At 70.1% G+C, this 55631-nt stretch carries 55 protein-coding genes, 1 tRNA gene and 2 pseudogenes (2 of these 58 running past the window's edge); 22 read left to right on the top strand and 36 right to left on the bottom strand.

The features are described from left to right. Both O7615_RS07035 and O7615_RS07030 read left to right on the top strand, forming a co-directional pair. Positions 1-585, top strand: partial view of a phosphotransferase gene (locus O7615_RS07035; RefSeq protein ID WP_278176528.1) — the 3' portion only. Its footprint begins 330 nt before the window's first position; 585 of the gene's 915 nt are visible here — the last part of the coding sequence; its start codon lies beyond the left edge, outside the window; its stop codon occupies positions 583-585. Between the two features lie 194 nt (positions 586-779). Further along, complete coding sequence (locus tag O7615_RS07030; RefSeq protein WP_278176526.1) at positions 780-1673, top strand: nucleoside 2-deoxyribosyltransferase domain-containing protein; 894 nt, start codon at positions 780-782, stop codon at positions 1671-1673. Between the two features lie 110 nt (positions 1674-1783). Here O7615_RS07030 and O7615_RS07025 read toward each other — a convergent pair whose 3' ends face one another. The 11 genes from O7615_RS07025 to O7615_RS06975 form a co-directional block, all read right to left on the bottom strand. After that, positions 1784-2512, bottom strand: coding sequence for a prepilin peptidase (locus tag O7615_RS07025; RefSeq protein WP_278176524.1), 729 nt, complete (start codon positions 2510-2512; stop codon positions 1784-1786). Then, positions 2509-5274 (bottom strand): LysM peptidoglycan-binding domain-containing protein, encoded by a 2766-nt coding sequence (locus tag O7615_RS07020; protein WP_278176522.1) that lies wholly within the window; start codon positions 5272-5274, stop codon positions 2509-2511. The genes O7615_RS07025 and O7615_RS07020 overlap by 4 nt, the downstream gene beginning before the upstream one ends. A 17-nt stretch (positions 5275-5291) precedes the next feature. Further along, positions 5292-5663 (bottom strand): hypothetical protein, encoded by a 372-nt coding sequence (locus O7615_RS07015; RefSeq protein ID WP_278176521.1) that lies wholly within the window; start codon positions 5661-5663, stop codon positions 5292-5294. Positions 5664-5707: 44 nt separating this feature from the next. Then, the gene (locus O7615_RS07010) at positions 5708-6130 is read right to left on the bottom strand and encodes a TadE family protein (RefSeq protein ID WP_278176520.1); all 423 of its coding nucleotides are present in this window, start codon (positions 6128-6130) and stop codon (positions 5708-5710) included. Next, the gene (locus O7615_RS07005; RefSeq protein ID WP_278176519.1) at positions 6127-6510 is read right to left on the bottom strand and encodes a TadE family protein; all 384 of its coding nucleotides are present in this window, start codon (positions 6508-6510) and stop codon (positions 6127-6129) included. Before O7615_RS07005 ends, O7615_RS07010 begins: the two co-directional genes overlap by 4 nt. An 8-nt stretch (positions 6511-6518) precedes the next feature. After that, complete coding sequence (locus O7615_RS07000; protein ID WP_278176518.1) at positions 6519-6737, bottom strand: hypothetical protein; 219 nt, start codon at positions 6735-6737, stop codon at positions 6519-6521. Positions 6738-6907: 170 nt separating this feature from the next. Then, positions 6908-7813: a type II secretion system F family protein gene (locus O7615_RS06995; protein ID WP_278176517.1), complete on the bottom strand. Its 906-nt coding sequence runs from the start codon at positions 7811-7813 to the stop codon at positions 6908-6910. Then, the gene (locus O7615_RS06990; protein ID WP_278176516.1) at positions 7810-8634 is read right to left on the bottom strand and encodes a type II secretion system F family protein; all 825 of its coding nucleotides are present in this window, start codon (positions 8632-8634) and stop codon (positions 7810-7812) included. Before O7615_RS06990 ends, O7615_RS06995 begins: the two co-directional genes overlap by 4 nt. A 4-nt stretch (positions 8635-8638) precedes the next feature. Continuing rightward, on the bottom strand, positions 8639-9946 hold the full coding sequence (locus tag O7615_RS06985; protein ID WP_278176515.1) for an ATPase, T2SS/T4P/T4SS family: 1308 nt from the start codon (positions 9944-9946) through the stop codon (positions 8639-8641). Further along, positions 9946-10677 (bottom strand): hypothetical protein, encoded by a 732-nt coding sequence (locus O7615_RS06980; RefSeq protein WP_278176514.1) that lies wholly within the window; start codon positions 10675-10677, stop codon positions 9946-9948. Before O7615_RS06980 ends, O7615_RS06985 begins: the two co-directional genes overlap by 1 nt. A 3-nt stretch (positions 10678-10680) precedes the next feature. Then, positions 10681-11250, bottom strand: coding sequence for an SAF domain-containing protein (locus tag O7615_RS06975; protein ID WP_278176513.1), 570 nt, complete (start codon positions 11248-11250; stop codon positions 10681-10683). A gap of 447 nt (positions 11251-11697) precedes the next feature. Here O7615_RS06975 and O7615_RS06970 point away from each other — a divergent pair, with 447 nt between their 5' ends. From O7615_RS06970 to O7615_RS06960, 3 genes are all read left to right on the top strand, one after another. Then, on the top strand, positions 11698-11961 hold the full coding sequence (locus O7615_RS06970; protein ID WP_278176512.1) for a hypothetical protein: 264 nt from the start codon (positions 11698-11700) through the stop codon (positions 11959-11961). A 112-nt stretch (positions 11962-12073) separates the two neighbouring features. Further along, positions 12074-12664, top strand: a complete 591-nt coding sequence (locus O7615_RS06965; protein WP_278176511.1) for a hypothetical protein — start codon at positions 12074-12076, stop codon at positions 12662-12664. Further along, positions 12634-13497 (top strand): hypothetical protein, encoded by an 864-nt coding sequence (locus O7615_RS06960; RefSeq protein ID WP_278176510.1) that lies wholly within the window; start codon positions 12634-12636, stop codon positions 13495-13497. The genes O7615_RS06965 and O7615_RS06960 overlap by 31 nt, the downstream gene beginning before the upstream one ends. A gap of 249 nt (positions 13498-13746) precedes the next feature. On the opposite strand, the gene O7615_RS06955 is transcribed toward O7615_RS06960, so the two are convergent. The 5 genes from O7615_RS06955 to O7615_RS06935 form a co-directional block, all read right to left on the bottom strand. Further along, entirely contained in the window at positions 13747-16290 is a 2544-nt protein-coding gene (locus tag O7615_RS06955; protein WP_278176509.1) for an RNaseH domain-containing protein, read from the bottom strand. Between the two features lie 13 nt (positions 16291-16303). Then, positions 16304-19579 (bottom strand): hypothetical protein, encoded by a 3276-nt coding sequence (locus tag O7615_RS06950; RefSeq protein ID WP_278176508.1) that lies wholly within the window; start codon positions 19577-19579, stop codon positions 16304-16306. Continuing rightward, positions 19557-20807 (bottom strand): hypothetical protein, encoded by a 1251-nt coding sequence (locus tag O7615_RS06945; RefSeq protein WP_278176506.1) that lies wholly within the window; start codon positions 20805-20807, stop codon positions 19557-19559. Before O7615_RS06945 ends, O7615_RS06950 begins: the two co-directional genes overlap by 23 nt. Then, a complete protein-coding gene (locus O7615_RS06940; protein ID WP_278176505.1) occupies positions 20804-21550 on the bottom strand; it encodes a hypothetical protein in 747 nt (248 codons plus the stop codon). Before O7615_RS06940 ends, O7615_RS06945 begins: the two co-directional genes overlap by 4 nt. A 442-nt stretch (positions 21551-21992) precedes the next feature. Beyond that, on the bottom strand, positions 21993-23450 hold the full coding sequence (locus tag O7615_RS06935; protein ID WP_278176504.1) for a hypothetical protein: 1458 nt from the start codon (positions 23448-23450) through the stop codon (positions 21993-21995). A 214-nt stretch (positions 23451-23664) separates the two neighbouring features. Here O7615_RS06935 and O7615_RS06930 point away from each other — a divergent pair, with 214 nt between their 5' ends. Then, complete coding sequence (locus tag O7615_RS06930; protein ID WP_278176503.1) at positions 23665-23988, top strand: hypothetical protein; 324 nt, start codon at positions 23665-23667, stop codon at positions 23986-23988. Between the two features lie 1034 nt (positions 23989-25022). On the opposite strand, the gene O7615_RS06925 is transcribed toward O7615_RS06930, so the two are convergent. Further along, positions 25023-25571 (bottom strand): hypothetical protein, encoded by a 549-nt coding sequence (locus tag O7615_RS06925; RefSeq protein WP_278176502.1) that lies wholly within the window; start codon positions 25569-25571, stop codon positions 25023-25025. A gap of 374 nt (positions 25572-25945) precedes the next feature. Further along, positions 25946-26018, bottom strand: a tRNA-Arg gene (locus tag O7615_RS06920). Positions 26019-26192: 174 nt separating this feature from the next. Between O7615_RS06920 and O7615_RS06915 the strand changes: the two genes are divergently transcribed. Next, positions 26193-26513, top strand: a complete 321-nt coding sequence (locus tag O7615_RS06915) for a hypothetical protein (protein WP_278176501.1) — start codon at positions 26193-26195, stop codon at positions 26511-26513. A 74-nt stretch (positions 26514-26587) separates the two neighbouring features. On the opposite strand, the gene O7615_RS06910 is transcribed toward O7615_RS06915, so the two are convergent. Both O7615_RS06910 and O7615_RS06905 read right to left on the bottom strand, forming a co-directional pair. Then, positions 26588-27739: a hypothetical protein gene (locus tag O7615_RS06910; RefSeq protein WP_278176500.1), complete on the bottom strand. Its 1152-nt coding sequence runs from the start codon at positions 27737-27739 to the stop codon at positions 26588-26590. Next, a complete protein-coding gene (locus O7615_RS06905; RefSeq protein ID WP_278176499.1) occupies positions 27736-27972 on the bottom strand; it encodes a hypothetical protein in 237 nt (78 codons plus the stop codon). The genes O7615_RS06910 and O7615_RS06905 overlap by 4 nt, the downstream gene beginning before the upstream one ends. A 163-nt stretch (positions 27973-28135) precedes the next feature. On the opposite strand from O7615_RS06905, the gene O7615_RS06900 reads away from it, so the two are divergent. After that, the gene (locus O7615_RS06900; protein WP_278176498.1) at positions 28136-28789 is read left to right on the top strand and encodes a Type 1 glutamine amidotransferase-like domain-containing protein; all 654 of its coding nucleotides are present in this window, start codon (positions 28136-28138) and stop codon (positions 28787-28789) included. Positions 28790-28900: 111 nt separating this feature from the next. Here the strand turns inward: O7615_RS06900 and O7615_RS34305 are convergent, their stop codons facing one another. Next, positions 28901-29779, bottom strand: a complete 879-nt coding sequence (locus O7615_RS34305; protein WP_347405076.1) for an O-acetyl-ADP-ribose deacetylase — start codon at positions 29777-29779, stop codon at positions 28901-28903. 207 nt (positions 29780-29986) lie between these two features. Further along, on the bottom strand, positions 29987-30385 hold the full coding sequence (locus O7615_RS06890; protein ID WP_278176497.1) for a helix-turn-helix domain-containing protein: 399 nt from the start codon (positions 30383-30385) through the stop codon (positions 29987-29989). A gap of 111 nt (positions 30386-30496) precedes the next feature. Here O7615_RS06890 and O7615_RS06885 point away from each other — a divergent pair, with 111 nt between their 5' ends. The 3 genes from O7615_RS06885 (at position 30497) to O7615_RS06875 (ending at position 33323) form a co-directional block, all read left to right on the top strand. Further along, positions 30497-31414 carry an NADP-dependent oxidoreductase gene (locus tag O7615_RS06885; RefSeq protein ID WP_278176496.1) on the top strand — a complete coding sequence of 306 codons (918 nt, stop codon included), beginning with the start codon at positions 30497-30499 and terminating at the stop codon, positions 31412-31414. An 86-nt stretch (positions 31415-31500) separates the two neighbouring features. Continuing rightward, entirely contained in the window at positions 31501-32283 is a 783-nt protein-coding gene (locus O7615_RS06880) for a fused MFS/spermidine synthase (protein ID WP_278176495.1), read from the top strand. A gap of 212 nt (positions 32284-32495) precedes the next feature. Continuing rightward, positions 32496-33323 (top strand): SAM-dependent methyltransferase, encoded by an 828-nt coding sequence (locus O7615_RS06875; protein WP_278176494.1) that lies wholly within the window; start codon positions 32496-32498, stop codon positions 33321-33323. 83 nt (positions 33324-33406) lie between these two features. Here the strand turns inward: O7615_RS06875 and O7615_RS06870 are convergent, their stop codons facing one another. Continuing rightward, positions 33407-33802 (bottom strand): zinc-binding dehydrogenase, encoded by a 396-nt coding sequence (locus tag O7615_RS06870; RefSeq protein WP_278176493.1) that lies wholly within the window; start codon positions 33800-33802, stop codon positions 33407-33409. A 118-nt stretch (positions 33803-33920) separates the two neighbouring features. After that, entirely contained in the window at positions 33921-35141 is a 1221-nt protein-coding gene (locus tag O7615_RS06865; protein ID WP_278176492.1) for a DUF6596 domain-containing protein, read from the bottom strand. Positions 35142-35488: 347 nt separating this feature from the next. Between O7615_RS06865 and O7615_RS06860 the strand changes: the two are divergent. Next, positions 35489-36886 (top strand): annotated as a pseudogene (locus O7615_RS06860) (TIR domain-containing protein); the annotation flags it as partial. Between the two features lie 16 nt (positions 36887-36902). Here O7615_RS06860 and O7615_RS06855 read toward each other — a convergent pair. After that, on the bottom strand, positions 36903-37655 hold the full coding sequence (locus O7615_RS06855) for a hypothetical protein (protein ID WP_278176490.1): 753 nt from the start codon (positions 37653-37655) through the stop codon (positions 36903-36905). A 55-nt stretch (positions 37656-37710) separates the two neighbouring features. Beyond that, positions 37711-38559: an SDR family oxidoreductase gene (locus O7615_RS06850; RefSeq protein WP_278176489.1), complete on the bottom strand. Its 849-nt coding sequence runs from the start codon at positions 38557-38559 to the stop codon at positions 37711-37713. A gap of 106 nt (positions 38560-38665) precedes the next feature. Between O7615_RS06850 and O7615_RS06845 the strand changes: the two genes are divergently transcribed. Further along, entirely contained in the window at positions 38666-39043 is a 378-nt protein-coding gene (locus tag O7615_RS06845) for a helix-turn-helix domain-containing protein (protein ID WP_278176488.1), read from the top strand. A gap of 28 nt (positions 39044-39071) precedes the next feature. Here the strand turns inward: O7615_RS06845 and O7615_RS06840 are convergent, their stop codons facing one another. Next, the gene (locus O7615_RS06840) at positions 39072-39659 is read right to left on the bottom strand and encodes an ATP-dependent Clp protease proteolytic subunit (protein ID WP_278176486.1); all 588 of its coding nucleotides are present in this window, start codon (positions 39657-39659) and stop codon (positions 39072-39074) included. Between the two features lie 856 nt (positions 39660-40515). Continuing rightward, positions 40516-40752, bottom strand: a pseudogene (locus O7615_RS34300) (helix-turn-helix transcriptional regulator); the annotation flags it as partial. A gap of 176 nt (positions 40753-40928) precedes the next feature. Between O7615_RS34300 and O7615_RS06830 the strand changes: the two are divergent. After that, entirely contained in the window at positions 40929-41942 is a 1014-nt protein-coding gene (locus O7615_RS06830) for a potassium channel family protein (RefSeq protein ID WP_278176483.1), read from the top strand. Positions 41943-41957: 15 nt separating this feature from the next. On the opposite strand, the gene O7615_RS06825 is transcribed toward O7615_RS06830, so the two are convergent. Then, positions 41958-42440: a MarR family winged helix-turn-helix transcriptional regulator gene (locus O7615_RS06825; RefSeq protein WP_278176482.1), complete on the bottom strand. Its 483-nt coding sequence runs from the start codon at positions 42438-42440 to the stop codon at positions 41958-41960. Between the two features lie 84 nt (positions 42441-42524). On the opposite strand from O7615_RS06825, the gene O7615_RS06820 reads away from it, so the two are divergent. Continuing rightward, positions 42525-43172: an NAD(P)H-dependent oxidoreductase gene (locus tag O7615_RS06820; protein ID WP_278176481.1), complete on the top strand. Its 648-nt coding sequence runs from the start codon at positions 42525-42527 to the stop codon at positions 43170-43172. An 82-nt stretch (positions 43173-43254) separates the two neighbouring features. Here the strand turns inward: O7615_RS06820 and O7615_RS06815 are convergent, their stop codons facing one another. The 3 genes from O7615_RS06815 to O7615_RS06805 form a co-directional block, all read right to left on the bottom strand. Further along, positions 43255-44292, bottom strand: coding sequence for a 2-oxoacid:ferredoxin oxidoreductase subunit beta (locus O7615_RS06815; RefSeq protein WP_278176480.1), 1038 nt, complete (start codon positions 44290-44292; stop codon positions 43255-43257). After that, the gene (locus O7615_RS06810; RefSeq protein WP_278176479.1) at positions 44285-46132 is read right to left on the bottom strand and encodes a 2-oxoacid:acceptor oxidoreductase subunit alpha; all 1848 of its coding nucleotides are present in this window, start codon (positions 46130-46132) and stop codon (positions 44285-44287) included. The genes O7615_RS06815 and O7615_RS06810 overlap by 8 nt, the downstream gene beginning before the upstream one ends. 257 nt (positions 46133-46389) lie before the next feature. Next, on the bottom strand, positions 46390-47886 hold the full coding sequence (locus O7615_RS06805; RefSeq protein ID WP_278176478.1) for a hypothetical protein: 1497 nt from the start codon (positions 47884-47886) through the stop codon (positions 46390-46392). Between the two features lie 124 nt (positions 47887-48010). Between O7615_RS06805 and O7615_RS06800 the strand changes: the two genes are divergently transcribed. After that, positions 48011-48388 carry an NADH-quinone oxidoreductase subunit A gene (locus O7615_RS06800; protein WP_278176477.1) on the top strand — a complete coding sequence of 126 codons (378 nt, stop codon included), beginning with the start codon at positions 48011-48013 and terminating at the stop codon, positions 48386-48388. A gap of 11 nt (positions 48389-48399) precedes the next feature. Here the strand turns inward: O7615_RS06800 and folP are convergent, their stop codons facing one another. Continuing rightward, the gene (gene folP / locus O7615_RS06795; RefSeq protein WP_278176476.1) at positions 48400-49269 is read right to left on the bottom strand and encodes a dihydropteroate synthase; all 870 of its coding nucleotides are present in this window, start codon (positions 49267-49269) and stop codon (positions 48400-48402) included. A gap of 142 nt (positions 49270-49411) precedes the next feature. On the opposite strand from folP, the gene O7615_RS06790 reads away from it, so the two are divergent. The 4 genes from O7615_RS06790 to O7615_RS06775 are packed head-to-tail and all read left to right on the top strand — an operon-like array spanning position 49412 to position 51833. Continuing rightward, positions 49412-50068, top strand: a complete 657-nt coding sequence (locus O7615_RS06790; RefSeq protein ID WP_278176475.1) for a DivIVA domain-containing protein — start codon at positions 49412-49414, stop codon at positions 50066-50068. Further along, on the top strand, positions 50065-50562 hold the full coding sequence (locus O7615_RS06785; protein WP_278176474.1) for an SRPBCC family protein: 498 nt from the start codon (positions 50065-50067) through the stop codon (positions 50560-50562). Before O7615_RS06790 ends, O7615_RS06785 begins: the two co-directional genes overlap by 4 nt. Before the next feature lie 52 nt (positions 50563-50614). Next, the gene (locus O7615_RS06780; protein WP_278176473.1) at positions 50615-51205 is read left to right on the top strand and encodes a DNA-3-methyladenine glycosylase I; all 591 of its coding nucleotides are present in this window, start codon (positions 50615-50617) and stop codon (positions 51203-51205) included. A 4-nt stretch (positions 51206-51209) separates the two neighbouring features. Then, positions 51210-51833, top strand: a complete 624-nt coding sequence (locus O7615_RS06775) for a hypothetical protein (RefSeq protein WP_278176472.1) — start codon at positions 51210-51212, stop codon at positions 51831-51833. A 16-nt stretch (positions 51834-51849) separates the two neighbouring features. Here O7615_RS06775 and O7615_RS06770 read toward each other — a convergent pair whose 3' ends face one another. Both O7615_RS06770 and O7615_RS06765 read right to left on the bottom strand, forming a co-directional pair. Next, positions 51850-52641, bottom strand: coding sequence for an enoyl-CoA hydratase-related protein (locus O7615_RS06770; protein ID WP_278176471.1), 792 nt, complete (start codon positions 52639-52641; stop codon positions 51850-51852). Further along, the gene (locus O7615_RS06765) at positions 52638-53462 is read right to left on the bottom strand and encodes a PaaX family transcriptional regulator C-terminal domain-containing protein (protein ID WP_278176470.1); all 825 of its coding nucleotides are present in this window, start codon (positions 53460-53462) and stop codon (positions 52638-52640) included. The genes O7615_RS06770 and O7615_RS06765 overlap by 4 nt, the downstream gene beginning before the upstream one ends. A 190-nt stretch (positions 53463-53652) precedes the next feature. On the opposite strand from O7615_RS06765, the gene O7615_RS06760 reads away from it, so the two are divergent. Both O7615_RS06760 and O7615_RS06755 read left to right on the top strand, forming a co-directional pair. Beyond that, the gene (locus tag O7615_RS06760; RefSeq protein ID WP_013283866.1) at positions 53653-53820 is read left to right on the top strand and encodes a DUF3117 domain-containing protein; all 168 of its coding nucleotides are present in this window, start codon (positions 53653-53655) and stop codon (positions 53818-53820) included. Positions 53821-53967: 147 nt separating this feature from the next. Continuing rightward, positions 53968-55434 (top strand): leucyl aminopeptidase family protein, encoded by a 1467-nt coding sequence (locus O7615_RS06755; RefSeq protein ID WP_278176469.1) that lies wholly within the window; start codon positions 53968-53970, stop codon positions 55432-55434. 13 nt (positions 55435-55447) lie between these two features. On the opposite strand, the gene O7615_RS06750 is transcribed toward O7615_RS06755, so the two are convergent. Next, positions 55448-55631, bottom strand: the end of a protein-coding gene (locus tag O7615_RS06750; RefSeq protein ID WP_347405075.1) for an O-methyltransferase. The gene runs 491 nt beyond the window's last position; only the last 184 of its 675 coding nucleotides appear in the window; its start codon lies beyond the right edge, outside the window; its stop codon occupies positions 55448-55450.

Raw genomic sequence — 55631 nt, 5'->3', positions numbered from 1 at the left:
AACACCGCCCTCGGGCGGCTCCTGCGCGAGCTGCACCTGCTGCCCGTACCACCGCTCGCCTTGCCCACCGCGGACCCCCTCGCCCGGCTGCGCGCGGCGCTGCGCCTCGACGCGGCCCGCCCCGAACCGGTCCTCGACCGCGACGACACCGCGTTCCTACACCGCCGTATCGAGCACCTGTCCGCCCGGTACGCCAGCATGCGGTTCCCGCTCGGGTCGGGACTGATCCACAACGACGCCCACCCCGGCAACCTGGTGAGCGACCCGGCCAGCCGGTACGGCTACCTGCTCACCGACTGGGAAGGCGCCTGCCTCGGCCCGCGCGAGTTGGACGTGGTCCTCGTCGGCGCACCCGGCAGCCGCTTCGGAGACCCCGATAACGAACGGCTCGCCTTCACCACCGCGTACGGCTACGACATCGCCACCTGGCCCGACTACCAGGCCCTGCGCGACATCCGCGACCTGCACTCCCTCGCCGCGTACATCCGCACCGGAACCCGCAAACCCGCAGCCCTCGCACAACTAGGCATCAGGATCGCCTCGCTGCGCAACGGTGACCGGTCCGTCCGATGGGCGGCAACCTGACCACGATTCGAGGGTCGACGACGCAGGCCGCTCGCGTACCGACCCGGGGCTTCGAGCCGGCTCCCAGCTCACGCCCAGATCCGGCGTTGCGCCAGCACGAACCTTGGCGGACCGTAGGTGGTGGGCGTCCGCATCGGCCTCGGCTGACCCGCACACCACATGACCACGGCCGCGACAAGCCCGGGGGACGGCACATGGCATATCGCATCAACTATCTCGACTCGGCCCAGTCGCCGCAGCTCATCGCGGTGGCCGAGACTCTCGCGGACGCCCACAGCGCGATGCGGTACGTCGGCACGTCCCTGCCCGAGCAGGCGGACCGGCTCCAGATCGCCGAGGACCCGCTGCTGGGCACCGACACCCGTGTGGTGCAGCCGCCGGAGAGCCTCGACACCCCCGGCGGGCTCTCGGTGCTGTATCTAGGCGGCACGATCTCCCCGGACCGCAACTGGCAGGCTGAGGCTGTCACGGCGCTGATCGCCCATCCGGTGGTCATCACCAACCCGCGTCGGGAACAGCCGACCAGCTCCGATGATGAGGTGCTCGTCCAGGTCGCCTGGCAGCGACGCCACCTGTGGCGCTGCGACATGGCGATGTTCTGGTTCGAAGGGTCCGACGCGGACCCGTCAGCGCTGGTGGAACTCGGCACCCAGATCGCCAATCCGGTACCGCTGGCGGTCGGCATATCACCGGAGTACCCGCAGGCCCTGGCGGTGCGGGCGCTGGTCGGCCACTCCTTGACCGAACAAGCCGTGCAGGAGAACCTCGCCGGCACGATCGCCTGCGCTGTCGATCTGATCCGCAAGGAAGCCAAACCGCCGCTGCGCCTGCCCTACCACAACGGCGACCCAGGGATCAGCGCCCTCGCCCTCCAACTCAAGATCGCCGCCATGCGGGAAGGGACGCCCGGCCTGCCGATGGCGATGAACGAACTGGCCATCGAAGCCACCTGTGCGGTGGACAAGGGACTGGACCCCTGTTTGTTGGTGCGCATCCACGCCGGTCTCGACCGGCTCCGCGCCGATCCGGCCGATCCCCTGGGCTGGGCCGAGTTGATGGACATCGTGCACGCGCTCGGCTCCTACTGAGCTAACAAAACGGGGTTCCGCGTGCGCGCGGATGGTGCGCCGCTGTCCACAGCGGCGTTCGTCCGGTCGAACCCGTGGTCAACGGTGCGGGTCGGCGTCAAGCCCCGCGATCAGCGGATCGCGGCGGCGACGGCGACGGTGGTGATCGACGCGGCGATCAGGTAGGTGCCCATGGGTATTGGCGTGTGTCGCTGGTCCGCGCGTCGGCGAAGAGGCAGCGATGCGACGGCGGCGACGTGTCCGAGCACCGTCGCCGCGACGATCAGACGCCAGTCGAGCCAGCCGAGGGCGATGCCAATCGGGACGGCTACGGCCACATCCCCGAGACCAAGGTCGCCGCGTGAGGCGAGGTGGATGACGGCGTAGTAGGCGGCCAGCACTGCCGCGCCGATCGTGGCGGTCCACCACGACGTGTGCGGGTTGTCGGCGAAGGCGAGCAGTACGACGGTGCCGGCGGTGGTCGTGGCCGTCAGCCGGTGCGGCAGGCGCAGCACGGCGGCGTCGACGAACGCCAGGACAAGCAGGCCGGCGGTCCACCAGAGGTAGGCGGCCAGTTCCCAGCCGTGCATCCCGGAGAAGATCAGCAGCCCGGTCGCGGCGAGTGCCGCGAGCTCCAGCATGTACGGCGGTGCGCCGAGGCGGGTCCGGCAGGTGTGGCACCGACCCGAAGGGGCACACCCGGCGGGCCACAACGAGGTGGCGCATACCTGGCATCGGGTGCGCCACGGCTGCCCGGCGGGCACGCTGTGGTGGGCGATCAGCCAGCGCAGCAGCGGCGTGACGGCAAGGGCATATGCGAGCTGGCGCGGCCGGTGCCGGGTCGCTGTCGGGGTGCTCACCGCTGCTCCAGGCTGGCGCGGAGCTTGGCGGCGAGGTCGGTGGTGGCCTCGGCAGGTTCGGCGTCCAGGTCGGCGAGGGCCTTGGCCAGCGCGCGGAGCAGAGCGCGGATGCCGTCGGCGTCGCGCAGGGCGTGGCGGGCGTGCATGGCCTTGCGGTACAGCTCCTCGTTGTAGCGGTCCAGGCCGATGGCCTTGTCGAGCAGGTCGGACGCGGCCTGTGGGTCGGATTCGAGCACGTCGTCAGCGAGCAGCAGGTGGGCTTCGGTGCCCGACTGGCGGGCCTTCTCCCGGTGCGGGTCGACCCATTCGTAGTCGCAGCCCTCCGCGAGCGGTGCGGTGTACAGGTCGCAGGCTTCGCGCAGCAGCTCGGCGCGGGCCGGGGCGGAGGCGAGCTGGGCGCGGGTGAGCAGGTCCCGCAACTGCCACAGGTCGACCCGCACGGTGGCGGGGTCGAGTCGGTAGCGGGCGGACGCGCCGCGTTTGAGCACGTACCCGCCGGTGATGGGTCCACCGGCGCGGCCGAAGACGTGGCGCAGGTTGGAGGCGTTGGTGTGCACCAACTGTTTGGCCTGGCGGCGCCGCACGTCGGGTACGAGGTATTCGGCGATGGTTTCGGTGTCCGCGCCATCGGGGTGGCAGGCGAGGAAGACGGCCAGCTCGGCGGCCCTGCCGCGCAGGTCCCGTCCGGGCAGGGTGATGTCCTCCACTTCCGGCGTGCCGAGCACTCGTAGGTGCACCTTGACACGCGGTTTGCCGTCCACGGCGGGCGGTGGCGCGTCGAGCGGATGCTCCGCCGGTGCCGTCTGGTCAGCCGGTTCGTTCGTGGCGGGCGGAACCGGGTCGGGCTCGGCGGCCGGTGCGGCGGGCCGCGGCGCGGCGGGCGGTCGGAGGACCGGGTTGGGTGGTTCGCCAGTGTGGGCCTCGCGCAGGGTGGTCAGGATCGCCACGGCCTCGGCGGTGTCGAGCACGGCGACGCGTTCGCCGATCGCCTTCACCGCCGGCCCATCAGCGACGCTGGTGTGCCCGTCGCTGCTGACGGTGATGGTGGACCCGTGCGGCCATTCGCCGAGCAGCAGCGCGGACACGTCCAGGCCGTTGCCGAGGCCGAAGCTGACCCGGGCGCGCATCCGCGCCCCCGCCGGGGGTGTTTCGCAGATCAGCAGCACCGGCGGCAACGCTTCCTCGTCAGGTGCGCTTTCGCGTAGGGAGTCCACGTCGGTGAGGCTGTGTTCGTCCAGGACCCGGGCTCGGTGCAGCAGCCGCGCGTCCAGCAGGGACAGGGCGTGGTCGATGTCGTCGGCCACGTGCAGGCGCGGCCAGGGGCCGAGAGCGGCGGCGTCGGCGCCGATCAACGTGGTCAGGGTGGTGCCGTCGATGACGACCTCGCCGCGCCGGTCCGGGTCGCGGGGGCCGCCGGAGGCGAGGCTGGAGACGAGTGCGGCGCGGGCGGCGGCGTGCGCGCCGTCGCCGACGAGGCCGACGCCGCCGGGCGGCAGCAGCGGCAGGGCGGGTACGGCGGCGGCGCGTTCGGCCAGGTCGCTCGGGACGGGCAGGTCGGGGTTGCGGGTGACCTGGCGGTGCAGCTCGGCGACGGGTGGGGGCAGTTCCGGGGTTTCGTCGTCCTCGGCCATTTCGCCGGGGACGAAGCGGCGGCGGCGTTGCAGCCACACCATGGCGGCGGCGGCGACGATCGCGGCGGCCAAGGTCCACGGGACGAAGCTGCCGCCGGGCAGGCGGACGCCGTCCTCGTCGGCGGACGGGCGGCCGTCCTGCGCGTCGTCGGCCGGGCTCGCCGTCGTGGTGGGGGTCGCCGTCGTGGGTGAGGCCGGGGCGGACTGGCTCGGTGTGACCGGCGCCGAGCTGGTGGCCGGCGTCGGGACGGCACCCGGCGCGGCGGTGGTGGCCGAGGGGGTGGCGGACGGTGTGGCCGACGGGGGTTCGACCACGCCGTCCGGGTCCTGGGTGGGTGCCGTGCTGGCGCTGGTCGACGGTGCCGGGGTCGACTCCTGCGTGGGGGCGGGTTCTGGGTTCGGCTCGCCGGTCTGCGGCGGCGTGGTCGGCGCTGGCGTCGCGTTCGCGGGAGGTTTCGCGTCGGCGGGTAGCCGCAGGTCCCAGCCGGGGTAGATGAGGTTGCAGTCGCGCAGGGTGCCGCCGACTTTCGGGAAGTGGCGGTGCCAGTTCAGCTCGCAGATCTCCGGCCACCGGTTGGCCTCGCCGAGCCACTCCTTGGAGATTTTCGACAGGGTGTCGCGGCGTTCGACGACGTAGGTGTAGGTCTTGTCGCCGACGTGGATGGTGGCCGGGCCTTGCTGTACCAGCACCGGCGGGGCGGCCTTCACAACCTGGACGGTCGCGGGCCGGGCCTGGGCGGGGGTGGGACTCGCGGCGGCTGCGGCGCCACCGAACAGGGTGCCCAACGTCAGCGCGGTGATCAACGTGGCGGCGGCCAGCCGGAGCGGGTTCGCGGTGCGGCGGGTGGTGGCCCGGGTGGGCAGGCCGCGCCAGGCGGCGCGGGCCTCGGCCGCGATGGCGTGCAGGAACGCCGCCCACAGCAGCCACGCGGCGACCGCGAGGGCGTTGAGGATGACGGCGTCGGTGACCGGACTGGTGATCCACGCGGAGAGCTGGTCACCGGTCGGCACCTTGGACGGCAGCGGCCAGCCGATGAAGGCGACGAGGGCGGCGGGCAGCCCGGCGACGGCCGCCGCCAGCAGTGCGGCGGCGACGGCGCGTACGGCGAGGCGGCGGATGGCGCCGAACATCGATACCCGCCTCCCTTCTACGGTTCCACGGCGGTGGCGGTCGCCTGCGCGGCGATCGGGATGGAGGTGATGCCGACCATTTGCAGCAGTTGGGTTTGCTGCGCGGTGGTGACCGAGACGGTGACGGTGTTGCCGGCCACGGTGACGGTGCCGGACAGCCCGGAGTTGGCCACCCACTGTTCGGCGGTGTCCTGGGCCTTGACCGGGTCGAGACGGATCACGCCGGTCTCCCGCAGGTACAGCACGTCGAGTTCCCGGGCACCGGCACGGGCCGATGACTGCGCGATCGACACCGCGTCGACCTTCGTGGCGATGGCCAGGCCGGCGTCGAGGACGAGCGCGGCGAACGCCAGCCCGGCCAGGCTGGTGATGACGGTGTAGCCGGACACCGACCCGGCATCACGATCCAGTCGCCTGCTCCACCGCCTGTACCTCATATGTCCGCCTTGTAGGTCGCGATCGGTTCCGTCGCCGTGCCATGCACGGTCTTGCTGGCGCCGACCGGCAGGCCGAGGTCGGACATCGGCACCACGCAGGTCACCGTCACGGAGACCTGCCCGCCGCGATGGTGCTGCGCGGTGTTCGTGCTGGTGGTGCAGGTCCACACGCTGCCGGCAGTGGTCGCGGCGACCGCGTCCTGCGCGGCCGTGACGGCGGCGCCGGGCGTGGGCGCGTCGGCCGCCGCGCGGGCCGCTGCCGCCGCTGCCGACTCGACGTCGATGACGGCGGAGGCGGCCCGGCCGCAGAAGATGAGGAACACCGCAACCAGGATCATGAACGGGGTGGCGAGCACGACCATCTCCGCCGACACCGATCCTCGGTCCGACACCATCCCGCGGGCACGCTCGGGGGTCATGGCATCCCCGGCACCTTCTCGCGCGGTGCGGTCACGCTGACCGTGATCGGCAGCGACAATCCCGGCACCACGGCGGCGGCCTTGCCGGTCACCGTCACCGTCGAGGTCGTCGCCGTGTTGTTCGCGCTCACGCTGCGGTCGGCGAGGATCGACCCGGCCGTCTGATCCAGGATGGCGTTGGTGTCATCGACACCCGCATCAGCGGTGGAGCCGTACGCGCGGGCGGTCTGCACGCCCTGGTTCGCGGCGGCCTGCGCGACGTGGGTGGCGTGTGCCCAGAACGCGAACTGCACGATGAGCAGCAACAGCAGACCGAGCAGCGGCATCGCGAGGGTCACCTCGACCGTGGCCGAGCCACGATCGCCGCCGCCGTCCCGCAACCTGCAAATCATGGCGCCGCAGGGGCGGGGGCATCGAGATCGATGTCGTTAGCCTTGTTGGTCACGGCTGTTGCCAGGATGGCGAGCACTGCGATGGCGAGGACGACCAGCAGCGAGGCCACCAGGATGGTCTCGGTGGAATAGCCGTCATCGCGGTAGACGCGCACCAGCCGCTGCCGGGCGGCGCGGATGTGAGTGAACAGGTAAGACAGGGCCAGGTACGTCATAGTGTGACGCCTCCTCCGAAAGTGACTTTGTCGGTACTGCCGTGAGTTCGTTCGGGTCAGGTCAGCGCAGCGATGATGAAGACCACAGCGAGCACGGGCCAGATGATGCGGTCTTCAGTCATGTCGGGGCTCCTTCGACGTAACGACTGCGAGTCATGGGATTCGATGACCTAGAGCGCTTCGAGAACCGTGGCGAACGCGGGATAGCCGATAAAGATGAGGAACCCGCCGAGCAGCCCCACCACCGGCAGGACCATGCGTTCGGTGGCCGAAGTGGCGGCGGATTCGGCCTCGGCGAGCTGGTGCGCGGACAGCGCGGCCGACCGGGCGGTCAGGGTCGCTTTGATGCGAGCGCCTTCACTACCCGCGAGAGACAGCGCGGCGGCCAGTTCGGACAGGGTGGACACGCCGGTGGTGTCGCCGAGCCCGCCGATGGTCTGCCACGGCGGGACGCGGGTCAGGTGCGCCGCCTCGACCGCCTGCCGCAGGGCGCGTTGCGCCCAGTCGGTGGGCTCGTCGGTGGCATCGCGCAGGGCCTGATCGACCCCGGCGCCGCCGGCCAAGGAGATGACGACCATGTCCAGCATGCTGGCGGTCGCGTCGCGCAGTTCCTTGCGCCGCTTGGCCGCCTCGGAGGCCAGGGCGAGGTCGGGAACGAACAGGCCGAGCGCGGCACCGACCAGCGCCGCCCACAACGGCGTCTGCCAGCCGACGGTGATCCCACCGAGGTAGAGGATGCCCGCCAGCGCCGGCACGGCCAGGAAGCCGCACAGCGCCATGGCGGCCTGCTCGGCGAGGTGGCGGGCCGGGTCGCGTCCGCAGATGGCCAGATCACCGATGGTCGCCGTACGCGGCAGGCCGGCGCGGGCCAGCAGCGGCACCGCCGGCTTGCCGAGCCCGGCGATCCAACCGCCCGGCTCCGGCGGCAGCAGCAGCGGCACCGGCGTCACGGTCGGCGCGGGCGGGTGCAGCGCGGCGAACGCCTGCGCCAGGCTCAGGCGTGCCGGCAGCAGCCAGCCGACCAGCAACGCGAAACCGGCACCGAACCCGGCACCGAGCAGCAGCGGCCCGGTCATGACGGCCTCCTCGATGCGTCTAGGCCGACGCGGGCCAGCCGCGAGATGCCTACGAACCCGGCGGCGAAGATCAGCCCGACCACGACCAGGACGAGCTGCCCCATCAGGTCGTCGTACGGGGCGAGGAACTTGCGGTTGAACAACGTCAGCCCGGCGGCCATCGCGAGGGTGAAGGTGACGATGATGCGGGCGTTGGTGCGAATCCGCGCGTGGCCAGGAGCGATACGCAGCCGCAGGTTGGCCCGCTCACGTGCCCGGCGGGCCATCTCCGACAGCAGCTCGGCCAGTTGCCTCGACTGGCGTTGGCTGGCCTGCAACAGTGCCCGCACCACCAGGCGTCCGGTGGGGTCGTCCATCCGTCCGCGTAGCTCGGTCAACGCCACCGGAAGGCGGGTGCCCAGCCGCAGCGAGGCGGCCAGGTCGGCTATGTCGTCGTGGATGGCCGGTGGCGCGAACGGGGCGGTGACGAGGATGGTCTGCTCCAGCCCGGCCGCGGCAGACAGGTTGTCACGCAGCATCTCCGCCCACGCCGCGACCGCCTCGGTACGGGCCAGCGCCTGCTTCTGATGCCGGTCCGAGCCCAGCGCGGTCGGCAGGGCGTAGGCGGCGATGCCGGCCAGCAGCGCCCCGACCGGCCAGCGGGTCCACAGCCCGACGGCCGCCGCGATGAGCACCGCAATGGCGGCCCGGATCAGCATCTCCCTCGTGAGCACCGGGCGGCGCAGCCCGCTGGGCTGCACGGCCCGCTTGCGCAGGCCCGCGACGACACCGAACACGCTGAGGGCGAACCCGGCGCCGAGAAGCGCGACGACAGCGACCATGCCGTTACCACCCGATCCGGTCGATGGTGGCCGCGCGCAGCCCGGCGGCCTCCAGTCGGTCGAGGGTTTCGGCGCGCAGCGGGGTGTTCGGCATCGCGCGGCGGTCCGGGCCGGGCCGCCACACCTCGTTGGAGGCGACATCACGGCCGTCGAACCCGACGACCTCGCGGATGCTGGACACCACCCGCTTGCGGTCCGGTGTCCAGTCCAGGTGCACGACCAGGTGCACGGATTCGGCGATGAGCATCGCCGACGCCTCGAACGTGAGCCGTTCCGGCGCTTGGACCGCGTACATCATCAGCCGGGTGAACGCCTGCCCCGACGAGGAGGCGTGCACGGTGGCGAACGAGCCGTCGTTGCCCTGCGACATCGCCTTGAGCAGGTCGATGACCTCGTCGCCGCGTGCCTCACCGACGACGACCCGGTCCGGGCGCATCCGCAGTGCAGTGCGCACCAGAGCGGACATGCTGACCGCGCCGACGCCTTCCAGGTTCGCCCGCCGGGACTGGAACGCCAGCACGTTGGGGTGCACCTCGGGGTCGTACAGCTCCAGCTCGTACGCGTCCTCGATGGTGATCAGCCGCTCCGTCGCGGGGATGGCGCGGGCGGCGGCGCGGGCGAAGGTGGTCTTGCCCGTGTTGGTGCCCCCAGCGAAGATCGTGTTGAGGCGGGCGCGCATCGCGGCCTGGATTACCTCGGCCATGCCCGCCGAGAGCATGCCGCGGCCCACCAGGTCGTCGAGGTTCGCCTCGATCATGGTGGCTCGGCGGATCGACAGCGACGGCCGCGCCGACACCGACATCACCGCGCACAGCCGTGACCCGTCGCGTAGGCGCAGATCCAGCACCGGGTTGTTGCGGTCGAAGGTGCGTTCCTGGCCGGTGCCCTTCTCGTCGTCGCCGATCGCCGCTTCCGACGCAAACGCGCGGATCAGCTCGACCAGTTCGTCGTCGGACTCGGCGATCGGGGCGACCCGTTCGTAGCTGCCGTCGGTGCGGTGGACGAAGACGTTGTCGCAGCCGTTGGCCTCGATGTTCTCCACGTCCTTGTCGCCGAGCAGGCTCTCCAGCCCACCGGCGCCGGCGATGCGGTCCACAATGGCCCGGCTGATGCGGGCCTCGGCTTGCGCGGACAGCGGCGCGTCGCCTCGGGCGACGGCCTGCTGGGCGTGTGCGTCGAGCACGTCGGCGGTGTACCGCTCGGCCAGGCGCCGCCGCTCGGCGATCGGCATCGGCCCGGTGCCGGCGTGCGCGGCCATCTGCCCGGCGACCAGCCCGCGCATCTCGGCGACGAGTTCAGCCTCGGTGGCCATCACACCTCACCCCCTCGGTGGCTGCGAATCACGGCCGGTGTGGGCACGGTGGGCGGCGTGGCGAGACCGGTGGCCAGGGCGCGGGCAGCGGCCGGCAACCCACGGCGCGTCCAGGCTTTGCTCACCTTGCGCCGCCCGGCGACCACGTCGGCGGCCCGGCGGTCCCACGGCACCTCGGCCGCGACCTGCAGGCCGGTCCGTTCGGTGATCTCGGCGTGCGTGTAGCGGCTCCCGTCAACCAGCACCAGCCGGGTAGTCCCTGTGGGCAGGTCGGCGTCGGCGAGCCGAAGCAGCGACCCTTCATCACCGCGTGCGAGCACCAACACCGTGTCGGCCTGCTCGACGACGGCCGCGCTCGGCGCGCCCGGTTCCAGCCGGCCCACATCGGCGATCGTGGGCCGCTCCTTCGTCCACAGCGCAAGGTTGGCCTCCATGAGCAGCCCCACCGCGACCGTGGCCGGGTGCCGGCCCGCCGGGGCGAGCGCCACATCAACCCCGCACGGCAGGCGGGTCAAATGCGCGTCGAGGGTGACACTGCCGGTGCGGCTCTGCGTGGCCAGGGTCGCCACGCCAGGGCTGTCCGGCAGCCAGTGCCAGGCACCGAGATCCCCACCGGCGCAGTCGGCTTCCACGACGATCGGCGCGTCGTCACCGGGCCACACGGCCGCCAGCACCACGGCGAGGGTGGACACCCCGGCCGAACCCTTCGTAGACGTGACCGCGATCAGCATGGCTCAGTCCTGCGCAACCGCGATCGACATGTCACCTGCGGCGCCGGCCACCCGGACCGCGTCGGCTCGCGCCACCAGCAGCGACACCACGAAGGAACCGGCGCCGTCGGTCGCCGCGACGCGCACGACGGTCGCCTTCACCGGAGCGGGCGCCCCCGACGCCGAGGGTGCCGGCTGCGGGTCGCCTTCCTTGGCCACCGGGATCACCAGCACCCGCACGCCCGGGGTCACCCCGGACGCGATCCGACCGGCCTTCACCGGGATCGCCACCACCGCCTGCCCCGACGGCGGCCACGCCGCCGGCCCGAGCTGCGACTCGGTCAGCAGCGAACCCGCCGCGAGCGGTACCACCGCCGTCGCGCCGATCACCTGCGACGCCCGGGAGGCCGGCACCAGCGCGACGCCCGCGTCCGGGACGACGCGGACCACCCGAAGGTCCGCCACCGCGATCGTCTGCCCGGCTGCCACGGCACGCGTGACGGCGAGCACCTGAACCCGCGTGTCGGCGCGTACGTAGACCAACGCGAACGCCCCGGCGCACACCACCATCGCGAGCAGGCTTACGATCAACAACCAGACCCGCCGCCTCGGTCGAAGCGACGGCGTCACCGCACGTACGGCCGTCGGCTGGGCGCGCGACGGCGCCACTCCTACGGTCATCGGCTTGCCACCCCTCGTGAGCTGGAATCCCTTCCAGGCGTACAGGATCAGCGAAGGCCGGTCTACGGACATTCGCTCGCGTACACCGACGTACGTGCGCCGCGGTAAGTACACGCGTGTCAGCGGCAAATCATGAAAAGTCTTCCTATGTCCTCGATCAAACGGCCAACCGAGTCAACACCCAGACGGGCAGACTCCGTTGTGAGACCAGGATGTAGAGGAATATTTACCTTTCCGATGCGGCACGGACGTGGCACTGTCGAGTCTTGGACTCGCGGTATCACTCGGGGGAAAGTTGTGATAGATGTAAATGTTTACCTAGAAATTTCTGATCTCTTTCGCTTCCGCTACGACCCGGCCGTGCTCAGCGCCATCGCCGAGCGGCCCTACCGCTTCCGCGAGCTGGTCAGCCGGTTGGAGCGCCAGGTCGAGGGCGGACACGTAGACGACAACGCCGTTGGCCGCAGCCTCCGGCGCCTCGCCAACGACAACCACGTCCGCAAGTCCACGATGCGCGACGGCGACCGCCTGGTCCCGGTCTACGCCATCACCGACGAGGGGCGGCTACAGGTCCACCTCTACCACGCGGTCATCGACGCCTACCATCGTATCCAACGGGGATGACGACGCCGCCCGACACGAACCTCGACGGCCACTGCCAGCGTGTACGTGCACACGTGACAGTAGCGGCGAACGGACATTCCGAGGTACGAACAGAAGCGGCGCTGGAGGGCACATGAACCGCACCACCCGCACCATCACCGTGACCACCCTGCTCGCCGTCGCAGCCACACTGGCGGCCTGCACCGACCCCGAAGAACCGCCCATCACCCTGCCCAGCGCCAGCCCGAGCATCGCGACAACCTCGACGCCCACTCCGTCGAACGACCCGGACACTAACGTTCAGAGGCAGGCCATTGATGCCTACCTCGGCGCACAGCGGGCGTACCTCAAGGCCACGGAAACGGCCGACCCCGACTACCCGGGGTTGGCCGCGCACGCGGCTGGCAAAGCGTACGAACGTCTGCGGGATGGCGTGAAGTCGTTGCGAGACAAGGGCCTTCGCAGCCGCGGCGAGACAAAGTTCAGCCCCTCGATTGTTAGCCTCGAACCTCCCAAGACACCGACCAAAGCACGGATCCGCGACTGCATGGACACCAGGGGAAGCCAGGTCTACAAGGCATCCGGCGAGCCCTACAACGACACGCCCGGCGGCTTTCGACTCGTGATCGCCGACCTAGAAATCGTCGACAACACCTGGAAGGTCACCGGCATCGGCATCCATGGAGTGGGATCATGTTCCGCACAAGGCTCCTCATCCTCATAGCCGCTTTCGCCACCATCGTGCTAGCGCCCGCCGCCGCAAGGGCTGACGACCCGTGGGGTGATGTCGACTGCAAGGCCCATCCGAACGATCCACAATGCACTGTCGTCGTAATCGACCCTGGCAGCGGCGGAGGTGGCGGGGACGGCGACGGCGGAGGGTCGCTGACCTGCAAGCTCGGCGGCGAAGTCGTTCCCTGCTACTCCGAAGCGTGGGGCTGGCTCGGCAGCGACGGATGCTACTACGGCAAGGACGGCGGCGGCTTCCTGCCCGAGCAATGGTACATCAGGCTGTGCTACGACCCAGCGAGCGGCAACATGAACTTCGAGGGCACCGTCTTCCTGGACGACCCGCCGCTCACTCTGGCCATCCTGGCTCAGCGAGCCGTGTCGCAGCTAAAGATGCCCAGACCCGTCATCGCCACGAACCCCGGTCTGGACAGCCCGCAGGTAGTCCACGTGCCGGTGTGGTGGTGGGTCCAGCCCGGACTCTGGAAAACCCACACCGCCACCGCGTCGCTACCGGGCATCACCATCACCGCGAGGGCGGAACCGACAAAGATCACCTGGTACGCCGGAGACGGCAGCTCCACCGTGTGCCGAGGCCCCGGCACCCCCTGGACCGGGAGCGCGTCACCGCTGTCGAAGTCCGACTGTAGCCACACCTACACGACCACATCACGCGAAGCGTCGGGCGGTAAGTTCACCCTCCGCGCCGTCGTGATCTGGCACATCACCTGGGCCGGCGGCGGCTTCAGCGGCACCGAGCCCCCGGCCACGACGGCTGACCAAGCCTCCATCGAGGTAACGGAGTCCTTGCCCGTAATCACCGGCTGACCACTTCGACCCAGCTTCACGACATTCCTGTCCCGTTGATATCCCGAGTAGCTCGCCGAGCGCCGATGGGCTCGGCGAGCTCGTGTGACTGGGTCTGGGATAGCGGTCGCACAGGTATGGGCCAGGGCCACCACCAGCTTCCGTGACCGCGATCTTTCCAGATCATGATCCGCGTGCGCATTCCTGGTATGCGGTGGCGTCCACCCGAACACCCTGGGCACACGCCGTACTGACATGGCGTGCGGCGTCCTACAGGTCGTCGTCATCCAGGCGGTAGTCGGGGTGTGTGAGGTCGGCTCGGGTTGATAGATGTAGTGGTATGGGGCCGAGGGTGCGGTCGTCCCAGGTGATGGTGTGGTCGGATAGGCGGGCGGTGAGCATGACCAGCGCGTGTGCGGTCCAGATCCCGGTTTGGGGAACGGTGATTTCGGTGCTGGTGTAGGAGTGCCAGTCGTCTTGGAGCATGTAGCGGAGGTTCGTCGGCAATGTCCAGGGTGTGTACCGGGCACCGATGCTGCCGCCCTTGGCACGGTAGAGGCGGGAGGATTTGGGAAGCAGCCACAGGTTGCTGCCCGCGAGTTGGTAGACGTACCGGTCAGGGGATGCGGGCTGGCGAGGGTCGTCGGGTTGTTGGCCACCTTGCCGGTTGACGGGGCGGGGAACTTCGCGGCTGGTGTTGCAGCGGACGATCGCCACGTCTCGTACCGCGCTGAGGCTGATTGCCGGCAGCGCTCCGACGCCGAAGTGGTGGTTTTGCAGGCCCGGGTAGATGGAGCGGAATGACAGCGTGTCGACCATGATCACGGCGGGTCCGGGCGGCAGCGCGTCGAGTATTGATTCGATGTGTAGGCGAGACTCGACGGCTTTCTCACCGCGACGGCCCCGCTGGGTGGACCCGATCGGGCCGGCGTGGAAGTGGGCGATGCCTGTGGGCTGTGGAACCCACTGGTTAGCGGTGTCGCTCCACATGCGCACGGTCCATGGCCGGCGTGGGTCGTGGTGGGCATGGATGGCCGTAGCGGTGACGACAAGTTTCGGCGGCACGCCTTCGACACCGGAGTGCTGAAGCCGGGAGTGCAGGCCGACGAGGTGCACTGATGGGTGGCCAGTGCCGTCAAGGAAGTCCTGCAGGATATCGCTGGTCATGTTGGGGTGTATGACGCCAGTTGTGCGTAGCAGCAGGTCTGCCGCTGCTGCCATGGCGCGATGGTCTGTTTTGGCGTCGGTGTTCTTGCCTCGGCCACGGCGTGGCGTCTGTTGCGGGGTGTCCGATGGTGGCGTGGCGAGGAACTGCGCGGAAATGCCGAGTTGCGCCAGCACGCGGCGGACGGGGTTCTTGGCGTCGTCGGTGGCCTTGCCGGTTTTCGGGTCGTATTCGGTCTCGACCCAGGCCACTACCGTGCCTGCTTCTTGTTTCGCGATGGCCTCGATGTCGCTGGCCAGGGCCATCCGGTCACGGTCGCCGTGCGCCAGCAGTTCGGCGACGCGGTGAAAGGATACGACGAGTCGTGGATGGACTTCGACCGCCTCGTCGTCGAAGGTTGGAGCCGCCGCTGGGGTGAAGGCACGTAGCTGGGTCGTCATGCGCTGGCGGGCGGCCGAGGTGTCGTAGAGGCAGAGCAGCCGCAGCCGCTTGCTACCGGCGGCCTCCATCGCGTCTGCGATGATCTCCGGGGTGACGAGGAGCGTTTTCTCCTCACCCTTGCCCTTGGGGTCTGTGAGGACTTGCCGTCGCGGTGTTCTGACCTTGGTGGTCTTGTTTTTGAGCCACTCCAGTGGCTGCAGTTCCGGGCAGGTTCTGGCGATGTGTTCGGCCAGGCGCATCATGACGCGTGCGCCGGGCCCCTTGCCGACGGGGTGCACGCGAGGTCCCGGCACCAGCGGGCGGACCCGCCCGGGCCGCGCGGGGAGCTCCTGGTCGAGGTCAAGGCGTTCCATACCGCACGCTTCGGCGATCACTGCCGCATGGTTGGCGACGACGGTGGTCCAAGGCGCGTCGTCTGTTGCGGGCCGTACGTTCTTGACGGGTACCCGAAGGATCGGCAGGTCGCTGTTCTGCCGTTCGATCCAAGCCGTCTTGGAACCCCGCCACTGGTTGTTGATCCTGGACATGTGGGCGTCGAAGACGATGGCCAGTTCCGGGATACGGGGCAGTGTGATGATCCGCGCGGTTACACGCAGCATGGCGTAGCCGATGTAGTCGGACCACTGGTTGGCGATCAGGTCGTCCCATGCGAGCAGCGAACCGTCGGTGTCCATGCGCAGCGTCAGCGCCGGTCCGTTGTCCTCCAGGCGCAGCTTCCGTGACGCCAACTTAGCCATGATCGCCCAGACGGCGGACTCGAACAGCCACCCTGGGGCCTGGGCGGTGCCGGAGTCGGCGACGGTGATGTAGTCCGTGAATGCCCGGGAGGTATCGACCGTGGGTAGTGCAGGTGCGAGAGTGTTCCGGTCTTCTCCCTTACGCAGCTGACGCTCGAAGGTGCGCACACAGGTGGTCAGGTGAAAGGGGTTGATCGGGTCAGTCGTGATGATCATGCCTTCGATGCCGGCGTCACGGTCCTCGTCAGACAACTGCCAGTCCTCAACGATCCGCACCGGCCGGCCGTGTACTGCGGTCAGCCCGGTGAGTAGCTGCCGGTACGGCGGCTTGATCGGGGCGCCGCCTCGGCGTGGCGTTTTCGGCAGGCGCTGCCAGGCAGCGGTGAAGTCGCTTCCCCACGGGTAGACAGCGACCTGCCCGAGCAGCGATCCGACGTGCGCGGCGGGAATGCGGAAGCCGAGGGTGAGCATCGTGGTCCCTTCGTCAGGCGAGGAGTTTGGCTTCGTCGTCGGCGTAGCGGAAGAACTCGGCCAGGGTGGTGCCGTACAGCTCTCGCATCCGGGACAGCTGGCCGGTCTGGTCCCAGTGGTCCCGCAGCTTGCGGATCAGTGTGCCGAATGTGGGGCCGCCGCCCGGGTCAAGCAGGGCACCGTCGGCGAGGTAAATGGCGGCGGGCGTGCCACCGCGCCGAGCGCGCCCGACCAACTGCACGATGCCGTTCATGATCTCAGCGGTGATCGAGAGCTGGACCGCCTTGGGCATGGTGCGGAAGTAGGGCAGGCTGGTGACGATCTCCTCGAAGTAGTGGCCGGCGGCCTGCTTGCGGGCGTCGAGGACGTCAGCCGGTCGGCGGCGCAGCGTGCTCAGGACGTCGTCGTTGGCGTCGGGGGCGAGCGGATACGCGTTCACGTGTGCGATCAGTTCGGCCGGCTCGTCGATGATCGGCACGGGGCGGACGAGGAGCCAGATGGAGCCCAACGCCGAACGGTCATCGGCTCCGATGATGTTCACACCCCGCTGCACCCGGGCCAGTGGGGCGATGAGGATGTCCACATCCAGGCCAGGCACCTCTTCGAGCCGGTCAGCGGCCAGTTCCCGCCAGCTGGTGCGGTCCTGCTCGTCGTCGCTGGTGTCGCCGATATCCGGGGCGGTCTCCGGGCGGACGGCGAGGCATATCCGTCGTGGATCGACGCCAGCGCGCACCAAGCCTTCGGCCACAGCCCGCCCACCGTCGTAAGAGGTGGTGGCCAGCAGCACCAGCTGCCGGTTCGGGTCTTCGACCGATAGGCGCTGCAGCTCCTGCTGCAACCGGGTACGCCACAGCAGCTCGGCGAGGCGGCGCAGTGCCTCGTCACGGCGGGCGCCCTCCGTGCCAGACACTCGCACCAGCCGGCGTTGCTCCGCGACCTGATCGGCGACGTACGCCGGCAGGATCTTCACGCCTCCCGGGTCCTCGTCGGATACCCACCAGTACGGGTCGACGTGGACGTGGTGATGGGGTGCTTGCGGGAAGAACGCGGTCGCCGACAGACCCAGGACGGCGCGGCGGGTTCCGGCCCGGCACAACGCGGTGACGTCGCCGAGCGTGGTCGTGTAGACGTGAGGGTCACCGCCGAACGCGGCTGCGTTGAGCCGGATCGGCAGCCGGCCGCTGGGATCCACGTGGTGGCTGAACGCGAACAGGAGCCGTCCGAGCGGTCCGGTTGGCAAGGGGCGCCAACGGCTGTACGGGCCGAACGTTTCGGCGATTTCCCGCGCGGCCGGTACACCGGCAGCGGCGAGATGCGGTGCGTCGTAAACGAACTGCCGCAGGTGTTGACGAAGCCGTTCCAGGATGGCGCGTTGCAACAGTCGGTTGATCGCTCTCGTTCGAGCACTGACGTCGGTGATGCGCGACTCCAGGAGCGCGTCAAGGCGGTCACGGCTGTCCTCAAGGTGCTTGGCGCCGCTGCCGACCTCCGTCACGGTAGCCAGGATTTGCCGGATGGCCGGGAACTCCAGCGGTTCGTCGGGTTGTGACGGCTCCTCTCCAGGAAAAAGGGACCTGAAGCCGCTTACCATCGCCGGGGTCAACGGTTCGTGCTCGGCCAGCCCGTACAGTTGCGCGGTGAGCGCGCCGTCCCATCGGCGGGGCACGATCCAGTATCTGCCGGTCACCGTGCCCAGGCCCTCCACACCGATCGTGCCGAAGTACAACGCCGCGGTGTAGAGCGAGGCGAGGAACTTCGAGTGGTGGACCATGTCCCGCACGCTGGACTCCACCTCCCGGTTGATCCGGCCAGCGGCTCGTACGTACTCGGATTCCAACTCATGCAGCGGGGTGCGGGTACTGCCCCGACGGTCCAGCACCAGTCCACGGGCAGCCTGCGATATCACGTTGCTCTGGAACGCGTCAATTTCGTCGATTACCACGAGGTGGCTGCGGCGGAACACCAACTCCTCGACGGTCGTCCGGTCGGTGAGGCCGTGCTCGTCCTGAACCGGAAGGTGCAGCCGGCCGCTGTGGAAGTTGGCGTGGCTGGTGACGATCACGGAGGCTTTCATGGCGGCGCGAGCCAGGCTGGACTTCCCGCAGGTCGTCCGCCAGGGGCAGGCGCGTTGCTTGGCGTTGTCGTCACCGGTCGCCTGCAGCGTCACGCATGGTTCGGATCCCGGTGACCAGCCATCGACGGCCGCCTCCGTTTCGGCTGACGCGGCCAACGCACAGCCGTAACCGAGACGGTCCGTGGTCCATTGCCCGTCGGGATCCCAGCTCGGCCTGGTCTGGATTACCTTCTGTGCGGTCTTGAACACCGCTGAGGGGGACATCAGGGCGGTCGCGGACGCGTCGAGGCCCAACGCGTCCAGGTCGAGTTCGATAGCCCTGGTCAGCTTCAGCACGTCGCTGTTGGTTGGTACCACCAGGGTCATGACCAGGCCGTTCGGGTTCGCGGCGATCCAGCAGGCGATGACCTCCATGAGCACGCTCTTGCCAAAGCCGGTCGGCGCGTTGAGCAACCGCATTTTGCCGGCGGGCAGCCCGAGAAGCCCGTTGATCGACACGAAGCCATCCGCGGTGCGCAGCCGTTTGCAGAGCTTCCTGACGTGCCGGGCACGGTAGGCGCCACCACCGCGCGTGGCATCAATCTTTCCCGCCAGCTCGATAAGGTCGTTGACCGGGATCATGATGTCCCCGACGTGGGCCGAGGTCCGCAGTTCCGGCGCTGCCTGCTCCTTCGGTGTCGGGTAGACGGGGATGAGATACCTCTGGTCTACGGCCTGTGTCACACCAGTTGCCGTCGTGACCCGCATGGTCGTGTGATATCGACCGGGGCCAGCCACAGCGGTGTGACCACGTCCGACGCTGCTGCGCCGCGCCAACTTCCCCAGCGCCTCGTCGACGAAGTCGCGGGGCGGCATCCCGGGCGCGCAGGCGATCGTCAGCCCATCGTCGGCATCGTTCACCAACTGGCAGCCGGGTAGTCCTTCCTCCTCCAATGCCTGCCGAAGGGCGCGCCTAACCCACTCCCCGTCGGCGTACTCCGACCGGCGCAGCCGCAGCAGTCGCACGATCCGGTGGGTGTCCTCCTCAGCCAGGCCCGGCCAGGCCGGCCAGACGTCAACGTGCCCGTCGAGGAGAAAGGCCACATCCCGACTGGACACCAGGACCGTCCCGGCGTTCGCCTTAAGCGGGAAGTGCACCGCTGCCAGCCCTATCGCCGCGCGCAGCAGTAACAGCGTGTTCTGGTTTAGATCATCACGCTGACGTGGCCGCGTCATCTCTGCTCCGCTTCTGGCGCCGAATCTCGTTCTTGACCTGCTTGATCAGTTGACTCTCGGTGAGCACCCGGTAGGTCGGCAGCGCTTGTTCGACAGCGTGGAGCTGTCCTTTATGGGTGTCGGGCACCAGAATGTGCCTGGCTGACGGGGGCTTCTCCCTGATGCGACGCAGCAGCCCCTCCACGGTGGCGTGCTCCTTCACGTCGACATCCCACGGTCGTTTACCGACGGTGATGTCCAAGTCGTAGGTGTCACAGCCTGGATATAGCTCCACCTTCGCGCCCGCCTCCGTGAGTAGACGCCAGAGGCGGACCTCCGTCGCACCTGGCACCACGATGAACTGCCAGACCGCTTCTTCCGCCTGGATAGATATGTCGGCGTCATGCCGTTCCGGCAGCCCTCGCTTCACACCCACGGGAAGGCGCTGATCAACGGCGATAAGGATCGGGCCCTTCCCCGACCGCTCGGCGACCTGGTAGGTCGCCATGTGGTAGGGGTACCGGCAGCGGACCAGCCGACCCCGCACATCCATCGGCCACCCGCAGACGCGGCATGGCCACCACCACCGGCGCTGCCCGCACCGGTACGACTGCCCCTCGGTAATCGGAACGTAACGGGCGACACGCATCGCACCGCGCGCATTGCACTCCTCGACCACGGCCTGCTCCTCACCGGCCGGCAACTCCACCACAAACTGCCGGGCGGCTCGGTAAGCGGCTTCGTCATGAGCGGCTATCAGGCGGCCGAACAGTTCGTTCTCGATGTCGTTGGCCCGCATCCAGGACCACGAAGGCAGCCAGTCCCGCCCGGAGTCCAGCCCATTGATGACCTCACGCACGTAGTCCGAGCCGATCTCGTACGCCACATCGGTCAACGTGTCGTCATCGCCGAGCAGAACCACCTCGTCGATACCGGGACCGTAGCCGCCCTTAGCGTCGTCACGCAGCGGCGGCAAGAGTTTGCCCAAGGGCCGCCGAAGGCTCCTCACCAGCTCCAGCGGCGTCACCGGACCATTGCCTGGCCCCAGCTCGAACATCACCACGCCGGTCATCCGTGCGATCTCCTCAAACGCCCTACGTTCCCGGTCTCGAACCGACCAGGCGTACGCGGCACGTAGAGCCGCCGAGGTGATCCGGGCTCGACGGTCGAGCACGTCGGAATCAGGTCCACCACGCACCGTCACGCGGCATCCGCCTCCCTTGAGCGGTAGACAACGGTCCCTTGTCATCGGCGGAACGTCGTCGCGTCGGCGACTAACGACGCGCAACGGTCCGCAAACTCAGCACGCAACCGGTGAAGTGGCACTCGGCAACCCAGCATCCGGAAGAACTCGTCGACCGGCCAAACGGCAAGGACTCCGATGCGTGCCATATAGAACCCGACCACCTCAATGCCGTAGCGGTCGTCGTAGTCAAGCAACACATAGCCCGCCAGCTGCCAGATGATGTGGTCACCAAGACGGCCCGGTTGCGACACAGCCTTGATATCTATTAGCCGTCCGCCAATGATGAGGTCGGCGTCCGCGCCGTTGACGTCGCCGCTGCCGGCGAAGGTCGGTGCCGCATGGCAGTCGGCCTCGTCCACTGCGTCCCGCAGCGTACCCAACGCCCGTTCTGCTAAGCGGATCTGCACCTGCAGGTCCATGATCGCGTAGTCGGGGACAGCCTCAAGTAGCCCTTCGAGCCCTGTTGGGATGATAGTGGCACTTGTCAGGGGCGAACCGACAGGGATAGAACCATCCCGATAGACACGATCGAACCAGGCCAAGGCGAAGCACATTTGATCAAGCGAAGCCTCGGCCTCCTCGTCGAGCAGCCAACGGCGCCCACGGCGCTGCGGCTGGAACCGGCGCAAATGCTCCTCGAACGCTGAAAGCAGCGCCACGCCGACCTCACGCACCGCCACAGAGCCACCGAGTGCGGCAGCCAAGGCCACGCCGGCCGCAGCGGACGGCGCCACTCCGGATTCCACGAAGGCGCACCGAATCCGAAAATCTATCGCGGTTCCGAGCAGATCCCACCGAACAACCGTCCGCCCGGCCGCCACAGGTCGCTGTACCCGACGCACAGGCAACCTCGAACGGTACGACGCCCGAACCGCGGCCGTGTGAGGCATCCGTTGCCGCACCCACTGCGCCAACGGATGCTCTTGATCCGCGATAACAGCCGTGAGACTCACAGGCGGGAGAGTAGCGGCCCGGACCGACAGTTCCCGCAACCTCGAGCCGCCTTAATACGTGAATCGGCTTCGCGTTACTGCCAGGCGGCGATCGTGCCGGATGCGGAGGCTGGAAGGTCCTACGGCAATGTCGAACAGTCAGGCGGGATACGGCCCGGATGAGGACGATGTAGTGGCGGTGCGGGTCGAGGCCTCCAATCCAACGGTGTTCACGCTCCGCCGCACCAACGCGGCGCTAAGAAGTCCACCGGGCGACCGATTGGACGTCCAGGGCGAGGTACGTGTCGCTCGTGGCCGCTTCGACGATGGCTGGCGGAGTGATCCGACGTAACGGTGTGCGTTCGCCCAACAGCGCTTCCCAAGACTGCCGCTCTCCGCTGGTGAACCCCGCACGGAGCGCACCGGCGATGTTGGACGACAGCGCCCGTTCCTGTTGCCAGTACAGCGAGCGACGTTGCTCGTTACGCACCTGCATCTGTTCGTCGGAAACGGCCTCCAGCTCGTCTCGGCCGACGGACGGGTACTCGCGATCGACATCGGCGACGATCCTGGTCTGGATCTCGGCGAGGCTGCGGCAGGCGGCGAACAGCCGGCGAGACATGCCGATGATCAGGTCGGTGCCGGGGACCCGGCCGATGAGCATGTCCAAGCGTTCCAACCCGGGACGGCGGAGGTAGCGGGCTTCGTCTCGTCGGGCTGCGGATCGCTCGGTGGTGGTCGTGTCGTCGTCCTCCAACAGCATCACAGTGGCACCGGCGCGGCGCCCCGCGCGGTCCCTGACGCCATGTCCAACGGGCACGATGCGGCGCTCGGCCCCTGACAACGAGATCAAGGCCAAGTAAAACAGCATCCGGGAGCGGGCAATTGCCATGAGTGTCTGGTCGCTACTGCCTGGGTCGTCAACGTCATGGATGGCGCTGTCTCGGTCTTCGCCCTCGATCTTTTCCACATCGATAGTGACGAACAGGCGGTGTTCGAGGCTGGCGCCGCAGAGCACCCGCATGTGGGGGCCATGCACGAGGTCGGGGACGCAGAGCTGCGCTGCGCCTTTGACGAGCGTCCTGCGCATAAGCCTGCGCGCGCCTTTGGCTTCGACCAGCCAAGTCGACGGGGCAATGGCGTGATCGCCGATCAGGTCGGGCAGGCCCAGTGCGGGTGACCAGGCCGGCCCCGCGCTCGCCGGCGTAACGGCTTCCGCGTGTGTGGTTGGTCCCAGCCCCATGAGCCCTCGACACGCCCACTCCGCCATGGTCATGCCGATGCGGTAGGCGAAGGCCGCCTGGGCGGTGCGTTCCGTGCCGTCGCGGTAGACAACGTTCGGCTCGATGGAGAAGCCGGTGCTGCCGCCGCTGGGAATCCTACGGCGGCCGAGATAGGCCGCCAGGGGCGAACGCCGGGCGATGATCTCCGACGAGGCAAGGGCGGGCACGGCAGCGAGCCAGGCCGTGGGATCCCTGCCGACGGATAACGCGGCGTCGATGACATCGCGCCACGTTGTCGGGACCCGGTACATGCCGTTGGGAGCAATCTGGGCAGGGGCTGGCCATGGGCGGTGCGCGGCGTCGATACGACCGCGACGCGGTCGCCGTCCCGGTCGTAGCGGCGTCGACCACCGGACGAGAACGGGCACGTCAAAGGCGTCACGAGCCTGGACTGGTACATCGGCGGCGCCGGCAGGAGGGGTCAGCTTCACGCGCACAGAGTGCCAGACAAGTCGGTCAGACGTGACAACCGTCATTGTGCCGCGACCGGTGCGGCACGGTCCTCCGCGCGACTTCATCCCGCTGAAATGTCAAATCAAGAACGCTGAGTTGCCGATTCGCGGCGCTTGGCGGTAGTCCTCCGTTCCACTTCGGAAACCATCCGATTTCGAGTCAATACGACTCTGTGTGGAGTCAGGAAAGGAAATGAAACCCAATGAATCGAGTCGCATTTATCGCTTTGTTTATCCGCTATCCAAAACAGGGGGAACTATGCAACAGGGAAACGATATTCCAGCCGCCATCGACTATGCTGGAACAGGCGAAATGCGGGCAGAAAGCGGCGACCGCGATGATGGCAGCGCTGCCGCGAACGGTCGGGCAGAACCAGAAGTGCTGGTCGAGTTGGTGGTGGTTGACGGACCGGAAGGTCAGAGACTGCACGAAATACAAGCCGACGTCATCTATCGCATCCTCGCCCGCATGGCCGAGAGACAAATACAAACCCCTCAGAAAGAGAGCCGCCTATGACTACTATCGACCTCCCTGACGTTAGCTACAGCGATGGCACGAGTGTGTTGTCCTGGCTGCAAGCTGTCGCGGACCGTAACCGCCCAGACGATGTCACGCCCGCCGTCATCCCGGTGGCGTGGATGGGGCGAACCTCCACCGACGACCAGCAGGACCCGACCCTGTCCCTTCCACGCCAACTGGAGAACTCCCGGCGGGCCCTGCCCGCCCCGTTCGTCATTGTGGCGAAGTTCTACGACATCGAGTCCGGTCGCAATGACCTGGAACTTCGGGGACACGGTGATGCCCACGAACGGTTCGACATCCCAATTGCCCGCGACGGCGGAATCGCCGACATGCTCGACGAAGCCAAGCGTCCCGATAGACGATTCGTCGCGGTCGTCTGTGAATCGATCGAACGGGTCGCACGGGTCAGCTACTTCAGCACCAAAATCGAATACGAACTGGCCCAGGTCGGCGTCGCGCTGCTCGCCGCAGATGAAGGCATCAAACCCGACGCGGTGCTGCGCACCGGCGGTGAGCGCCCTAAGCAGGCGACGCAGATCCTAACCAGGAGGGTCAAGCAGGCAATCGCCGAGTGGTACGTCGTCAACATGCTCGAATTGTCGTGGGATGGCGCCATGGAACACACTCGGCAAGGTTGGAACATCGGGAAGCCACCATACGGCTATATCGCCGAGCGTCATCCACATCCGGTCAAAGCCAAACGTGACGATGGCAAGGTCAAAACCAGACTCGTCCCGGACGCGGTCCGCGGACCAGTGGTCACGCAGATATTCCAATGGAGGGCGCTGCAACGTCTCGGCGCGCAGGACATCGCTGACCGGCTCAACGCGGACCTGGAACGCTATCCACCACCGCAGCCGATTCCCGGCAGGGGACGGCGAGCGATAGGCGCCTGGACGAAAACCTCGGTCCTGGACCTGCTCGCCAACCCGAAGTACACCGGCTACATGGTCTGGAACCGGCGCAAGCGGTCACGTCCCGAGCGCGGCGTCTCAGGCAAGGTCAACCCACCTAGCGAATGGGTGTGGTCACCACGTCCCACCCACGAACCCCTCGTCACCAAGGCGATCTTCGACGCCGCCACGCCTATCTCCCGGCTGCGCCAAGGCTCGCGCACCGGCGCAGGCCCCAACGCGGCACACCGGCAGGCGCAACGCAGCTACGTTCTGCGCTCCTACCTTGTGTGCGACCTGTGCAATCGGAGGATGTTCGGCAAGAACCGCGTCCGCCGCGGCCAGGAGACCGTCTACTACGCGTGCGTCACCAACCCAGAGCACCACCAGGAGCAGAGCTGGTACGCCCAGCACCCGAAGAACATTACCGTCCGCGAGGACCATCTCCTGCCCGCCATTGGCAGGTTCTTCGGCGAGCGTATCCTCGGGCCGCAGCGCGCTATTTACCTTAACCATCGGCAGCCGCAGCCTGACACCGGCAGCGGCGTCGCCGCCCAGCAGGCGGCCCTTCGCAAACAACTCGAACAACTTGGCCGGGCCCAGACCAACCTGATGAAACAACTGGAGGACTACGAACCAACCGGCGACGACGACATCGACACCGAGTGGCGCGGCGCACTGCAACGCCGGTTCGCTCAGATCGCAGCCGAGCGCCGAACGGTCAGCAACAGCCTCACAGCGCTCGACAAGCAGGATCGGGACGCAGGTGGCGGCAACCCAGCCCTGCTCGACCTACTGCCACAGGAGGCCATCGATCCGACCCTCCTTCCAGAGGAAGATCAACGCGAGCTATACGACGCCTTCCATCTACAGGTCCGCTACGACCGCGCCAAGCACCAGGTAACCCTCCGAGTCACCATCTACGCGGAAGCCGTCGGCGTGCTGACGCAAAAGATCCGTTCCATGACCAGCAACGAACCACGCAAAACGGCTCATAGCAACGAAACCGCCCCGGTGGCCGGCATGCCGGCCACCGGGGCGCGTTCCCATGTTGTCAGTGCCCCCGGCAGGATTCGAACCTGCGACACACGGTTTAGGAAACCGATGCTCTATCCCCTGAGCTACGAGGGCGCGAGGGCCTAGTCTAGCGACCTGGGGGTTCGCCTGGGGTGGCAGGGAGTGGCCCACGTTCACCCACGTTCCCCGGATCGCCGTTCTCCCAGCCCAGGGGCTCGTTGTCGCATGGGAAACTCTCGCTGTGGGCTCAGGTGTTCCCGGACGATCAAGGCAGTCGACACGTCGGAGTTGATCCGGCTCGACACCGAGGCGATTCATTGCGGATTGAACCGCAATCACGGGGCAGGGTGGTTGGCGGAGTTCGCCGATCCAGCAGCGGTGCACTATCTGTGGCCGGTACTGGTGCACCGGTTGGGGCACCGGCCTGAGTCTTCGCCGCACTGGCGGTGCATGCTGCTTTTGACGGTGCGAGACGGCCAGCAGATCTTTTCCCTGCTGGATGTCCTACCCGCCTCGTTCGAGGATCTACCCGAGACGCTGGATGCGGCCACGAAGGCCAAGATCGCCAACCGGCTGGAGCACGAGGGCCTGCTGACGCAGGCGCAGTGAGCCGACCTCAACCCCTGATCCGGGTACTGCTTGGCGGTGATATACGGCGGCCAAATAGGGCGGCGAACCGTGCGTCAGTCGTCGAGGCCTGCGAGGTTGAGTCGTTCGAGCAGGCTGGGCTTGCGGGCGTGCACCGCCCGTAGCTCGGCCAGCCGCTGTTGGAACAGCCCGCTGTCTCCGTGGCCCTCGGCGAGATCGCGCAGGTCGACGAGGAGTTGAACGGCCGCATCGTACTCGCGGGGTTTCTTCGTGGCGATGAGTTCGTCGACCCGCCGCCATGCGGCGGGTTGGTCGACCGCGAGGGTGTCGAGGTGCCGTTGCCGGGCGGCGGCTGCGGACCGCTCGCGGCGAACCCGGTCGCGTTCGCGCTGCTCGGCGTCCCGTCGTTCCCTTTCGATGCGCTGGTCCGCGACGGTGGCGAGCAGTTCCCCGGCGGTGCGGGCGGCCGTCGGAGTAGACGCAACGGTGGGATGCGCGTCGCGGTACCGGTGCAGCAGTCGGTTGCGTAGGTGGACGTCGCCGCCGGTGATCAGGTCGGTCAGGATGGCGTCCTTATCCCGGGCGGGCAGCCCGACGACCCAGTTCCGTAGTTGCGCGGCGGTCGGTTCGCCGGAGGACGCCGGCGCCGACCCGGCGGCCGCCGCCGCGATCAGATCGGGGTCGATGCGCAGGAACTCGGCGATGGCGGTGAGGGGCGCGTCGAGGGTGCCCAGTCCGGCGGGGACGGGCGGTTCGGGCTCGTCGTCGGCGATCTCTTCGGACTGTACGCAGCGCAGCCAGGCCAGGTACAGCAGGCGCAGGTCGCCGGCGGTGAGGCCGGCCCGAACCGGGATGATGGAGGTGAGCAGGCCGTGGCCGTCGAGGTCCCACTCGTCGGTGCCGTCCTCGTCCTCACTGTGCAGATCGATGATGACGTGCGTGCCGGCGGTCCAAGCGGATGCGCTGTCGCCCTGGCAGTACTGGGCCACCGCGGCGGGGTCGAGCCCGTGTTTCGGTAGCCGCAGCATGAGCTGGCGGGTGCCCCAGTTCGCCAGGTACAGGTGCGCGTCGAAGTATCGTTCCATCAGCTTGCGTGGGTCGCCCTTGAAGTCGCCCCACTCGTAGGTGTTGACGAAGCTGGTGGCGGTGATGTCGGCCCGGGTGGACAGCGACCGCAGCTCGGCCTGGTCTCGAGCGGCGAGCGGCCGGTCGACGGCGGTGAATTCGTAGTACTGGTACTCGCTCATCGTGGCCTACCTCCGAGCCCAGTGCCGGTAGGCGTCGATCCACGCGGCGCCGTCCGGTGCGGGGGTGGATAGCGGCAGGTCGAGGAGATCGATCTTTTGCCGGTGGTGGCCTCGGGCACAGAATGCTCCTCAATCATGGTGAACAGGCCGGTGAGCTGTTCATCGTCGCCGTACGCGTCGACGGTGGCTTCCCCGATCATCGCCTCCAGCGCGGCGGTTCCCTCTGATGCCATCGGCGGAGGATAGCGGGCTTCCGGATCTAGCCGATGTGCGTGCGGGGGGCTTGAGGGGTCGCAACGGCGATGAGTTTCGTTATGGTGTCCAGTCTGAATTCCCGTGCACCGATCTCCCGACTCTCGGGCGGAGCGTCATGACCGCTACGTACAGGAGGCAAGCGTGAAGCTTCTTCTCACATCCGCGGGTGTCCAGAACCCGAGCATCCGCGGTGCGCTGGTCGACCTGCTGGGCAAGCCGATCGCCGACTCCAGCGCCCTCTGCATCCCTACGGCGTGCTACCCCATGGGCGGGCCAGCCTCGGCCTGGCGCTTCATCACCGGTCAGACGCCGCTACCCATGTGCGACCTGGGCTGGAAGTCGCTGGGCGTCCTCGAGCTGACAGCGCTGCCCAGCATCGGCGAGGAGCAGTGGGTCCCCTGGGTCCGGGAGGCTGACGTCATGCTCGTGGCCGGCGGCGATGCGACGTATCTGTGCCACTGGATGCGGCAGTCCGGGCTGGCGGACCTCCTGCCGTCGCTGTGGGACACCGTCTGGGTGGGGTTGAGTGCTGGGAGCATGGTGCTGACCCCACGGATCGGTGCGGACTTCGTCGAGTGGCAGTCCGCGCCCGACGACCGCACACTGGGGCTCGTCGACTTCTCGATCTTCCCGCACCTGGGTCTCGAGCCGGACAACACCATGGCAGGTGCCGAGAGATGGGCGGCCGAGATCGCGGTTCCGGCGTACGCAATCGACGACCAGACGGCCATCAAGGTGCTCGACGGTACCGTCGAGGTCGTCTCCGAGGGGCACTGGAGGCTGTTTCCCGCGTAGCCGCAGCCAACGGTGATCGGCGTGGCGAAGCGCCCGCTCATGCCGCCGAGCGAGCGTCGCTGGTGCGCACTCTGCGCCGGCTGGCTTCCGGGTCGCGGCTCCGAGCGGTGCTCACTGATCGGGGAGTGCGTCGGATCCGCGTAGCGCGGCGTACCGGTCCAGCAAGATCGGCACTCCCGTGTGTGCCCACCACGGAAGGTGAACGGTGCCGGCGGACATGCCGTGGCCTGGGTCGAACTCGGGGAGGTATATCGCTGCGGTGCTGTCGTGCCACGGTGTGGATTCGCGGTTGGTGAGAGGCTCGCCAACGACCTGCTCGATGACGTGGGTGATGAGCGTCCGCAGGGTGAGCCAGTCGTCTGGCAGCGGCATGTTCGCGAACCGCGCGCGAAGTTCCCGCCACAGGTAGGAATCGCCACGTAGGCCGAACTGGATCGGCTCGCGTTCGAACAAGCAGCCCACCGTGCCTGAGCCGACGGGCGGCGGACATTGGGCCCAGAGCACCGAACGGATCTGCTTGTGTACGGCTTCGTCGAATGCGACGAGCCGTACCTCGTCGACGCGGGTCCTGGCCGCCGCGATGGTCTCGATCGCCGCCGCGATGGCATCGGCACGTGGCCAGCCGTAGGATCCCGTGCTGATCAGCGGAAACGCGATGCTGCGCGCGCCGAGTTCGTCGGCGACCTCCAGCGCGCGCCGGTAGCACCCCTCCAGCAGGGAGCGGTCACGCTGCCCGGTGCTGTAGTTGGGGCCGACGGTGTGGATGACCCACCGGGCGGGCAGATCACCTGCCGTCGTCCAGCCGGCGTCGCCGGTGGCGAGGCCGTTCGGAAACCGGGCGATGCAGTCACGCAAGATCGCCGGGCCGCCGCTGCGATGGACGGCGCCATCCACACCGCCTCCTCCACGCATAGCCTTGTTCGCCGCGTTGACGATGGCATCGACGTCCTGCGTCGTGATGTCACCGAGGACGGCGTTGATGACTGGCATGCCGTTCATTCTGCTCGTAAGCACCTTCTACAGAGCCAGGGGCCGTTTTGGTTCCGTCGGGCGTGCGGGTTGCGCCGGCCGTAGCAGCGGTCCCTTCTGGCCGCAGTGGCCGAGACGGTCTGCAACTGCTGGCGCAAGCGGTCGTCAACGCGTCCCTCGACGGCGACGTTGCGGGCGGCGCTGCTGAGGACAGTCGTCCCGTGGTTCTCATGGTCGTGCGTCGAACTGAGCGCGAGCCGTGAAGACGCGATCCATGTGCGCCTCCGCCCAGGTCTTGATCGCGACCATCACCGGGAGCAGATCGCCACCGAGTGGGGTGAGCGCGTAGTCGACGCGGGCGGGCACCGACGCGGTCACCGTGCGGGTGAGCAGGCCATCGCGTTCCAGCTTGCGCAGCGTTTGGGTGAGCATCTTCTGACTGACGCCGGCGATGCGGCGGGCGAGTTCGCTGTGCCGCTGCGGGCCGTCGGCGAGCGCCGCGATCACCAGCGCCGCCCATTTGTCGGTGAGCGTGCTCAACAACTCCCGTGTCGGGCAGGCCGCCAGAAACGCGTCATAGTCGCGTTTCGCCTGCTCACGTCGTTGCCCAGCGGTCGTTGTCGCCACGTCCCACCACCTTTGCCGGTGCCCTAGGCACTTTGAGGTACCTACTTTCTCGCAGTGCCCAATGGTACCTACCGTCCAGAGAGACCACGACATTCAGCGGAGGAGGCGGCAATGCGCGCAGTCAGCTATGCAGAGTTCGGAGGGCCGGAGGTGTTGCACGTGGTGGCGGACCTGCCGGTGCCCGAGCCGGGGCCGGGGCAGGTGCGGGTGCGCCTCGCCGCGTCCGTCGTCCACCCGGTTGACCTCATGATTCGTGCCGGCCGATTCCCGGCACCGCTGCCGTCCGGGCTGCCGTATATCCCCGGCTGGGATGTGGCAGGCACGGTCGACGCGGTCGGTCCGTCCGTCGCCGGTTTCAGGACCGGTGATGATGTCATCGGCTTCTCGCACTGGCTGCGCACCACGGTCGGTGCCCACGCCGAGTATGTGGTCTTGGCGGCCGAGTGGCTGACCGCGGCGCCCACCGGGATTCCCGCCACCGAGGCCGCGACTCTGCCGACCAACGGCCTCACCGCCGCGCAGGCCCTCGACCTGCTCGCGCTCCCGCCGGGCTCCACCGTGCTTGTCGCCGGCGCCGCAGGGCAGGTCGGCGGGTTCACCCTCGCCCTGGCCCGGGTCGCCGGTCTACGCGCCACCGGAATCGCGGGAGCCGGCGACCGCGAGTTCGTCGAGTCGCAGGGCGCGGCGTTCGTGCCGCGCTCGGACGGTCCGCTCGCGGTGACACCGGGCACCTTCGACGCGGCCGTCGACCTGGCGCTGATCGGCCCGTCACTGATGGAACTGGTCAGCGACGGCGGTGGCTACGTGGCCGCCGCACCCCCGCTGCGCCCAGCGTCGGTGCGGGGGATCCGGACGTTCGCCCTGGAGGTGCTGCCGGACGGATCCCGGCTCGGCGAGCTGGTGAAACTGGTCGAGAGCGGCGACATCCCGTTGCGGGTCGCCGGGGTGTACTCCTTCGCCGACGCCGCGGCGGCCCACAAGCGACTGGCCCAGGGCGGCGTGCGAGGCAGCGTAGTGATCGTTCCCTAACCCGCCACCGGCGTCATGCCCGCGTACGCCCCGGTGGGGGTGGTTGCCGAGACGCCAGCGGGTGGGCGCCGTTAGCCTGCCTGTTCATGGACGCCGACGACCGCCTTGAGCTGGCCGTCGATCCGTCCCGGCCCACCGGGCGTACGCTGTTCGCCGGCGGCGTCGAGCAGTCCTACGTGGATGTCGCTGATCCCACGTACCTGCACTTCGAGTACGTCCGCCGGATGGCCGCCGTGGCGGATTTCGCCGCGCCGGCCGGTGATCCGCTGGACGTGCTGCACCTCGGCGGCGGTGCGCTGACGCTGCCGCGCTACGTCGCCGCGACCCGGCCCGGCTCGACGCAGGTGGTGGTCGAGCGGGATCCGGCCGTGGTCGAACTGGTGGCGCACGAGCTGCCACCCCGACCGGCCGGTGTCAAGGTGCATGTCGCCGACGCCCGGGAGGCCGTTCTTGCCGCGCCCGCCAGCGCGTACGACCTGGTGCTCGCCGACATCTACCGGGCGGCCCGGATGCCGCCGCACGTGGCCACCGTGGCATTCGCCGCCGAGGTCGCCCGGGTGCTGCGACCGGACGGCATCTACCTGGTCAACGTCACGGACCTGCCGCCTCTGGTCCTCGCTCGGGTGCAGGCGGCCACCCTGCGGGCGGTCTTCGCCGACGTGTGCGTCGTCGCCGACCGGCGGATGCTGCGCGGCCGCCGGTACGGCAACGTGGTGCTCGCCGCGGCGCCGCGCCCGCGCCGGCTGCCCGTGGCGCGCCTGGTGGCGCGGGCGCTGCGCGATCCGGTGCCCGGCGGGGTGCTGCACGGGCCGGCGCTCGACACGTTCATCGCCAGCACCCGGCCGAACGCCGGCGAGGCCGAGCGTTGAGCCGCCGGTCAGGGTGGCTTCGCTCGGTGGGCAGCTCGGCGTCGTTCGACCTCCCATGCTCGCGATCAAGACCTGGGCGGTCGTACGTGGACCGATGCGGCTCGCGGTAGCGCCGACTGAACACGTTCGGGCGTGTGGATACACTCAGTCCGACGCTCGGCCCACCAAGCGGCTCGGCCGACTGTGATCCGGTGTGGACGAGGAGACGAACTGTGGCGAGTAATGAGGCGGCACCGTCCGGGGTCGACGTCAGCGTGCCGAGCATTGCCCGGGTCTACGACTTCATGCTCGGCGGCAAGGACAACTTCGCGGTGGACCGCACCGTGGCTGAGCATGCGCTCAAGATCACGCCGGATGGTCCGCAGGCCGCCCAGGCGAACCGGGCCTTCCTGCGTCGGGTGGTTCGCTTCCTCGCCGCGGAGCAGAAGATCGGCCAGTTCCTCGATCTCGGTTCGGGTCTGCCCACGCAGGGCAATGTGCACCAGGTGGCCACGCGTCACGACCCGCAGGCGCGGGTGGTCTACGTCGACAACGACCCCATCGTGCTGGCGCACGGGCGGGCGCTGCTGGCCCACGAGGGCGCCGCGACGGTGATCCAGGCCGACGTCCGATCGCCGGAGGTCATCCTGGAAGGTGCGGAGGTGCGCCAGTTCCTGGACTTCAGCCGCCCGATCGGGCTGTTGCTCTTCGGGATTCTGCATCACATCGGGGACGACGAGGACCCGAAGGCGGTGGCGGCGAAGCTGATCGAGGCGCTTCCGTCCGGCAGCTACGTGGCGATCTCCCACTTCCGTGATCCCGGCGAGCGGCAGCCGGATGCGTCCCGTAAGGCGCGCGAGGTCGAGCGCATCTTCAACGAGTCGCTCGGCACCGGCCGCTGGCGTACCGATGAGGAGATTCTCTCCTTCGTCGAAGGCCTGGAGGTGCTGGAGCCGGGGCTGGTGCCGCTGGCCGAGTGGCGGCCGGAGCCGGGCGAGACGGCGCCGAGTCAGAGCGACACCTACCACACCTTCGTCGGACTCGTCGCGCGCAAGCCGTGAGGCCCGGCACCTTCTCCGGTCCGCCCTGGTCGCGATCGGCGGGTGTGTCCGGAACCCGGGTGGTGACGGCCAGAGCCGAGCGGTCAGCCGAAGGCAATGACCGACCGCTTGGCGGCCCGGCCGTTGGCCATGGCGTCGAGCGCCGCGTTGGCGTCGCGCAGACCGATCGGCGTGAAGTCGGGCACGATGCCGTGCGTCGCCGAGAACGCGAGGGTGTCGCGCAGGTCGTGCGGGGAGCCGGACGGGTTGACCATGACGTGCAGCCGGTTGAGGACCATCGGCTGGGTGGACAGGGTCAGCGGTTCGGGGTCGTACCCGCACAGCACGAGCCAACCGTCGGGCGCCAGGCCGGTGAGCGTGGCCACGGCGGCCGAGGTGGACGGTGAGGCGTTGACGACGAGGTCGGCACCGCCGTCCCAGGCCCTGAGCGCCTCGGCCGGGTCGGAATCCTGGGTGGCGATGAACCGTTCGGCGCCCATCTCCCGGGGGTGGCTACGCCCGCCAGCGCCGCGAGGCCACCCGTCGCCGGTTCCACTGCGACAACATCGCTCATCCCCGCCCGGAGCAGGCGTTCGAGCAGGAACGCCGGCGAGCGCATCACGGGCCGGACAACTGGTCGCGCCGACGGGTGAGATATGCGGTCTCGGCGGTGTTGCCGGCCAGCCCGATGGCCCGGTCGTATGCCGCCCGCGACTCCTCGCTGCGGCCCAGCCGGCGCAGCAGCTCGGCGCGGGTGGCGTGGTAGGCGTGGTAGCCCTCCAGTGGCAGACCGTCCACCTCGGCCAGGGCGACCTCCGGGCCGTCGAACTCGGCGACCGCGATCGCCCGGTTGAGCCGTACGACCGGCGAGGGGTCGACGTGGATCAGCTGGTCGTAGAGCGCGATGACCTGCGACCAGTCGGTGGCGCGGACGTCGCGGGCGTCGGTGTGCAGGGCGTTGATCGCAGCGAGGATCTGGTAGCGGCCCGGCGCCTGGCCGCAGGCGAGACGCGCGCGGACCAGGGCGTGACCCTCGGCGATCAGCTCGCGGTCCCACGCGCCGCGATCCTGCTCATCGAGGGTGACGAGCTGACCGCTCGCCGATACCCGCGCGGCCCGGCGGGCCTCGGTCAGGAGCATCAGCGCCAGGAGCCCGACGACCTCGCCGTCCGCCGGCATCAGGTCACGGAGCAGCCTGGACAGCCGGATCGCCTCGGCGGTCAGGTCGCCGCGGACCGCCTCCTTCTCGGGGTTCGAGGCCAGGTAGCCCTCGTTGAAGATCAGATAGAGGACGGTGAGCACCCCGGTGACCCGGGCCGGGAGATCCTCCCGTAACGGTACGCCGTAGGGGATCTTCGCCGCCTTGATCTTCGCCTTCGCCCGGGTGATCCGCCGGCCCATGGTGGTCTCCTGCACCAGGAACGCGTGGGCGATTTCGGCTACGGTGAGCCCGCCGACCAACCGCAGGGTCAGCGCAACCCGTGCCTCGACGGCGAGGGCGGGGTGACAGCAGGTGAAGACGAGACGGAGCCGATCGTCGTCGATGGCGCCGAGCGGCTCGGAGGTGCCGGACAGCATCAGCGCCTCCCGGTGCTTGTCTTCGCGCCTGGCCTCGCGCCGGCGCCGGTCGATGGCCTTGCGGTGGGCGGTGGTGGTGAGCCACGCGCCGGGATTCGGGGGGACGCCGTCGCCCGGCCAACGCTCGATGGCGGTCGCGAACGCCTCGGCGGTCATCTCCTCGGCGATGTCGAGATCCCCGAATCGCCTGGCCAGGGTCGCGACCATCCGGGCCCACTCCTCGCGGTGGACCCTGGTGATCACCTCGTCGAGATCGGTCATGCGTCCAGGAAGTACTGCGCCACCGGGCTCATCTCCTGTCGTCGTTGGCTGTCCTCTCCGACACGCTCCGCGGAGACTTCCTCCACTATCTTCGTACGCCGGTGGCACGGTCGTCGCCTGCCGGTGCTCCGGTGCCGGCCAGCCTGGGTCCGGGCATACACTCACGGCGTGGCCGGCTTGGGCTGCGCGCTGATCTGTGATTGTGACCAAAAAGGGCATATGGACCAGGTAACGACAACGGCAGCCCAATCGTTAAATAGCCGGGAGCCGGGAGCCGGGAGCCGGGAGCCGGGAGCCGGGAGCCGGGAGCCGGGAGCCGGGAGCCGGGATGGGACGTCTTCGTCAGTTATGCCCGGCATGATCATGCGGTGGCGGATCCGATCGTGGCCGCCCTGCGGGATCGCGGCCTGCGGGTATTCGTAGACGAGGCGGTCGTCGATGACTTCGCCAGCATCAGTCGCACGATCAACCGGGAGCTTGCCGCTTCGTCCGTGTTGTTGGCGGTCTACTCGGAGTACTACCCACGGCGTCGGGCGTGCCAGTGGGAGTTGACGGCGGCCTATCTGGCGGGTCAGCGCGAGGGCGATGTGTACCGGCGGGTGCTGGTGGTGAACCCGGAGGCCGGCGCCGAGCACATCCATCCCGTGGAACTGCGGGACGCTCGGCACGGGCTCGCGGGGCCGGCCTCAGCCGCACCGGCCGTTCTCGCGGCGAAGGTGGCGGCGCACGTGCGTCGGCTGGATACTCCGATGGGCCGGGTGGAGATGCTGACGCCGGCCCTGTGGCTGCCGGCCCCGCCGCGGAGTGGGACGCCGGACTTCGTCGGGCGTATTCCGCATCTGTGGCGGCTGCACAGCGCGTTGCATCCGCACGTGGCGCCGCTGTTGACCGGTCGCGGCCGGCCGGCGACGGTCATTCTGCGAGGTGGTCCGGGCACCGGGAAGACGACCCTGGTCGAGGAGTACGCCATCCGGTTTGCCGCGGCCTTCCCGGGTGGGGTCTTCTGGATGGACCTCGACGGGCGTGCCGACCCGATGGGGGCGTACGCCGACCAGTTGCGCTCCGTCTGTGCCGCGCTGGGCGTACCCACGGCGCTGTCGTTGGACGACTGCCTGAACGGGTTGGCGATCATGCTGCGCGGTCGGGAACTGCCCTGCCTCTGGGTGGTCGATGGCGTGCCCGCCGACCTTCCCTGCCAGGCCGTACGTCGACTGTTCGCGCCATCCGGCCTGGCCGCGACGGTGCTCACCACCCGGGGAAGCTACCCCGGTGTGGCGGCGGTCATGGATCTTGACGAGCCGCAGGTACGCGGGCTGCCCGCAGGGCCGCGTGGGTCCGCCGCCGAACGGGCGGCAGCCTTCGACCTGCAGATCGAGCTGACCACCCGGGTTGGCGTGCAGTCCCTGGGTGAACGCGAGGGTCTGCTCCGCGAGGCGCTCAACTCGCTGCACCAACTGTTCGACACGACCAGGACCACGCTGCGTCGGCACGGCCCGGATGCGGCGGCCGTCCACAACATCGCGGTGGAGTTGCTCAACGACGTGCTGCGCCCGTTCCTGCTCCGGTGGCACACCGAACTGGCGGCGTACGAGGAGCAGCGCACCCCGCCGGTGGGGATCTGGCAGCACGAGCGCGCGTGGCCGATGGCGCCGCAGCTACGTACCGAGCTGATCGCGCTCCGTGAGCCGATGACCCGGGCCGCGCAACAGCTGGCCGGGCTGTCCGGCACCAACGCCCCGCCGTGACGACTCGACGTGCCGGCTACGGCTGCTCCTGCGACCGGTCCGGGTGTCGGGCGGTGCCATCGGCGGGCCGGCGCTGCTCAGGAAGATCGACGTCCTGCGGCCACGTGATGGTGACCTGCTCGTCGCTCAACTCCGCCAGCCGGGCGAAGGCATGCATGAACTCCCGCATCCGGGGCTGAAGCGCGGCGAGTTCGGCGCGGAAGCGAGCGTTGTCCGGCCACTCGTCCTCGATCGCGGTCTGGTGCGCCGCCCGCCACCGCACGAAGGTGGGCCACCAGTAGGACAGGAACGGCCTCAGCTCGACGTTGAGCATCCGCAGGCCCAGATCCAGCACCGACGGCCCCCGACGTCGTTTGGCCGGGGGCGCGGTGGTGATCACCTCACGGGTGACCGTGAACAGCGCGTACAGGGACTTCATGGCGTCTTCCACCAGGCCGGTCCCGGGTGGCAGGGGCGTCGTCGCCACCCGGCTGCTCAGCTCGACGTAGAGCCGGTACGCCTGCGCACGGGTGTCCTGTTGGAGCACGATGGACGCCTCACCGAGCTGCGGAACCCGCACCTTGATGTCCCGAACTTCCACGCCGGCCGCCGAGTAGGCGCGGAAGATCGGCGCGAGCACCAGACCGACGAACCCACCGACGAGCGCCGCCAGCCGCCACCCGGTCAACTGACCCGCGGCGAATACGGCCACGCCGACCAGCACGCCGAGCGCCAGCCCCGACAGCCCGGTCAACCACACGTTGCCACGGAAGAAGAAGGCGGCGCGCATCATGCTCCTCTGTAGAGGATCCCGAGCATAGCGTCAGCGCGCCGCCGCCAGGACCTCAGCGCGCGGCGCGGATCGCCTCCGCGAGGGTTGCCGGTGCGCGTCCGATGAGCTTGGTCAGGTCGTCGCTCGCCACGTGCAGCTCACCGTCGGCGGCGCCCCGGTCGCCGTCGGCCAGCACCTCCGCGTACCCCTGGGGCAGCCCGGCCCCGACCAGGACCTCGACGTACGCCGCCACCGGCAGATCGGTGTAGCCCACCTCGCGCCCGCTCTGCCGCGCCACCTCCGCGGCGAGTTCGGCCAGGGTGAAGGAGTCGCCGCCCAGCTCGTACACCTGGTTGGTGTGACCGTCTCCGGTCAGCACCGCGGCGGCGGCCTCGGCGAAGTCCGCGCGGGTGGCGGCGCTGATGCGGCCGTCACCCGCCGCCCCCACCACCCCGTGTTCCAGGTACGCGGGCAGCTGCGGGAGGTAGTTCTCCAGGTACCAGCTGTTGCGCAGGAAGACGTACGGCAGCCCGGACGCGACGATCTCCTGCTCGGTGGCCCGGTGCTCGGTGGCGAGGATGAGGCTGGAGGTGTCCGCCTTCGCGATGCTGGTGTAGACGATCAGCCCGACGCCGGCCTCCCCGGCGGCGGCGACCACGTTGCGGTGCTGGGCCACCCGTCGGCCCACCTCGCTGCCGGAGACGAACATCAGCTTCTCGGCGCCGGCGAGGGCGGCCCGCAGCGAGTCGGGGTCGTCGTAGTCGGCCTGCCGGACGGTGACGCCGCGTCCGGCCAGGTCGGCCAGCCGGCCGGTGTCCCGGCCCAGCGCCACGATCTCGGCGGCCGGTACGCCCCGCTCCAGCAGGGAGGTGACGATGAGTCGGCCGAGGTGCCCGGTGGCGCCGGTGACGACGATGGACATGGGTGGTGCTCCTTCCGGGAAAGCTGCCTGACGTCGGCGTCAACTCCGAACACCGCACCGACACTTCCCTCCGGAGAGTAGGCACCTTGAAGTGCGCGACTTTCTGATGGAGAGTAAAGAGGTGACGCCAGATCTGTACAACCGCAGGTGCGGTAGCCGCCAGGTGCTCGACCGGATCGGCGACCGGTGGAGCGTGCTCGTGGTGCTCACCCTCGCCGCCGGTCCCAAGCGGTACGGCGAACTGGCCGGGCGGATCGACGGGGTGAGCCAGAAGATGCTCACCCAGACCCTGCGCGGGCTGGAGCGCGACGGCCTGGTCACCCGGACGGTGCACGCCGCGGTGCCGCTCCGGGTCGACTACGAGCTGACCGGCCTCGGCCGCAGCCTGCTGACGCTCCTTGCCGGCCTGGAAGCCTGGGCCACCGATCACCTTGCCGAGGTGGAAGCCGCCCGCCTCCGCTACGACGCCCGCGCGTCGGCCTAACCACGCGTTCCGGGCGGGAAGGGGCGGGTTAGGGGGTGGGGAGTTGGGTGGCGGCGGTTATTACCTGGTCGATCAGGCCGTAGGCACGGGCGTCTTCGGCGGTGAACCAGCGGTCCCGGTCCCAGTCCTGTTGGATCTCGGCCAGGGTGCGCCCGCTGTGCTGGGCGATCAACTCCTGCATGGTCCGCTTCACGTGCAACATGTTCTCCGCCTGGATGGTGATGTCGGAGGCGGTACCGCCCATGCCGCCGGAGGGCTGGTGCATCAGGATCCGCGCGTGCGGCAGCGCGTACCGCTTGCCGGCCGTGCCCGCGCAGAGCAGGAACTGCCCCATCGAGCCGGCGAGCCCCAGGGCCAGCGTGGCCACGTCGTTGCGGACGAAGCGCATCGTGTCGTAGACCGCCATCCCCGCGCTCACCGAGCCGCCGGGCGAGTTGATGTAGAGGGTGATGTCCCGCTCCGGATCCTCGGCGGCGAGCAGCAGGATCTGCGCGCAGATCCGGTTGGCGATCTCGTCGGTCACCTCGCTGCCGAGGAAGACGATCCGCTCCCGCAACAGCCGCTCGAACACCTGGTCGCCGAAGGTCCGCTGTCCGTCGTCCAGCATCGTGATCATGGCGTCAACCTCCACCCGCCGGCGGGCGACATCGAGCAGCCCGGGGACCGGCTCCCTCAGCCTGCGCCGGGCTGCCGGTCCTGACCCAGCGTTTCTGCCCCCGGCAGATCCGCCCACGGCAGAACAGCGACGACCAGCCGGGCCGGCCCCCACCCACTGCTGGCCCGGGTTCCGGCCGGCTGAGGTCGCAACATGCGGGAAGTGGGGCCCTCCCGCCGGCACGATAGCCCGACTTGCCGCAAACCGTGGCAGGCCCGAGCTACCGGGCGTGGGCCGAGTGGGTGACGGTCCGGACGAAGGCTACGACGCGGCCGAGGGGACGTGGGCCGGAACGCGGGCCGTGTCCGGAAGGGCCGCCGGGGCGGGAGCGGGTCAGTACCCGGGCTCGCCGGGCGGATCGCATCCGCCTCCTGACCCGGCGTGCGGGATCGCCGGACCGTCGGCCGAGCGACGGGCCACGCAGCAGCGAGCCTCGGGCGATCGCGTCGAGGGGGACGGTCGAGTCGGTCCACCCGACCGCCCTGATCCCGCTGCTGGTCAGGCTGCCGCTGATCTCGAACGCCGCGAACCCGCCGGCCCACCCGGCCGAGCCGAGCCCACCACTGGCCGGCCCGGCCGATCCGGGCCCACCGCCGGTCACCAGGTAGCCGGCCAGCCGGTCACCGGCCAGTCCGTTGCCGGTCAGTCCGTGCCCGCCGCGCCGGCCGGTCACGCCCGACCCGGTGCCGAAGCCGACACCGTGGAGGCGAGCGACGGGATGTGCGGACCCGTCCGTACCGCGTCCGGCGGGTGTGACCGCCGGAGCGCCGTGCCGCGTGCCGGGGACGCGGCCGCCCTGCGGCGCGGCCGGCAGCCGGCGCTCGACCCGCCGCAGCTCGTCGCGGACCTCCTCCAGCAGGTCGGAGAGGTAGAGACCGAGGGCCCGGCAGATCGCCGCGAGCACCTCGGAGGAGGCCTCCTTGCGCCCACGCTCGACCTCGGACAGGTACGGCACGGAAACTCCGGCGGCGTGGGCGACCTCCCGCAGCGTGCGGCCCTGGCGCTGACGCTCCCGGCGCAGCACCGCGCCGATCACCCGTCGCAGCAACGACATGCGCGGCCTCGCTCTCGCCGGTCCTGGCTGACCCTCCCATCATGCCCGGCCGTCGCCGCTCACGCTGCCCGGCGGTGGGCGTGGCGACGTGCTGGCCGCCGGAGTCCGCCGTGCGGATTCCGGTGCAGGGGCTATCTTGTGGTCGTGCAGTCGACGGAGCCGGGGCAGGCCCTGCGGTGATTCACTTTCCCGCGCAGCGGCGAGGCCCGCTCAGCGCGCTGAGCCTACGGTTGGCCGCCGCCGTCGGGCTGGTGCTCGCCGTGGTGGCGGTGGTCTATCTGGGCCGCGACGGCTACCGTGACGTCAACGAGGACGGCATCACCCTGCTCGACAGCTTCTATTACGTGGTCGTCTCGCTCTCCACCACGGGATACGGCGACATCGTGCCGGTCAGCGAGGAAGCTCGGCTGATCAACGTCCTGTTCATCACCCCGGCGCGGGTGCTGTTCCTGATCATTCTGGTGGGTACCACCCTCGAGGTGCTCACCGAGCAGTACCGGACCGGCCGTCGCCTGCACCGGTGGGAGAGAAAAGTGAAGGACCACGTCATCATCTGCGGTTACGGCACCAAGGGCCGCAGTGCGATCTCCGCGCTGATGGAGAACGGGCTGGACAGGTCCCGGATCGTGGTCGTGGAGCGGCACGGCCCGGCGCTGCGCCAGGCCACCTCGAACGGTCTGGTCGCCATCGAGGGGTCGGCCACCCGATCCTCCGTGCTCAACCAGGCGCATGTGCGCACCGCCAAGGCGGTGATCATCGCGACCGACAGCGACGACGCCTCGGTGCTGGTGGCGTTGACCGTACGTCAGCTCACCGCCGGTCAGGTCCGGATCATCGCCGCGGCCCGGGAGGCGGAGAACGCCCCGCTGCTCAAGCAGAGCGGTGCGCATCATGTGATCGTCTCCTCGGCGACTGCCGGCCGGTTGCTGGGCCTGTCGACCTCGGCCCCGCCGCTGATCGACGTGGTGGAGGATCTGCTGACCCCCGGTCAGGGCATGGCGCTGGCCATGCGCTCGGCCGAACGTCACGAGGTGGGTCGGAACCCGCGCGAGTTGGACACGCTGGTCATCGCACTGGTGCGGCGGGGGAAGGTGGTCACCCTGGCGGACCGGGCGGGCGCGGTCGTCGAGACCGGCGACATGCTGGTGCACGTCCGTGACGACCGACCCGCGGCGAACACCCTGCCCTGACCGGATGATCGCGGGTCAACAGAGGGCGTCCGGGTCCTGCCCGGCCGCTGCCGCACAACTCGCCGGTGTCTCGCTGGTCGCCCGCCGCAGCAGGTCGTAGAGCGTGTCGCGCTCGGCCTGGTCGAGCGCGCCGAGGACCTCGTCCTCGACGCCGGCCAGGGCGCATTCGGCCTCGTCGAGGCGGGTCACGCCGGCCGCGGTGAGGCTCACCACGTGCCGTCGGCGGTCCTCGGGTGAGCGTCGCCGCTCGACCAGCCCCGCCGTCTCCAGGTCGTTGAGCAGGCCCACGATGTTGGTGCTGTCGATCTGCAGGGTGCTGGCGAGCCCCTGCTGGCTGGTGTCGCCCGCGTCCCGCAGCACGGTGAGCGCGACGAGATGCCGGGGGCGCAGGCCGAGCGGCGCCAACACCGACTCCGACCGGAGCCGCATTCGCCGGGCCAGGTAGTCGAGCAGCGCGCCGGAACGGCGCTCCGTCTGTGCGGCCGGCCCGGAAGACATGTGACCCAGTTTACCCAACGGGGCGAAACATTACCCTGGTATAAATGGTTGGCGTTACACAAACGATCTGTGGAGGATTATCCAATGCCGCACCTGTTGCACATCGACTCGAGCATCCGGGGGGAGCAGTCGGTCAGCCGGCGGCTCACCGCCCGCGCCGCCGCCGTCTGGCAGGCTGCTCACCCCGGCGGCACGGTCGCCTACCGCAACCTGGGCAGGGATCCGCTGCCGCACATCGACGAGGCCGGTGGCCTGGCGCGGATGGTGCCGGCCGAGCAGCACACCCCGGAGCAGCGCCGCTCCTGGGAGCTGAGCGAGGAACTGGTGGACGAGGTGAAGCGGGCCGACGCCGTCCTGCTCGGCCTTCCGCTCTACAACTACGGCGTGCCGAGCAGCGTGAAGACCTGGGTCGACCTGCTCATCGCACCCGGCCTGTCGTACGACCCGGAGACCGGCGCCGGGCTGCTCGGTGACCGGCAGTTCGTCGTGGTCACGTCCCGGGGCGGCGGTTACGGCGCGGGCACCCCGCGCGAGGGCTGGGACCACGCGGAGACCTGGCTGCCGCACGGCCTCTCGCAGACCGGCCTGGCGCCGCGCTTCATCGCCGCCGAGCTCACGCTCGCCCCGGTCGTACCCGCCATGGCCGAGTTGGTCCCGCTGCACGAGGAGAGCCTCTCCGCGGCCGAGCGGGCCATCGACGAGCTATGGGCGCCGATCCCGGCGGCGGCCTGACCGGCACGGGGCCCTGCCAGCATGCGAAGGCGGGTCGTTCCGCGACGGAACGGCCCGCCCTCCGCGTGCCGGTGAGTACGCGTCAGCCGACGATCGTCCAGGTGTCGCCGCTGCCCAGCAGGTCGGCCAGCTGCCGCTCGGGGCTCTCGGTCACCGTGGCCCGGGCGTCGTTCAGCTGCCCCTGCACCACGCTGTCGTACGACGGGCGGCGCACCGAACGGAAGACACCGATCGGGGTGTTGCGCAGGTCGAACCCGGGCAGCCGGGACAGCGCGAACGCGTATGCCGGGTCGGCGACGCCGGCGTCGTGCACGACGATCTCCTCCGCCGGCGTCAACGCGGTGTCGCGTACCTCCAGGCCGAAGCCACCCGGCGGGTGCACGACGCAGAACTGGCCGTCGGAGCCGAAGGTGATCGGCTGGCCGTGCTCCAGCCGGATCAGGTAGTCGTCCCGGGTGCCGGGCTCCTTGAGCTGCTCGAACGCGCCGTCGTTGAAGATGTTGCAGTTCTGGTAGATCTCCACGAAGGCCGAGCCCTCGTGCTCGGCGGCGGCGCGCAGCACCGACTGGAGGTGCTTGCGGTCGGAGTCGATGGTCCGGCCGACGAAGGTGGCCTCCGCGCCGAGCGCCAGCGACAGCGGGTTGAACGGCGCGTCGGCCGAACCGACCGGCGTCGACTTCGTGATCTTGCCAACCTCGGAGGTGGGAGAATACTGCCCCTTGGTCAGGCCGTAGATCCGGTTGTTGAACAGCAGGATCTTGAGGTTGACGTTGCGGCGCAGCGCGTGGATCAGGTGGTTGCCACCGATGGAGAGCGCGTCGCCGTCACCGGTGACCACCCAGACCGACAGGTCCGGCCGGGAGACGGACAGGCCGGTGGCGATCGCCGGAGCCCGCCCGTGGATCGAGTGCATCCCGTAGGTGTTCATGTAGTACGGGAAGCGCGACGAGCAGCCGATCCCCGAAACGAAGACGATGTTCTCCCGGGGGATGTTCAGCTCCGGCATGAACTGCTGGACGGCGGCGAGGATCGCGTAGTCGCCGCAACCGGGGCACCAGCGCACCTCCTGGTCGGACTTGAAGTCCTTGGTGGTGAGCTTGAGGGCGACGGGCTCAGACATTCTTCAGGACCTCTTCCAGCATCGTCTCCAGCTCGGCGGCGGTGAACGGCAGGCCGCGGACCTGGTTGTAGCCGATCGCGTCGACCAGGTAGCGGGCCCGGATCACGTGGGCGAGCTGGCCGAGGTTCATCTCGGGGATGACCACCCGGTCGTAGGAGCCCAGCATCGCACCCAGGTTGGCCGGCAGCGGGGCGAGGTGCCGCAGATGCGCCTGCGCGATCGGCAGCCCGCGCTGGCGCAGGGCCCGGCAGGCGGCACCGATCGGGCCGTACGTCGAGCCCCAGCCGAGGACCAGCACCCGGGCGTCGCCGTCCGGGTCCTCCACCTCGACGTCCGGCACCGGGATCGTCTCGATCCGGGCGGCCCGCGTCCGCACCATGTAGTCGTGGTTCGCCGGGTCGTACGAGATGTCGCCGGTCTTGTCGGCCTTCTCCAGCCCGCCGATGCGGTGCTCCAGCCCCGGGGTGCCCGGGACGGCCCACGGCCGCGCCAGCGTCTGCGGGTCGCGAAGATACGGCAGGAAGGTCGTGCCGTCCTCGCCGTTGGGCTGCGTGGCGAACTCGACGCGCAGGTCCGGCAGGGACTCCACCTCGGGCAGCAGCCACGGTTCGGAGCCGTTGGCGACGTAGTTGTCCGACAACAGGATCACCGGGGTGCGGTAGGTCAGCGCGATCCGCGCCGCCTCCAGCGCGGCGTGGAAGCAGTCGGACGGTGACTTCGGCGCGATCACCGCCACCGGCGCCTCGCCGTGCCGGCCGAACAGCGCCATGTTCAGGTCGGCCTGCTCGGTCTTGGTCGGCATGCCGGTGGAGGGCCCGGCCCGCTGCACGTCGACGATGAGCAGCGGCAGCTCCAGCGCCACCGCGAGGGAGATCGTCTCGCCCTTGAGCGCCACGCCGGGGCCGCTGGTGGTGGTCACGCCCAACGCGCCGCCGTACGACGCGCCGAGGGCGGCGCCGATCGCGGCGATCTCGTCCTCGGCCTGCACGGTGGTCACGCCGAACCGCTTGTGCTTGCTCAGCTCGTGCAGGATGTCCGAGGCCGGAGTGATCGGGTACGCACCGAGGAAGACCGGCAGGCCCGAGCGGACCCCGGCGGCGACCAGGCCGAGCGAGAGCGCGGCGTTGCCGGTGATGTTCCGGTAGGTGCCGGGCGGCATCTTGGCCGGCTTCACCTCGTACCGGACGGCGAAGTCCTCGGTGGTCTCGCCGAAGTTCCAGCCGGCCTTGAACGCGGCGATGTTGGCCGCCACCAGCTCGGGCCGCTTGGCGAACTTGCGCTCCAGAAACCGGAGGGTCGACTCGTACGGCCGGGAGTACATCCAGCTGAGCAGGCCGAGGGCGAACATGTTCTTGGCCCGCTCGGCGTCCTTCTTGGACACATCCTGGTCGGCGAGCGCCCCGATCGTCATCGAGGTCAGCGCGACCGGGTGCACCGCGTAGCCGTCGAGCGTGTCGTCGTCGAGCGGGCTGCTCGCGTAGCCGACCTTGGCCAGGTTGCGCCGGGTGAACTCGTCGGTGTTGACGATGATGTCGGCCCCGCGCGGCAGGTCGGCGAGGTTCGCCTTGAGTGCCGCCGGGTTCATCGCGACCAGCACGTTCGGCGCGTCGCCGGGCGTGAGGATGTCGTAGTCGGCGAAGTGCACCTGAAAGCTCGACACACCCGGCAGGGTGCCGGCGGGAGCGCGGATCTCGGCGGGAAAGTTGGGCAACGTGGAGATGTCGTTGCCCAACTGCGCGGTCTCGGAGGTGAACCGGTCCCCGGTCAGCTGCATGCCGTCGCCGGAGTCGCCGGCGAATCGGATGACCACCCGTTCCAGCTGGCGGATCTGCTTGGTCACGGCCGTACCTCGCTTCGCTGCGCGCCGTGGCGCGGCCGGCTGAACTGGATGGTGACCCCGCCTTGCCCGGCCACGAGACCTCCTTGACGCGCCGCTGTACCGGCCGTCCGTGAACGTCCGGCCCGCCTGTCATTCCTCACCCGAGAGCCTACGTCGGTTCGGGGCCGTGCCAGCCCCGGAGGTCCGCCGACTGGGATCGAAATGTGAGGGTTTATATGGTCCCTTGCGATGTTTCGCCCGGCTCGCCGTAATCCAGATCACCGCGCGTCCCAGCCCGGCCGGTCGCGCGATCTGGCTGGCCTGCCGGGTCGGAACCAGATCCCGCCCTCCGGTGCCGGCCGGGCGCCGGTCGGGTTTTCCGCTGGTGTGCGGTGTTCCGGCTGCGCCGACCCGATGACCTCGCCGGCCACGCTGTCCGGTGCGGTAGCCCGGCGGCGCAACGCGATGACCAGCCCGAGGACGAGCACCGTCAGTGGCACCGAGACCGCACTCAGCAACACCGCCCGCCGCTGTGCTGGCGTCAGTCCGTCGCGGCCGTCGGGCGCGGCCCCGGCCGGGCGCACGCTCGGTGCGTCCACCGGTGCGGGCGGCGGCAACACCGCGGGCTCCTCCGGCGCCACCGCGGTGATCCGGAAGCTGAGCTGCATCCGTTGGCTGGTGCCGTTCCGGGGGGCGAGCCGACCGATCACCGCGCCGGAGAGCGGCGCGTCGCGGCGGGCCTGCGGCGTCGCGGCCAGCGGCAACCGCAGGTGCGCGGTACGCCCCGCCGGAACGGACCCGAGGTCGCACCGGGTACGCGTCGCCGCCGTCGCGGCGCAGCCGGCCGGTGGTGCCGGCACGGTGATCCCGGCGGGCAGCACCACGTCGACCCGACCCGTGGCGTCGACCCGACCGGTGTTGCCCAGCCGGAGGGTGAGCGCGGCACCGGCGCCATCGACGTCGAAGGTGACCTCGCCGGCCCGCATGGTGATCCCGGGCGCGGGTGGGCCGGGCGGGAAGAGCACGGCGAAGCCCTCGTCGTCGCTGGCGGTCCCGGCTGCGCCGGTGGCCGTCACCCGCACCGATCCGGCCAGCGGCATCCCGCGCCAGGCGTCGCCGTCGACCCGTACCCGCAACCGGGTGCTGAACCGCGCGCCCGGCGCCGCCGTCCACTGGGCGCAGCGGTACTCCCGGTTCCCGGCGGCGGCGCAACCGTGCGTGCCGGCGTCGGCGATTCCCGGCGGCAGGCGGTAGGTGAGCCGGATACCGGCGCTCGCCGAGCCCGTGTTGGTGACGGTGACCTGCAGGGTGGTCACCGTGCTGGCGGCCTTCCAGTAACCGGCGGGGAGCGTGATATCGCCGGTGGTGACCCGGACCCCGGCCGAGACGGGTGGCGCGAGGGTCGGGCCGGGCGGCCGGACCGGCGGGGAGTACGTGGGCCGGGGCGGGGTGACGGCGGGCGGGCCGCTGCTCGGCGCCGGCGCGGCCGTGGTGGCGCTCGGCGTGGGCGACGCCGACGGTGTTGGCGGCGCACTCGTCTCGACCGGGGGTTCCACCGTGGGCGGAGGCGACGTGGGCTCGGGCTCGTCCGTCGGTTCGGCGGGTGGGTGGTACGGGCCCGGCTCGGCTTCCCCACTCACCGGCGGCACGGCTGCCGCCGCGCCCGGCAGCACCGCGACCGCGGCGCCGGTCGCCAGGCCGATGGCGAGGGCGGACGCCACGGCGCGACGCCAGCCGGTCGTCGGCCTGGCCGGTCGTCCGTGCAGACGGACCATGGATCCTCCGGTGCTGGTGGTGGTGATCCCATGTTGGTCGGAAGTTGCCCTGGGACACTAGTCCCAGGTGGAAATAGGTTCGCGACGCGGCGGCGTCTCCACCGGGCCGGTACGCTGATCGACCGTGACCGGTTACCTGGGCTCGTACGCGACGCTCGGGCTGTTGCTGCTCGCCGGGGTCCTCTTCCTCGTGGTCGCGTTCTCGGCCAACCGGGTGCTGCGGCCCGCCCGCCCGGCCGACCCACCCGGCAAGCGCGCCAGCTACGAATGCGGGATCGACCCGGTCGGTGGCGACTGGGCACAGATGCAGATCCGCTACTACGTCTACGCCTACCTCTACGTCCTGTTCGCCGTCGAGGCGGTGTTCCTCTTCCCCTGGGCGGTGGTCTTCGACCGGCCCGGATTCGGGCTGGTCACGGTGGTGGAGATGGCGATCTTCGTCGGCGTACTCGCCCTCGGCCTGCTCTACGCCTGGCGGCGCAACATCCTGCGCTGGACCTGACCCGGTCACCCTTAGGCAAGCCCGCGGCGGGTGAGCGTGGGCGGGCGGTGGCCCTGGATGGCGGCGACCATGTCCAGCAGGCGGCGGGTCGGGCGCACCTGATGGGCCCGGAACACCCGAGCGCCCAGCCAGGCCGAGACCGCCGTCGCGGCGAGTGTTCCCTCCAGCCGCTCGGCGACCGGCAGGTCCAGCGTCTCGCCGATGAAGTCCTTGTTCGACAGCGCGACCAGCAGTGGCCAGCCGGTGGCGGCCAGCTCACCGAGCCGCCGGGTGATCTCCAGCGAGTGACGGGTGTTCTTGCCGAAGTCGTGCGCCGGGTCGATGAGGATCCCGTCGGGGCGTACGCCCAGCGACACCGCGCGCTCGGCGAGCCCGGTCACCGTCGTGACCACGTCGGCCACCACGTCGTCGAAGGCCGCCCGGTGCGGCCTGGTCCGCGGGCTGAGCCCGCCGGCATGCGAGCAGACCAGCCCGACTCCGGTCTGCGCGGCGACCCGCGCCAGCGCCGGATCCGCGCCCGACCAGGTGTCGTTGAGCAGGTCCGCGCCGGCCGCCACCGCCTCCACCGCGACCTCGGCGCGCCAGGTGTCGATCGAGATGACGACCGCCGGGAAGGCGGCCCGGACGGCCGCGATGGTGCCGACCGTGCGACGGATCTCCTCGGTGACGTCCACCTCGGCACCCGGCCCGGCCTTCACCCCGCCGATGTCGACGATGTCCGCACCCTCGTCGACCGCGCGCTCCACCGCCCGCAGGGCACTGTCGGCGTGGTACGTCGCGCCCCGGTCGAAGAACGAGTCCGGGGTCCGGTTGACGATCGCCATCACCACCAGGTCGTGGGCGCCGAACGTTCGACCTCCGAGCCGCAGCACCCCGGCCACGCCGCCTCCTCCATCGCCGTACGCCGCCGGCCGATCACGCCGCCGCCAGGGTGACGCTATCCGGTCGCTGGCCGGGTGCCCCGTCCGGTACGCCGCGCCGGGTGGGGTCGCTCGGTTCCGCTCGGCGTGCCACGATCAGTGCATGGGTCAGCTTCTGCTCCTGCTGGTCGTGGCGGTCACCGTCGCGGCGGTGGTGTTCGGCGTTACGGTGCTGGTCACCGGTCGGGATCCCGGTCTGGTGCCGGCCGAGGCGGACGGTCGCGCGGTGCCGCTGCCCGGCGACCGGCCGTTGCGCGAGTCGGATGTGGGCGAGGTGCGCTTCGACACCGCGTTGCGCGGGTACCGGATGACCCAGGTCGACCAGGCGATGCGCCGGGCGGCGTACGACATCGGCTACAAGACGGAGCTGATCGGGGTGCTGGAGGCCGAGGTGGCCGCGTTGCGGGAGGGTCGGACGAGCGAGGCCGACGCGTTGCGGCGGGCCCGCGAGCAGTCCGCCGGAGCGGCCACCGTCCCGACCGGGGGGGTCGGCACGACGGCGGAAGCCGGGGGCACGGACGCCGCGGGCGTGCCGGCCGGGGCGGCGGAGCCGACGGCTGCGGCGGCGACAGAGCCGGAAGTCGCAGTGGCGGAGCCGGACACTGCGGTGGCGGAGCCGGACGCGGCAGTGGCGGAGCCGGACACCGCGGTGGCGGAGCCGGCCGGGAGCAACGGCCAGGCCGGGGGTGACGAGCCGGCCGATGCCGGGCCACCGGAGGCCGGGCCGCGCGGTCCGGTGGTCCGGTCGGAGTCGGCGTGAGCGGCCCGGACGGCGCCGACGATCTACGCGAGGCGGCCCAACCCGGCGCCGGGGAGGTCACCGCCACCGTGATCGTCGACGCGCCCGCGGAGCGGGTCTTCGCCGCCCTGCTGGCATGGGAGCGGCAGTCCGACTGGATCCCGTTCACCACCGTCCGGGTGGTCGAGGGCGACGGCGGCGAGGGGAGCCTGGTCGAGGCGGTCACCTCGCTCGGCCCGGCGGTGCTCCGGGACAGGATGCGGGTGGTCCGGGTGGACGCGCCGTACGAGATCGGCGTGGTGCACTGCGGCACGCTGCTGCGGGGCCCGGGTGTGCTGCGCTGCACCCAGCTGGCGAGCGGCCGCAGCCAGGTGGTCTGGCACGAATGGTTCCACCTGCCGGGCGGCCCGGCCGGGCGGGTGGCCTGGCCGGTGCTCTGGCCCGGCTCCAAGTTCAGCCTCACCCAGGCGCTGCGCAGGTTCGCCCGCCAGGTCGAGCAGGGCCGCCTACCCTGACCGCGGCTGCGGCGGTGGCCGGCTGTCGGAGGGCTCGCCTAGCCTGGATGTCGTGACTGAACTGGTGATCGGTGCCGACGGGCTGGCCCGTTGTGGCTGGGGCGCGAGCACCCCCGACTACGCCATCTACCACGACACCGAGTGGGGCCGCCCGCTGCACGGTGACGACGCCCTCTACGAGCGGATGACGCTGGAGGCGTTCCAGTCCGGGCTGTCCTGGTTGACCATCCTGCGCAAGCGGCCGGCCTTCCGGGCGGCCTTCGCCGACTTCCGGATCGACACGGTGGCCGGCTACGGCGAGGCCGAGGTGACCAGGCTGCTCGCCGACGCGGGCATCGTCCGCAACCGGGCCAAGATCGAGGCGGCGATCGCCAACGCCCGGGCCGCGCAGCAGCTGCCGGAGGGGCTGTCGGCGCTGCTCTGGTCGTTCGCCCCGCCGCCCGGCCGGGCCCGACCGGGCTCCTCGGCCGGCGTGCCCGCGCTGACCGACGCCTCCACGGCGATGGCCAAGGCGCTCAAGAAGCGTGGCTTCCGGTTTGTCGGCCCGACCACGGCGTACGCGCTGATGCAGGCCACCGGAATGGTCGACGACCATCTCGTAGGCTGCCACGTCGAGCCGTCCGGGGTGGGCGTGATGGGATGAGGGCATGACGACCGACACCGCGCACCGGGCGAACGGGGCGAGCCACGCGGACGGCACGCGCACCTGGGCGGTGCTCCTGCCCGCCGGACGGTACGACGCCGAGCGGCTCGTCCACCACGACACACTGGAGTTGACGGGCCTGGACGGCGTCGCCCTGCCCCGCTTCAATGATCAGGTCGCGGTGCTGGCCGACGAGCCGCCCCGGCTGGTGGCGGTGGGTCGGGTCGCCGGTCCGACCGCTCGCCGCCCCGAGGATCCTGACGACCCGCAGTCCGACCGGGCGCCCGACGCGCTGGTGGTGGCGTACACCCGGCGGGCCTTCGACGAGCCGGTGCCGGCCGACGCGCTGATCCTCGGCGGGCCGGTCACCGCGCTCGACCCGGCGACGTTCCGCGCGCTGGTCGACCAGCTCGGCCCGGCGCCGCTGCGCCGCAACTGGCTGGTGAGCCTGGATCTGCCGATCGAGGCCGACTCGCCGGCCGAGGCGGTGCGGCTGTTCTGGGCATACGTTCAGGAGCTCGGCCCCCGGGAGCTGCCCGCCTTCGTCTCACCCTCCGGCGACGAGCTGGCCATGCAGGCGTTCGTGCTCGGCGCCGAGGCGAACCAGGATCCGGAAGAGGACGACTGACCCGGCTCGGCGACGGTCAGCGGCCCTCGAAGACCGGCTTCTGCTTGTCGACGAAGGCCAGTGTGGCCGCGCGATGGTCGGCGGTCCCGCCGCAGATCGTCTGGGCCTGTGCCTCGGCGGCCAGCGCGTCGGCCAGGGTGCCGGCGTCGGCCACCGAGAGCTGGCGCTTGATCGCCCCGTACGCCACGGTCGGGCCGGCGGCGAGTCGGGCGGCGAGTTCCTGGGCGGTGGGCAGCACGCTCTCGTCGTCGTCCACCATCCGGTTGAGCAGTCCCAGCCGGCACGCCTCCTCGGCGCGGACCGGCTCGGCGAGCATCAGCAGCTCGACGGCCTTGGCGTGGCCGACGAGCCGGGGCAGGGTCCAGGAGGCGCCGGTGTCGGCGGCCAGCCCGACCTTGGCGAACGCCATCAGGAAGCTGGTCGACGGCCCGCCGATGCGGATGTCGGCCAGGAACGCCAGCGAGGCGCCCGCCCCCGCGGCCATCCCGCGGACCGCGGCCACCACCGGCTTGGGCAGGCTGGCCAGCCGGGCCGCGATCGGGTTGTAGTGCGCACGGACGGTGTCCAGCGGGTTCCCGACGCCGGCCTGGAGGGTGTTCACGTGCTCGCGCAGATCCTGACCGGCGCAGAACGACGCACCGGCGCCGGCGAGCACCACCGCCCGGCAGCTCCGGTCGGACTCCAGCTCGGCGAGGGTGTCCCGGAGCGCCTCCTTGAGCGCCACGTCGAGCGCGTTCATCGCCGCCGGGCGGTTCAGGGTGAGGGTGGTGACGGCGTCGGTGCGATCGACGAGCAGCGGCTCGGTCACGTGTGGCGACCCTTCTGTCGGGCTATCCGGTGTCCGCCGTCGAGGCACTGCTCGACGTAGCGGTCGGCGGCCGGCCGGAGCCGGGCGGCGTGCCGGTCGAAGAAGCCGGCCGCGGCGGTGCCGGGCCAGCGTTCGGGCAGCAGCGCCGGCGGCAGCTGCGGATCCCGGAAGAGGAAGGTACGCCAGGCGTGCACCAGCCGGAATCGGGCCGAGTACGCCTCCTCGTCGCCGCTGCGGGCGGTGACGCCGGTCAGCAGCGTCCGCTGGTCGGCGACGAACCGCTCGTACGCCCGACCGATCTCGGCCAGGTCCCAGGCCCGGCGGACCAGGCCCATCGCGCCCGGCGTGCCGGCGGCGTGCGCGGCGTTGAACCGCTCGAAGCGCACGCCCGCCTCGCTGAGCAGCAGGTCGACGTCCTCGGCCGGGCGGGTGGCCACCCAGGTCTGCTCGTCCAGCGTGCCGTAGCCGAGGAACCGCAGGTTGGCGGCGAGCCGCTGGCGGTCGCGGCGCGCGCTCGGCGCGTCCAGCACCAGCAGGTCGAAGCGCCCGTCCCAGGTGACCCGGCCGGTGCGGTAGATCCGGGAGGCGGCCTCGTCCAGCCGGCGGGCCGCCTTCGGTGTGATCGAATATCCGGGCCCGGACGTCAGTTTGACCGGTTCGAGCCAGCCTTGGCGCACCATGCGGGAGACCGCCGTCCGCACGGCGGGCGGGGCGATGCCGAGCGGTGCCAGCAGCTTGACCAGGGCGGCAACGGGTGCGCGGCCACCCCGGGGCCGGAGGTGGTCGCCGTACAGGTCGAAGAGTGCCGACCGTGCCTGCATGACCGCACATTGTGACAGGCCGTCTCGGGATAAGCTAGATGCTGTTACATCAATGCTGCTTCGGTTTGGGTCCGGCGGTGTTCATCAGGGAAAATCGTTGGTCGACACCCACATGCAGGTTGCGGGTGGTCATGGCGAAGTGGCTGTGGGGCAACCCACCGACCCTGGTGTAGGTCTGAGGGGAGACAACATGGCGGCGATGAAGCCGCGGACGGGCGACGGTCCGCTGGAAGTCACCAAGGAGGGCCGGGGCATCGTCATGCGGGTCCCGCTGGAGGGTGGTGGCCGGCTCGTCGTCGAGATGACTCCCGACGAAGCGACCGCTCTCGGTGACGCGCTGAAGGCGGCCGCCGGCTGATCATGGTGGTTCGTCGGCGGCGCTCGCGGCCGCAGACGATTCGTCTAGGCCTAGCCCTGAGTCACCGGTTCCGCCGGTGACTCAGGGCCTGCACACCATCGCGCGGGCCACCCACCCCGCGATCTTCCCCGGGAGGTACGGCTCCGCGTGCTCGCCATCCGTCTGACCGCCGAGCCGGACCGGCTCGACACCCTGGCCCTGCCCGTGCGGCCGGGCGCCACCGACGACGCACCGGCAGAGCCGGTCCAGACCGGGGTGACGCTGCCCGACGGGGTCGCCGACGAGGCGGCCGCGCTGATCCCGATGGCACGGTTCGAGGGCCGTGCCGGCGAGGTCCGTGCGCAGCTGCGACCCGGGCGTACCCCCGACCGGTTGCTGCTGCTCGGGGTCGGTGCAGGGGACGAGGCCGCCTGGCGGGCGGGTGGCGCGGCGCTGGCCCGGGCGGCAAGAGATGAGACTCATATCACAGTAGCGATGCCGGACGGTGCATCGTCCGAGGCGGTGCGGGGCCTGGTCGAAGGGCTGCTGCTGGGTTCGTACCGGTTCCGGCTGGGCGCCGACGCCGACGCCCCCGCGCTGGCCGGCGTCGACCTGGCGGTCGCCGTCCCCGGGGCGTACGAGCAGGCCGTCGAGGTGGCCCGGACCACCGCGCGGATGACCCGCCTGGCCCGGGACCTCACCAACATGCCCTCCTCGGTCAAGAACCCGCAGTGGTTCGCCGCCCAGGTCGCCGAGGCCGTCGCCGAGTTGCCCGGGCTCGGGCTGCGGGTCCGCGCGCCCCAGGAACTGGCCGCCGAGGGCTTCGGTGGCATCCTCGCCGTCGGCGGCGGATCGGCCAGCGGTCCACGCCTGGTCGAGCTGGACTGGCATCCGGCGGACGCCCGTACCCACGTGGTGCTGGTCGGCAAGGGCATCACCTTCGACACCGGCGGCATCTCGATCAAGCCGGTGCCGGCGATGAAGCTGATGCGCAAAGACATGGCGGGGGCCGCCGCCGTCGTCGCGGCGACCCTCGGCGCGGCGGCGCTGGGGCTGCCGGTCCGGGTCACCACGCTCGCCCCGCTGGCCGAGAACATGGTCAGCGGAGCCGCGTTCCGGCCCGGCGACATCGTCCGACACTACGGCGGGGTGACCAGCGAGACGACGAACTCCGACGCCGAGGGCCGCCTGGTCCTCGCCGACGCGCTGGCGTACGCCGTCCGGGAGCTCGAACCCGATCTGCTCATCGATCTGGCCACCCTGACCGGGGCCAACGCGGTGGCGCTCGGCACCCGCACCGGCGCCCTCTACAGCGACAACGACCAGCTCGCCAAGGATCTGCTGGCGGCCATCGACGCCGCCGGCGAGTTCGCCTGGCGGATGCCGTTGCCCGCCGACTACGTCGAGCACCTCGGCAGCGACCTGGCCGACCTGCACAGCGCCCCGACGCAGGGCGCCGGCTCCGTGCTGGCCGCCCTCTACCTGCGGGAGTTCACCGGAGACCTGCGCGAGCGGTGGCTGCACATCGACATGTCCGCGCCCTCCTGGTGCGAGCGCGACGACGCCGAGCTGACCCGGGGCGCGACCGGTTGGGGCGTACGCGGGCTGCTGCGCTGGTTGGCGACGCTGTCCTGACGCCGGCCGTCCCTCAGCAGCGCACCGCGGCCAGCAGCCCGTGGCCGACGGGCAGCAACGCCGGGATCCAGTGCTCCGACTCGCGGATCGCCTTCACCGTCTCGCGTACGGTCACCGTCTCCGCGTCGCGGGCCGCCGGGTCGCCGATCCGGCCACCGGCGAGCGCACCGTTGAGCACCAGCACACCCCCCGGCCGC

Origin of the sequence: Micromonospora sp. WMMD1082 (assembly GCF_029626175.1) — a bacterium.
Taxonomy (GTDB): Bacteria; Actinomycetota; Actinomycetes; order Mycobacteriales; family Micromonosporaceae; genus Micromonospora.
This window is presented reverse-complemented; position numbering and strand designations above follow the sequence as displayed.

What these genes read in the sequence shown, in the direction of transcription:
- O7615_RS06885 (WP_278176496.1), top strand. Translation starts at nt 30,497, where the DNA reads ATGCGCGCAGTCAGCTATGCAGAGTTCGGAGGGCCGGAGGTGTTGCAC.
- O7615_RS06980 (WP_278176514.1), bottom strand. Translation starts at nt 10,677, where the DNA reads ATGCTGATCGCGGTCACGTCTACGAAGGGTTCGGCCGGGGTGTCCACC.
- O7615_RS06805 (WP_278176478.1), bottom strand. Translation starts at nt 47,886, where the DNA reads ATGGTCCGTCTGCACGGACGACCGGCCAGGCCGACGACCGGCTGGCGT.
- O7615_RS06960 (WP_278176510.1), top strand. Translation starts at nt 12,634, where the DNA reads ATGTTCCGCACAAGGCTCCTCATCCTCATAGCCGCTTTCGCCACCATC.
- O7615_RS06845 (WP_278176488.1), top strand. Translation starts at nt 38,666, where the DNA reads ATGGAGAGTAAAGAGGTGACGCCAGATCTGTACAACCGCAGGTGCGGT.
- O7615_RS07030 (WP_278176526.1), top strand. Translation starts at nt 780, where the DNA reads ATGGCATATCGCATCAACTATCTCGACTCGGCCCAGTCGCCGCAGCTC.
- O7615_RS06930 (WP_278176503.1), top strand. Translation starts at nt 23,665, where the DNA reads ATGAAACCCAATGAATCGAGTCGCATTTATCGCTTTGTTTATCCGCTA.
- O7615_RS06790 (WP_278176475.1), top strand. Translation starts at nt 49,412, where the DNA reads ATGGGTCAGCTTCTGCTCCTGCTGGTCGTGGCGGTCACCGTCGCGGCG.
- O7615_RS06880 (WP_278176495.1), top strand. Translation starts at nt 31,501, where the DNA reads ATGGACGCCGACGACCGCCTTGAGCTGGCCGTCGATCCGTCCCGGCCC.
- O7615_RS06905 (WP_278176499.1), bottom strand. Translation starts at nt 27,972, where the DNA reads ATGGCATCAGAGGGAACCGCCGCGCTGGAGGCGATGATCGGGGAAGCC.
- O7615_RS06945 (WP_278176506.1), bottom strand. Translation starts at nt 20,807, where the DNA reads ATGACAAGGGACCGTTGTCTACCGCTCAAGGGAGGCGGATGCCGCGTG.
- O7615_RS06965 (WP_278176511.1), top strand. Translation starts at nt 12,074, where the DNA reads ATGAACCGCACCACCCGCACCATCACCGTGACCACCCTGCTCGCCGTC.
- O7615_RS07000 (WP_278176518.1), bottom strand. Translation starts at nt 6,737, where the DNA reads ATGACGTACCTGGCCCTGTCTTACCTGTTCACTCACATCCGCGCCGCC.
- O7615_RS34305 (WP_347405076.1), bottom strand. Translation starts at nt 29,779, where the DNA reads ATGCCAGTCATCAACGCCGTCCTCGGTGACATCACGACGCAGGACGTC.
- O7615_RS06990 (WP_278176516.1), bottom strand. Translation starts at nt 8,634, where the DNA reads ATGGTCGCTGTCGTCGCGCTTCTCGGCGCCGGGTTCGCCCTCAGCGTG.
- O7615_RS07020 (WP_278176522.1), bottom strand. Translation starts at nt 5,274, where the DNA reads ATGTTCGGCGCCATCCGCCGCCTCGCCGTACGCGCCGTCGCCGCCGCA.
- O7615_RS06955 (WP_278176509.1), bottom strand. Translation starts at nt 16,290, where the DNA reads ATGCTCACCCTCGGCTTCCGCATTCCCGCCGCGCACGTCGGATCGCTG.
- O7615_RS07010 (WP_278176520.1), bottom strand. Translation starts at nt 6,130, where the DNA reads ATGACCCCCGAGCGTGCCCGCGGGATGGTGTCGGACCGAGGATCGGTG.
- O7615_RS06760 (WP_013283866.1), top strand. Translation starts at nt 53,653, where the DNA reads ATGGCGGCGATGAAGCCGCGGACGGGCGACGGTCCGCTGGAAGTCACC.
- O7615_RS06775 (WP_278176472.1), top strand. Translation starts at nt 51,210, where the DNA reads ATGACGACCGACACCGCGCACCGGGCGAACGGGGCGAGCCACGCGGAC.
- O7615_RS06910 (WP_278176500.1), bottom strand. Translation starts at nt 27,739, where the DNA reads ATGAGCGAGTACCAGTACTACGAATTCACCGCCGTCGACCGGCCGCTC.
- O7615_RS06855 (WP_278176490.1), bottom strand. Translation starts at nt 37,655, where the DNA reads ATGCGCGCCGCCTTCTTCTTCCGTGGCAACGTGTGGTTGACCGGGCTG.
- O7615_RS06820 (WP_278176481.1), top strand. Translation starts at nt 42,525, where the DNA reads ATGCCGCACCTGTTGCACATCGACTCGAGCATCCGGGGGGAGCAGTCG.
- O7615_RS06815 (WP_278176480.1), bottom strand. Translation starts at nt 44,292, where the DNA reads ATGTCTGAGCCCGTCGCCCTCAAGCTCACCACCAAGGACTTCAAGTCC.
- O7615_RS06985 (WP_278176515.1), bottom strand. Translation starts at nt 9,946, where the DNA reads ATGGCCACCGAGGCTGAACTCGTCGCCGAGATGCGCGGGCTGGTCGCC.
- O7615_RS06850 (WP_278176489.1), bottom strand. Translation starts at nt 38,559, where the DNA reads ATGTCCATCGTCGTCACCGGCGCCACCGGGCACCTCGGCCGACTCATC.
- O7615_RS06840 (WP_278176486.1), bottom strand. Translation starts at nt 39,659, where the DNA reads ATGATCACGATGCTGGACGACGGACAGCGGACCTTCGGCGACCAGGTG.
- O7615_RS06825 (WP_278176482.1), bottom strand. Translation starts at nt 42,440, where the DNA reads ATGTCTTCCGGGCCGGCCGCACAGACGGAGCGCCGTTCCGGCGCGCTG.
- O7615_RS06865 (WP_278176492.1), bottom strand. Translation starts at nt 35,141, where the DNA reads ATGACCGATCTCGACGAGGTGATCACCAGGGTCCACCGCGAGGAGTGG.
- O7615_RS06950 (WP_278176508.1), bottom strand. Translation starts at nt 19,579, where the DNA reads ATGACGCGGCCACGTCAGCGTGATGATCTAAACCAGAACACGCTGTTA.
- O7615_RS06995 (WP_278176517.1), bottom strand. Translation starts at nt 7,813, where the DNA reads ATGACCGGGCCGCTGCTGCTCGGTGCCGGGTTCGGTGCCGGTTTCGCG.
- O7615_RS06765 (WP_278176470.1), bottom strand. Translation starts at nt 53,462, where the DNA reads ATGCAGGCACGGTCGGCACTCTTCGACCTGTACGGCGACCACCTCCGG.
- O7615_RS06870 (WP_278176493.1), bottom strand. Translation starts at nt 33,802, where the DNA reads ATGGGCGCCGAACGGTTCATCGCCACCCAGGATTCCGACCCGGCCGAG.